Here is a 56,944-nt window from a genome sequence, read left to right on the forward strand (position 1 = left end):
CCTCCACCGTCGTCCCGTCCAAGGGCGACCAGCCGTACAGCACCCGCGTGGTGAACGTGGACGGCACCCCGGCCACCGAGTACTACGGCCTCGACATCGGCGGCGGCCACGTGCTCGGCTCCGGTAACCCGGGGGACGAGGGCAAGGCGCTGGGCGTGGGGATCAAGCTGGTCACCCCGCTCCCCGGCGACCTGGGCGCCATCGTCCAGGTGACCCCGCCGAAGAAGTAGATCAGGCGGGTCGCGAGCCCCTGTCTTCACACGGTCGCCGTGCGAAGGCAGGGGCTTCTGGACCTACGATTGATGACCATGAGCGAACTGCGCACCAAGGCCGAGCACACCGCGGCGATCCTCAAGGATCGCCGTGTGGCAGTGGTGATCAACACTCGCTCACGACGCGGCCGCCGCCACTACTTCGAGGTGATCGAGCAGGTCCACGAGCTGGGCTTCGAGCCGCTGGCCGAGATCGGCGTCTACAACCCGAAACGGCTGCGCGAGCTGCTCGACACGGCCCTGGCGACGGGGCCCGACCTGCTGATCGTCGGCGGCGGCGACGGCACGCTCTCCTCCGCCGTGCGCCACGTCGCCCACCGCGACGTGGCGCTCGGCGTCCTGCCGCTCGGCACCACCAACAACTTCGCCCGCAGCCTCGGCCTGCCGCTCGACCTCTCGGGCGCGATCCGGGTGTTCGCCACCGGCAAGGTGGCCGACATCGACCTCGGCATGGCCGACGACCGGCCGTTCGCCAACCTGGCCAGCTTCGGGGTGTCGGTGGAGGTGGCGGGCAAGGTCAGGCCGTGGCTGAAGCGGTGGGTGGGCCGGCCCGCCTACCCGCTGACCGCGCTCACGATCCTGCCCGGCCACCGCCCGTTCCGGGCCTACATCACGGTCGACGGGCAGCGCCACGAGCTTCTCACCCACCAGCTCAACATCGCCAACGGCCGCTTCCACGGCGGCTGGCAGGTGGCCCGCGACATCAGCATCGACGACGGCATGCTCGTCGCCTACCAGCTCGGCTCGGGCAAGAAGCTGCGGCTGCTGGTCGAGACGCTCGCCCGCGCCACCACGGGCCGGTGGCGGAGCCTGGCCGGCGGCCCCTTCGTGACCGGCCGGGAGATGCTGCTGGAGACCGACCCGCCGATGGCCGCCGACGTCGACGGCGAGGTGCGGCTCCGCACCCCGATCAGGCTCCGCGTGGTGCCCAACGGCGTACGCGTCATGGTCCCGGCCGACTTCGAGGACCGCTGACCCCGGCTCACTCACCCAGCCGGCGGTAGGCGACGCCGAGCGGGGCGGCCAGGTCCGCGGGCGGCGGGAAGAGCCGGGGGAGCAGGTCCGAGCCCGCCGGGCGGCGCTCCGGCGGGTGCGCGCTGCCGCCCGGCGTGTAGAAGTCCGCCAGCCGCTCCGCGAACGGCACGTCCGCCACCGCCGGGACGCCCGCGGCGGGCCGGGCGGCGAGCGAGCCCAGCAGCTCAGCGCGCCCCCGCCCGCGCCACGCCAGCACCAGGAACGGGTCCTCGTCGAACGACTCCGCCAGCAGGTACAGCACCGCCGACACGTGCTTGCACGGGAACCCCCAGTCGGGACACGAGCAGTCCATGCCGAGATCGCGCGGGAACAGGTCGACGCCGACAGAGGCGAACAGCTCCTCGATCTCCTCCGGCATCTCCCCGGCCAGCAGCTTGGCCCGGTAGACCGCCTGCTCGGCGATCGCCGACTCCAGCGTCTCCCAGCGGTCCTCGCCGTACGCCCCGATCGCGATCGTCACCTCGTACGGGGTGCGCCGCGAACCCTGCACGGCGGCCGACACCAGGCCGGGCGACAGGTCGATGGACAGCACCTGCCCGGCTCTGGCGTAGCCGCGCCCGCGTGAGAGCCTCCCCCGGTCGCAGACGCGCTCCAGGATGTCGATGAACCGCCGCGACCACCACGCCGACCCGATCGAGCCGCGCCTCGACCGGGCGCGGAGGCCGCCCTCGACCTTGATCGGGGTCCCGTACCGCATCTCAGGCCACCGCCTCCGAAGTCAGCCGGAACACCTCGCGCAGCTCCCGCGTCGACAGGTCCGTCAGCCAGTCCTCGCCGGTGCCCACCACCCGCTCGGCCAGCGCCTTCTTGCGCTCCATCAGCTCGTCGACCCGCTCCTCCAGCGTGCCGGCGCAGATCAGCTTGCGGACCTGCACGTTCTTGCGCTGGCCGATGCGGAAGGCGCGGTCGGTGGCCTGGTCCTCGACGGCCGGGTTCCACCAGCGGTCGACGTGGACGACGTGACTGGCGGCGGTCAGGTTGAGCCCCACGCCCGCCGCCCTGAGCGACAGCAGGAACAGCATCGGCTCGCCGTCCTCCTGGAAGCGGTCGACCAGCCGGTCGCGGGCCTTCTTCGGCAGGCCGCCGTGCAGCCAGAGCACCGGCCGGTCCAGCCGCCGCGCCAGGTAGGGCTGGAGCATGGCGCCGAACTCGGTGTACTGGGTGAACACCAGCGCCTTCTCGCCCTCGGCCAGGATCTCCTCGGCGAGCTGCTCCAGCCGCTGCAGCTTGCCCGACCTGCCGGCCAGCCTGGAGCCGTCCTTGAGCAGGTGGGCCGGGTGGTTGCAGACCTGCTTGAGCTTGGCCACGGTAGCCAGCACCAGCCCGCGCCGCTCGATCCCCTCACTGCCATCGATCTTGCCCAGCATGTCGTCCACGACCGCCTGGTAGAGCGACGCCTGCTCGGTGGTGAGCGGGCACCACTCCTTGATCTCCAGCTTCTCCGGCAGGTCGCTGATCACCGACTTGTCGGTCTTGACGCGCCGCAGGATGAACGGCCCGGTCGCCCGCCTGAGCGCGTGCGCCGCCTCCTCGTCCCGCCGGGCCTCGATCGGCTCCTGGAACCGCTCCCTGAACCCGGCCCGCGTCCCCAGCAGCCCCTGGTTGGCGAACTCCATGATCGACCAGAGCTCGGCCAGGTGGTTCTCCACCGGGGTCCCGGTCAGCGCCAGCCGCTGCGCCGCCGGGATCGCCCGGACCGCCCTGGCCTGGAGCGTGCCGCTGTTCTTGATCGCCTGCGCCTCGTCGCACACCACCCGCCGCCAGGAGACCTCGCGCAGCGCCTCCAGGTCCCGCTGCGCCGTGCCGTACGTGGTGAGGACCAGGTCGGCGCCGGCGATCAGCGCGGGGTCGCGGCCGGGGCCGTGGTGGGTGTACACGCGCAGGCCCGGCGCGAACCGGGCCGCCTCCCGCTGCCAGTTGCCCAGCAGCGACATCGGGCACATCAGCAGCGTCGGCCCCGTCCCCTCGTGGACCAGCAGCGCCAGGGTGGTGATCGTCTTGCCCAGCCCCATGTCGTCGGCCAGGATCCCGCCCAGCCCCAGCTCCGACAGGAAGATCAGCCAGGCCAGCCCCCGCTCCTGGTACGGGCGGAGCGTCGCGTCGATGCCCGCGGGCGTGCCGATCGGCCGCAGCCGCCGCTCCGCCTCGCCCGAGAGCAGGTCGCCGAGCACCCCGTCGGCGTCCACCTCCAGCAGCGGCAGCTCGCCGTCGCCCCGGACCACCTGCCGCAGCAGGTCGGCCGCCCGCGCCTCACCGGCCCGCTCGCCGCCGACCACCCGCAGCGCGGCCGCCAGCTGCCGCTCGTCCAGCTCCACCCACCGGCCGCGCACCCGGACCAGCGGCACCTTCAACCGGGCCAGCTCGGCCAGCTCCTCCTCGCCGATCGTCTCCCCGGCCACGGCCAGGTCGACCCGGAAGCCGACCAGCTCGCGCAGCCCCAGCCCCTGCCCGGCCACCGCCCCCGGGTCCTTGCTCCTGGCCGTCACCTTCAGCCCCAGCCGGTTCCGCCCGGCCCAGCGGGGGAGCAGCACCCCGAACCCGGCCGCCTGCAGCAGCGGCGCCGCCTCCCTGAGGAATCCGAACGCGCCCGCGGTGTCGAGCACCAGCTCGCCCGGCTCGGCCACGCGCAGCGCCCGCTCCAGCTCCGGATAGAGCCGCACCGCCCGGCCGAGCCCGGCCAGCAGCTCCCGCTCCGCCGCCGGGACCCCGGCCACCGGCTCCCCGCGCCACACCCGCGCGGCGGGCACGTACAGGCTCGGGTCCTCCACCCCCTGCAGAGCCAGCTCCACCCGCCACCCAGCGTCGAGGTCACGGTCGTCCTCGTCCTCCTCGGCCGGCTCGACCAGCCGGAAGCACACCCGCGCGGCACCCTCGGCGGCCACCACCGTCTCGCGCCACCGGTCCAGCTCCTCGCGCAGGCCAGGCACGTCGGGGCACGAGCCGTCGGGGCCGGTCAGGGCGGCCAGCCACCGCTCGCGCGCCGTCACCGCCCGCTCGACGAGCGGCTCGGGCAGCGCCTCACGGACCAGCGCGTCGGTGAACGCCCCGAGCGCCTCCCACAGCACCTCCCCGGACGGCCGCTCCACCTCAGAGGTACGGGACGCGGGCGGCATCGCCAGGGCCAGCTCCCTGAAGTACGCCGCGTCACCCCGGGTGACCACCGGCTCCCAGACCGCACGGCAGGCGCCGCCGGGAGCCGCCACCAGCCGCGGGACCACCCGGCCGCGCCGTACCAGATCGCGGGCGAACCCGGCGGCGGCCGCCCAGTGACGGACGGTGGCGCTGCCGTCGTAGGCGTCCACCACCCGCAGGGCGGCCGGGACGGACGGCACCACGGCGGGCACGCGCCACACCCGCAACCTGGGCCGCGTCGCCGTCGCGGGCCGCCCCGTCTCGGGCGAGGGCATCGGCTCCTTCGCCGTCCCCGGCAGCAGCAACGCCAGCTCCGGCTCGCCCCCGCCGTCGACGCCGAGCGCCTCCCGCAGCGCGGGGACCGGCGCGGCGAACGGATGCCGGCCGGGCCCGCCCGCGGCCCGCGCGGGCTGCTCCGCCCAGAAGGCCAGCCCTTCTCCCGCCCACACTCCGTGTACGACCAGCACCCCGGCAGGTTACCCGCCGGCGCCCCGCCGATCCGTCATAGGACGAACGGAGGAGGGCGCCTAGGTCCATGGACCGAGGCGCGGCGGGGGCGGGCGAGGCTAGCGTCGGGTGCATGGACGACAGCGGCACCCTGGAAGAGGCGTTCGAGCGGCTGCACCGCACCTGCCCCGAGTTCGACGGCTGGCTGAGCAACCACGGCCCGATGGCGGTCGAGTCGATGGTCAGGCGCGGGCACGCCCGCGAGGTCCACCGCTGGCTGGACGCCTACACCGCCCGCCTGGAGGAGGCTCCCGGCGGCACCCGCGCGATCGGGGACGACTGGCGGGAAGCGCTGGGCGACCCGCGACGGCTCGGCGACTGGCTGCGGTTCTTCGAGCGGGAGACGAAGGAGCGGCCGTGGCGGGCCGTGCTGGAGGAGTGGTGGCCGCGGCTGCTGCCCGGCATCGCGGCCGGGGCGACCCACGGCGTCATCCGCACCGGCCACGCGGTCCACGCCCTGCTGGAGCTGGAGGACGGGCCGCGGCTCGCCGAGCTGGGGCAGGCGCTCGGCTACTGGGCGGCACGCTGGCAGCCCGTGGCCGGAGCGGCCCCGCCGTCCGGCACGGAGACGCCGTCGGGCGCGCTGGCCGGGGTGCCGCGGGTGGCCGACCAGAGCCGGGACATCGACCACCGGCTCCGCCAGCTCGCCGGCACCGGCGGCTGGGAGCCGTCGGTCGCCGCGCTGGCCCCGGCCTCGGGCGCCGGCGAGGCCAGGGACCGGCTCGCCGCGCTGGCCGACGCCGCCACCCTGCGCTATCTCACCCACGCGCACGGCTCGCCCGTCATGCTGATCCACTCGGCGACCGCCCCCACGGCGGTGCTCCGCACGCTGCCCGCCCTGCCCGCCTCCCTCTGGGTGCCGAGCCTCGACGCGGCGTGGGCCGCCGCCGCCGCGGTGACGGCCGCGTACGGGCCCGCGGGGCCGGTGACCGGGCGGGAGCTGCCCGCCGCGCCCGGCTCCGCGCAGGAGGCGTTCGACCGGGCCGTCGCGCACGGCGACGAGCACGTGATCAAGCTGGCCGACACCGCGCTGGACGTGTACGAACGCACCGCCGACCCGGACGCCCTCGCGGCGGTCGTGCGCGCGTCCCGCTCCATTCAGCCCCTGAAAGCGTGATGCCCGGTTGTACAGTGGAAGTATGAATCCTCCCGGATCGTGGTGTGAGCGGCCCAAGCCGCAGGCTCCCTCGTGCGAGCTCCCCTCTCCGTGGAGCAAGCCGAAGCAGCCCGCCAACTGGTGCGAGGCGCCCGCCTCGCCCGTCGTACGGGTCGTCGGCTTCCTGCTGCGCGCCGCCAAGCGCTGAGAGAGCCCGCGCGGCCCGAGCGGTCGCGCGGCCTCGCGGTGCCCGGAATCCGCGCTGATCACCGGCCTGAAGGGTCGTGATAGAAGGCGGTATAGGTGGGTAGGCGCACTCCTCGACGGAGGAGGCGACGTCGTGAACGACACCCAGAAACTAGTCAGCGATCTGTCCGAGCAGGTCTCCCGGCTCGTCAGGGACGAGCTCCGGCTGGCCAAGCTCGAACTCACGCGCAAGGGCAAGCGCGCCGGCCTCGGCGCCGGCATCGTGGGCGCCGCGGGCATCGTCGGGCTCTTCGGCGGCGCCGTGCTCGTGGCGGCCGTGGTGATGCTGCTCGCGCTCGTCATGCCCGCCTGGCTGGCGGCCGCGATCGTGGCCGTGGTGCTGCTCGCGACCGCGGCGGTGCTGGGCCTGGCCGGCAAGAAGCAGGTCCAGCAGGCCACCCCGCCCGTTCCCAGGGAGACGATCGCCAGCGTGAAGGCCGACATCGGCGCGGTCAGGGAGGGAGCACACCGATGAGTGAGACGAACCCGGGATACTCCGACGACCAGTACGCGGGCGACGTGGGTTCACGCAGGGCGACGGTCGGCACCCCGACGGACCCCGAATCCATCAACGTGCCCGTCACACGCGGCGGCGCGGCCGAGAACGCGCACGAGGCGGAGCTCCGCCGCGAGCCGCACGAGACGTTCATCCCCGAGGGGCCGGAGCCGGACGACCGCGCGGAGGCGATCCACTCCCGCGCCGTGGAGGAGGAGTCGCTGCGCGGCGGCGGCACGCGGGTCCCCGAGTCGACCACTCCCTACCAGGACCGGGGCTCCATCGCGACGCCGCTCACCGACCGCGCGCGCCGGGCCGCCGTGAGCGGCGACGAGGAGGAACAGGTCCGCGAGAGCATCAGGGAGACCCGCCGCGAACTCGGCGAGACCGTGAGCGCGCTGGCCCACAAGGTGGACGTCAAGAGCCGGGCGGCCGAGGCGGCCGAGTCGGCCAAGGAGCGCGCCGCCGCGATGGTCGGCACCGCCAAGGCCAAGGCGGCCGAGATGAGCGGCACGGCGAAGGCCAGGGCCGGCGAGATGGGCGGCACCGCGAAGACCAGAGCGGCCGAGATGGGCGGGACCGCCAGGGTCAGGGCGGCCGAGATGTCCGGCAGGGCACTCGAACTGAAGGACAAGGCACGGGAGAACGCCGCCGGCAACGACTACCTGCGGCCGGTCCTGGGATTCGCGGTCGCCGGCGCGGTGGTCGCGCTGATCCTCCGCCGTGCCGACCGGCGCCGCCGGGGTCTATGACGTGACACCCCCCGAGACCCCCGCCGAACTGACGGGCCGGTCCTGGTGGCGCGTCGTCAGGCGCACGGCCGTGGAGTTCAAGAACGACCGCGTCCAGGACCTGGCCGCGTCGCTCACCTACTACGCGGTGCTGTCCATCTTCCCCGCCCTGATCGTGTTCGTGTCGCTGCTCGGCCTGTTCGGACAGCAGAACGCGAGCACGCTCTTCGGGAACGTGGTCACGCTGGCCCCCGCCGAGGTGCGCGACCTGCTGACCCAGGGCCTGCAGGGCGTCCAGCAGGCGAGCCGGCCGGGCCTGGCGGCGATCCTCGGCCTGGCCGTCGCGCTGTGGTCCTCGTCCGGTTACATCGCGGCGTTCATCAGGGCCTGCAACGAGATCTACGACATCGACGAGGGCCGCCCGTTCTACAAGCTCACCCCGCTCCGGCTCGGCCTCACGATCATGCTGATGGTCCTGCTGGCCGCCGCCGCCGTCGCGGTCACGCTGACCGGCGACCTGTCCCGCGTCGCCGGTGAGGCGCTCGGCCTGGGCGAGACCGCGGTGACCGTCTGGAACGTGGCCAAGTGGCCGGTGCTCGCGCTGATCGCGGTCGGCCTGATCATGGTGCTGTACTGGGCCGCGCCGAACGTGCGCCAGCCCGGGGTGCGCTGGCTGACGCCCGGCGGGCTGCTGGCGGTCGTCCTGTGGCTGATCGTCTCGACCGGTTTCGCCGTGTACGTGGCCAACTTCGGCTCCTACAACAAGACGTACGGGACGCTCGCCACGGTCGTGGTCTTCCTGATCTGGCTGTGGCTGTCGAACATGGCGCTGCTGTTCGGCGCCGAGCTGGACGCCGAGCTGATCAGGGAGCGCCGGGTGGCCGAGGGGAAGCCCGCGGAGCAGGAGCCGTACGCCGTCCCCAGGGACCCGCCCAAGCCCGATTCGCTGCCCGGGTGACCGTGCGGAGACAGGCGACCCCGGCGACGGCCGTGGAGTAGGGTGCGCCGGTGAGCACCGATCTGTTCTGCGAGATCATCGCCGGGGAGCGGCCCGCCACCCTGGTCCACGAGGACGAGGTGGCCGTCTCGTTCCTCGACGCCCGCCCGGTCTTCAAGGGCCACGTGCTCGTCGTGCCGCGGGCGCACATCGAGACGCTGGCCGACCTCGCCGACGTCGGCCCCTTCTTCGACCGGGTCCGCGCCATGGCCGGCGCCGTCGAGGAGGGCCTGGGCGCGGGCGGCACCTTCGTCGCGATGAACAACCGCGTCAGCCAGAGCGTCCCCCACCTGCACGTGCACGTCGTCCCGCGCAACCCCAAGGACGGCCTGCGCGGCTTCTTCTGGCCGCGCACCAAGTACGCCTCCCCCGAGGAGGCGCAGGACTACGCCGGACGCGTCGCCGGCGCGCTCACCGCGGGCTGAGCCGTGGAGCTCCTGGTCGGCATCGCGGTCGTGGCGGCGATCGTCGCCGTGCCCGCGATCGTGCTGTGGCGGGTCCTGCGCGGCCGGCGCGAGCTCGGCACCAGCCCGGCCGAGCGCGCCACGTTCGAGACCCTCCACACGGCCTCGCTCGCCGGCCCGCCGCTGCGCGCGGGCCTCACCGCCGACGGCGCCGACCGCGCCTCGCGCCACCTGCGCCGGCTGCTCGGCTCGCCCGCGCTGGCGATCACCGACGGCGAGCGGCTGCTGGTGTACGACGGCGAGGGCGAGCACCACGCGGGGGAGGCGTTCGAGCACGCCCGCGCGACGCTCGGAGACGGTCGCACGCAGGTGCTCAGCATCTCCTGCGACCTGCTCGAATGCCCGATCAGGCAGGCCGTGGTGGTGCCGCTGACCACCGACGACCGGGTCGTCGGCACGCTCGCCGCCTACGGCCAGCACGCCTCCGCCGGGCTGGTCCGCGCCGCCCAGGAGGTGGCGGGCTGGGTCGACTCCCAGCTGGAGCTGGCCGAGCTCGACCGCTCCCGCACGCTGCTGATGGAGGCCGAGGTGCGGGCGCTGCGCGCGCAGATCTCCCCGCACTTCATCTACAACTCCCTCACCACGATCGCCTCGTTCGTCCGCACCGACCCGGAGCGGGCCAGGGAGCTGCTGCTGGAGTTCGCCGACTTCACCCGCTACTCCTTCCGCCGGCACGGCGAGTTCACCACGCTCGCCGAGGAACTGCGCTCCATCGACCGCTACCTGATCCTGGAGCGTGCCCGCTTCGGCGACCAGCTCCAGGTGACGCTGCGCATCGCGCCGGAGGTGCTGCCGGTCGCGGTGCCGTTCCTGTGCCTGCAGCCGCTCGTCGAGAACGCCGTCAGGCACGGCCTGGAGAGCAAGGACGGCGTCGGCCGCATCGCGATCATGGCGGAGGACGCCGGCGCCGAGTGCCGCATCAGCGTCGAGGACGACGGTCTCGGCATGGACCCCGACAGGCTGCGGCGCATCCTCGCAGGTGAGATCCCGCCGGCGGGCGGCGTCGGGCTGGCCAACGTCGACCTGCGGCTGCGCCAGGTGTACGGCGACGAGTACGGGCTGGTCGTCGAGACGGGCCGCGGAGCGGGCACGAAGGTCAACGTCAGGTTGCCGAAATATCACCCAGGCGTCTCAGCCCGTTGACCTGGATCTTTGTTGTCGGTTTTATCACTGTACATGGCGCAACTTCGGGTGCTCGCGGTGGACGACGAACTTCCCGCCCTGGAAGATCTCTCCTACTTGCTCCGCGCCGACCCACGGATCGGCGAGGTGGCCACCGCCCGCGACGGGGCCGCCGCGCTGCGCCTGCTGGACCGGGCCATCGCCGAAGGCCGGCCGATCGACGCGGTCTTCCTCGACATCAGGATGCGCGGCCTCGACGGGGTGGTGCTGGGCAGGCTGCTGTCCCAGTTCGCCAACCCGCCGCGGGTGGTGTTCGTGACCGCGTACGAGGAGCACGCCGTCGACGCCTTCGAGATCAAGGCCGAGGACTACCTGCTCAAACCCGTGCGCCCGGAACGCCTGGCCGAGGCGATCAGACGGGTCGCGGTCTCGGCCGACGTGCCCGTCGACGGCGCCGAGACCGACACGATCCCGGTCGAGCTGGGCGGGGTGACCCGGTTCGTGTCCAGTGCCGACGTCATCTACGTGGAGGCGCACGGCGACTACGCCCGCCTGCACACCGCCACCGGCAGCCACCTCGTGCGCATCCCGCTGGCCACGCTGGAGGAGCGGTGGGCGGCGGCCGGGTTCGTCCGCGTGCACCGCAGCCACCTGGTCGCGGTCAAGCACATCGTCGAGCTGCACATCGACTCCGGCCGGTGCACGGTCCGGGTCGGAGACACCGAGATCCCCGTCAGCCGCCGCCACACCCGTGAGCTGCGCGACCTCCTCGTCCGCCGAGCCCGGCGGCACAGGCCCGAATGAGCCGCGCCAGGGAAGGGGAGATCCTATTGAGCCACTGCCCCAGGAGACGTCAGACCTGTGAGCCCTGAACCCCGTCCCGGCCGCCGGGTGGCGGTCACCAGCCCCCACACCGCCGCCACGCGCAGACCCCGCTTCCCGGCGACCCGGGAGATCGACGAGCAGACGGATCTCGGCGAGGTCTACATGCGCTCGCTGCTGCGCACCCAGTTCCGGCTGGCCATGTTCGTCTGCACCGTGCTGGCCTGCGTGGTGTGCGGGCTGCCGCTGCTGTTCCTGCTCATCCCCGAGCTCGCCGAGGTCGACGTGCTCGGGATCCCGCTGCCGTGGGCCGTGCTGGCGGGGCTGATCTACCCGGCCTTCGTCATCGGGGCCTGGCTGTACGTGCGCCAGGCCGAGCGCAACGAGCGCCACTTCGCCGACCTGGTCGACCGTCCTTGACATCCTCCCCGTGCTGAAGCACGTGGATTCCAACCGCAACTACCCCACGAGGAGGAGGTCGCGTTGAGGTTCGCGGTGCACCGGCCCGGCAACCCGTGGCCCTTCCCGCGCGGACACGGCATGCCCTGCCGCGTATGCGATGTTCCTGGCCGCGTTCACATCGGCGTTGCCGGCGTATCCACACGATCGGCACCGGTAACGCGCTTGGCTCTCGCGCGCTTCCCGGTCCACGATCCCGCACGCCGAGCACCGCTGGCTCGTGTACGCGGGGCTGACCTTCACCACCCGCCCGGGCGCCTTGTGTTCCAGGCGTCGGACGAGACCGCCCCATCCGGCGGCCATGATCGACCGGTTCAGCCCAGCCTTGGCCCGGACATTGCGCCCGGGCGCTACGACGGTGCCGCGCGCCGACCGGGCCATGGCACCGATCTTCAGGTCTTCGACGGCGATTACGTCGAAACGCCGGGCGAGGCCCGTACTGACCTTCTCCACCCAGTCCTTGCACCGGTCGCTCTCGCGCGCCTTCACCCGGGCGATGGCGGCCTTGACCTCTGCACGCCGGTTCGATCCGCGCCTGGCCCTGGCGAGCTTGCGCAGCAGCCGCCGAAGGCGCGCCTTCTCCGTGTCGCGCAGCCCGGGAGCGTTCAGCATCTCTCCGGTGGACAAAGCGGCCGACACGGCCACACCCCGGTCCACGCCGACGACCTCGCCCGTACCCGGCGCCGGGACGGGATCGGGGATGGCGGCGAGCGCCACATGCCAGCGACCCGCGCGGTCGCGGGTAACGCGGTACGACTTCACCTCGTCAGGGACGGCGACGATCCGGAACCCCTCACCCCGCCCACGCCTCCCCGCCCTGAACGACGGGGCCTCCAGCCTGTAGGTATCCAGTGAGCCTGGCCGCCGTCCTCATCGTCGTGGTGGCGACCGTGCTCATCGGCGCGTTCGGCATCCGCGTCTCCCGCACGACCTCCGACTTCTACGTCGCCTCCCGCACCGTCAGCCCGCTGTGGAACGCCTCGGCGATCGGCGGCGAGTATCTGTCGGCGGCGTCGTTCCTGGGCGTCGCCGGGCTCATCCTGTCGTACGGCGTCGACATGCTGTGGCTGCCGGTCGGCTGGACCGGCGGCTACCTGGTGCTGCTCGTGCTGGTGTCGGCGCCGCTGCGCCGCTCGGGCGCCTACACGCTGCCCGACTTCGCCGAAGCCCGGCTCGAGTCCATGATGGTACGGCGCACCGCCAGCGTGCTCGTGGTGCTCATCGGCTGGCTGTACCTCATGCCGCAGTTCCAGAGCGCGGGCCTGGTGCTGCGGACGATCACCGGGGCGCCGGTGTGGGCGGGCGGGCTGCTGGTCGCCGGCGTGGTGGTGCTCAACGTGCTGTCGGGCGGCATGCGGTCCATCACGTTCGTGCAGGCGTTCCAGTACTGGCTCAAGCTGACCGCGCTGGCCGTGCCGGTGGTGTTCCTGCTGCTCGCCTGGCGGGCCGACGGGGCGCCCCCGCTGAGCGCGGAGGACACCGAACTCTGGCTCACCCCGCTGGGCGGGCCCAGGGAGTACGGGGTGTACTCGACGTACTCCCTGATCCTGGCCACCTTCCTGGGCACGATGGGGCTGCCGCACGTGCTCGTCCGCTTCTACACCAACCCCGACGGCCGGGCCGCCCGCCGCACCACGCTCGTCGTGCTGTCGCTGCTCGGCGCCTTCTACCTGCTGCCGGCCGTGTACGGCTGGCTCGGCCGGCTGTACGCGCCCGACCTGGTCCGCACGGACACCGTGGTGCTGACGCTGCCCTCCCGGATGATCGGCGGCACCCTCGGCGACCTGCTGACCGCGCTCGTCACCGCCGGAGCGTTCGCCGCGTTCCTGTCCACCTCCTCGGGGCTGACCGTCTCCGTGGCCGGCGTGATCGCGCAGGACCTGCTCAAGGGCGGGGTGCGCTCGTTCAGGATCGCCACGCTGATGGCGGTCGCGGTGCCGCTGGCGCTGGCCCTGTGGGCGCGGGCGCTGCCGGTGGCCGACGTGGTCGGGCTGGCGTTCGCGGTGGCCGCCTCGTCGTTCTGCCCGCTGCTGGTGCTCGGCATCTGGTGGCGAAGACTGTCCACGACCGGCGCGCTGGCGGGGCTGTTCGCCGGCGGCGGGCTGGCCTGCCTGGCGGTGCTCGTCACGATCACCGGCGGCCCGTACGACGGGATGCTGGGCGCGCTGCTGGCCCAGCCCGCCGCGTGGACCGTGCCGATCGCGTTCCTGGTCATGGTGGTGGTGTCGTTCGTCACCCAGCACCGCGTGCCCAGGGGCGTGGCCAGGATCATGGTCCGCCTGCACACCCCGGAGAACCTCGACCTCGACCGCGGCGACTGGCGTCCCCGTTCCTCCTGACGAGAGGCTGCGCGGATGACGGTTCTAGGCTGGCCCGCATGCTGATCCGTCCCAGAGACCCCGCGGACCTGGACGCCTGTGTCGAGGCGCTCTTCCAGGTCCATGGCGCCGACCGCTATCCGGTGGACTGGCCGGACGACCCCAGAGGCTGGCTGAGCCCGGCCGATCTGGCGTCGGCCTGGATCGCGGCCGAGGCCGGCGCCGTGCTGGGCCACGTCGGTCTCACCCGGGACGGTGAGGTCACCCGTCTGTTCGTGACCCCGGCGGCGCGCGGGCGCGGCCTGGCCGCCGGGCTGCTGGGCTCGGTCCGTGCCGCCGTGCGCGGGCCGCTGAAGCTGGAGGTCTCCGCCGAAGGCGAGGCGGCCATCGCGTTCTACGAGCGGTCGGGCTGGCGCAGGGTGCGCAGCAGCCGTGCCGACTGGATCAACGCCGCCGGTGAGCCGGCGCTGCTCCACCACTACGTGAGCCCGTAGCGGCAAGCCCATAGAAATCGGGCATATCGCCGGGCGATCGTCGCGTGGCCCTCCTACGCTCGGCTTGTCCACCGACAGGCGGGGGTACGCCATGGCCACCCCGGACGAGGCCGCGCGGGCGCTGCGCGCCGTCGCCCGCCTGGCCGAGGAGCAGGGCGACGCGCTCGACCGGGCTTTCCGGCTCTTCGGCGACGGTGCGCTGCTCGGCCCCAGGGCCGCCCGATTACACGCCGGCCTGGTGGACCGGTGCACTGAGGTCGGCCAGGCCTTCACCCGGGCCTTCCGCCAGGTCGAACGCCTCGCCACCGCACGCGGCGACCCGTCCCGTGTGCCCGCCCCGCACCCGCGCCGCCCGCCCGTGCCGCTCCGCGAGCCGCCCGGGGGCTTCGTGGGCGGCGACCCCGACCTCATGCAGGCCATCGACGCCGAACTGGCCGGGGTCGCCGAATCCTGGCAGCGGGCCGGTCAGAGCCTGGCGGCGACGCTCGTCCGCGTCGGCCTCGACAGCGCGCCCGGCCAGGACGTCGTCCGCGCCGGCGCCTGGCTGGCCGACCAGCGCCCCGACCTGCGCCGCCGCCGCGCCGACCTGCTCAAGACCACACCCCAGCCGGAGCCGCCCCCGCGGTCGGCCACCGACCCGGCGACCACCCCTGGGACCAACCCGGCGACCGACGCGGCGACCGACGCGGCGGCCGACCCGGCGACGGACGGGGCGACGGACGGGGCGACGGACAGGGTGACCGGCCCGGCGACGGACGCGGCCACCGGCACGGTGGGTGACGCGGCGGCCGACGCGGTCACCGACACGCTGTCCCGCGTCGGCACCTTCTGGGCCGACCAGGTGGCCGGCCTCGTGCCCGCCGCGGGCGGCCTCGCCCACCAGTACGCGGAGCGCGTGGCCGTACCCCTGGCCCAGGGCGCCGCGGAAGCCGTCATCGGCGCCGCCCGGTTCGGCTGGGAGCACTCGCTGGGCGGCCTCATCACGAACCCCTCAGGCCCGGTGGAACGCGCGCGGGCGGCGTACGACGCGGGGGAGTTCGCGGCCGAGCACCCGCTGGAGTTCGCCAAGTCCGCTGTCGACTGGGAGACGCTGACGGAGAACCCGGCCCGCTGGTTCGGCCGCCTCATCCCCGAGGTCCTGCTCGGGGCCGGCACGGCCGCCACCCGCGCGGGCCGACTCACCGGCGCGGCCACGCGGGCCGGTCCCCGCCTCCCGGACGGTTCCCCGATCCCCCCGCCCAGGACCGCCGCCGACGGCCCGCCCCTGAGAACCATCCCGATGCGGCGCCAGCACGTGGGGGAGGAGCGCACCGGCGTGCGCTACCTCGACGAGAAGGGGTTGGCGAGCAGACGACTGGTGATCCACGACGGAAAGCTCTACGACGTCTACGGGAGGCCGTTCGACACCACCCGAGCGCATGCCCACTTCTCGGGAAAGGGACGCGCCATCTTCGTGATGGACCGATATGGGAACCTGTACGCGAACTCCAAGCACGTCGTAGGCGAATTCCATCACTCCAGCTTCCTGCGCGGCGGCGAAGTGGCGGCAGCAGGAGACGTTGAAGTGAAAGATGGAGTGCTGAAGGCGATTTCCCGACATAGCGGCCACTACCGCCCAGGTCCCGAGGCTCTACGGCAGGCTATCGACCGCCTGAGAAGTGCCGGAGTCGACTTCACGGGCGTGAGCAAGGAGGGATATACCAGTGGGTGATTTCCCGCCGCCTTGGGGCTGGCGCCGCGTGGTCTGGTCCCTGCTCTATACCGTGCAGTTCAAGCCGGTCCTCGACGACGACCTTGTCGAGTGGAGGGCCCGAGGGCTGGTGCTGGAGCCGTTCAGCGGCTTCGGGCGGGAAGAGCTGTACGAGGCGCTCCAGGAGGCGCTGAGCAGTGAGGAGCCGCTCCTCGATCTGATGCCGGATCCACCGGTACCGCGTAGCGAGCATGACGTCCGCGATTTCCTGCGCCGCGTGCTCGAGCGCATGGAATCCTTGCGACCCTGGCCGGAGCTGCCGTTCCTCGTCATGCGGGGGGACACGTGGCCGGATCTCGGCGACTGCCGGGAGATCGCCCGGTTGCACCTGGACGAGCACCAGGTCGGCGACCGGCTCCATGCCATTTTCCACCGATCCGACGACGGCGGCCTCTGGCTGCCGTTGCGCCTCAACTCCGGGGACGAGGTGGCGCTGGTGGAACGTCGGCGGCGGGACCGTCGCGACGTGGCCGTGCTGGCGCGTCCGCGTCCCGGGCGCGCCCCCGAGGACGTCCTGGCGGCGTTCCTGCACGTCACCGGCTTCGTCCCGGAGGAGATCGACGACCTCACGGACGGCCTGAACGCCGCCTCCAGGGGCGGCGCGGGCTCCGGCTGGCTCGCCTACCTGCTGCGACTGGAGAACTCGATCGCCACATTGGCGGGCGAGGAGCCGGTCCGGGTGAGCAGGTCCACCTACGAAGCCTTCCTGCGCACCCGCCTCTACTGCCAGGCCACCGAGAGCCCCGGCGTCGTCGCCGTCGGGCCGCCGGGGGCCGGGCTGGTGCCGGCGTTCACCCTTCCCGAAGCGCTGGCCGCGTTCGCGGCGGCAGGCAAGGACGAGACGGAGCCGCGCTTCTTCTCGGCCACCGGAAAGGACCTGCTCGACCTCATCCCCGAGGGCTACGGCGTGCTGGTCGACCCCGGCACCGCGTACGCCACCGCCTTCGCCGCCGGAGGGCCGGGCTAGGGCGGCGGGATCTCGCCGGAGCCGCGCGCGACCAGCTCCACCGGGATCTTGACCCGGCGGCCCGCACCCGAGCGGTCCAGCAGCAGATCCACCGCGCCGCGCGCGAGCCGGTCGACGTCGTAGCGGACCACCGTCACGCCGGGGTCGAACACGTCGGCCAGCGCGAAGTCATCGAATCCCACGTACGCGGGGCGTTCCGGGCGTTCGCGGAGCGCCTGCAGGATGCCGATCGCGGCCCGGTTGTTCGCGGCGAAGAACGCCGTCGGCGGCGAGGGCAGGTCGAGCAGGCGCTCCACCTCGCGGGAGACCCGCCACGGGTCGAACACGCCGTGCACCACCAGGGACTCGTCCAGCGCCGCCCCCAGCGCCGTGCGGTAGCCGGTCGCGCGGTCGTGCACCGAGCTGAGCCCGTCGTCGTCGGAGATGAGCGCGATCCGGCGGTGGCCGCGCGCCAGCAGGTGCTCGGTCGCCGTCAACCCGCCCCTGACGTCGTCCAGCGCCACCACGTCGGCCCCGTCCAGCCCGGGCGGCAGCCGGTCCACGAACACCGCCTCCAGGCCCGGATGCCCGGCCAGCCACGAGTGGTCGGCGGGGGAGGGGACGATGATGAGCGAGTCCACGCCCCGCGCGTACATGGACTCCACCAGCATGCGCTCGCGCTCCGGCCGCTCCTCGTAGGAGCCGAACACGACCAGCGCCTCGTGCTCGGCCGCCGCCGCCTCGACCGCCTTGGCCAGCCGCGAGTAGAACTCGTTGGAGATGTTCTCCATGATCAGCCCGAGCGTCAGCATGGTGGCGCCGCGCGCCAGCCGGCTGGCCGCCTCGTTGCGCCGGAAGCCGAGCGCGCTGATCGACGCCCGCACCCGCTGCCGCAGCGCCGCGCTCACGTGCGGCTCCTGGTTGACGACCCGGGAGACGGTCTTGAGGCTCACGCCCGCGTGCCGGGCGACGTCCACCATGGTCGGTTTGCCCGGGGTCGCTGTCATAGTGTCCCCTCATGGACGATGAATGGATCTGCGGCCGGCTCGGCGAGGACGAGCCCTGGATGCTGGGCGCGGTCAACCCGCCGATCTTCGAGAACTCGCTGTTCACCTTCCCCAGCGCGGCTGAGCTGGGCGAGGCGATCAGGAACGAGGACGAGCGGTACGTCTACTGGCGCGGCACCAACCCCACCGTCGACCTGGCGCAGCGCAAGCTGGCCGCGCTGGAGCGGGCCGAGCGGGCCAAGTGTTTCGCCTCCGGCATGGGCGCGATCTCCGCGACGATCTCCTCGCTGGTGTCGGCGGGCGACCACGTGCTGGTGCTGGGCGCGGTGTACGGGCCGACCACCCAGTTTCTGCGTTACCTGGAGAAGTTCGGCGTGACGCATACGCATGTGGTCGATCTCGACGCGTGTGACAGCGCTATCAAGGACCACACCCGCCTACTCTACTTCGAGTCTCCCTCGTACATGCGGTACGAGATCTTCGACATCCCCGCCGTCACCCGCTGGGCGGCCGGGCACGGCCTGGTCACCGTGATGGACAACACCTGGTCCACCCCGATCTTCCAGAAGCCGCTGACCATGGGCGTGGACCTGGTGGTGCACTCGCTGTCGAAGTACGCGGGCGGCCACAGCGACCTGGTGGGCGGGGTGGTGGCGGGCCCGTCCCGGCTGGTCAGGCCGCTGGCCCTGACCGAGTACCAGCTCTACGGCGCCGCCATGTCACCGCACGACGCGGCCAAGGTCATCAGGGGACTGCGCACGCTGCCGGTGCGGATGGCCGCGCACCAGGAGCGCGGGCTGGCGGTGGCGGCGTTCCTGGAGGGCCACCCGGCGGTGCGCCGGGTCAACCACCCCGGGCTGCCCTCGCATCCCGGGCACCGGCTGGCGCTGCGCCAGATGTCGGGCTTCTCCAGCCTGTTCAGCTTCGAGCTGGCCACCGAAGAGCGCGACGAGGTCGCCGCCTTCCTGGACGAGCTGCGCCACTTCCGCGTCGGGGTGTCGTGGGGCGGCTTCGAGAGCCTGGTCAACGCGCCGGCGCTGTCCACCGAGGAGAGCGTGCGGGCGACCATGGGCATCCCGGCAGGGCTGGTGCGGCTCTCGGTCGGCCTGGAACCGGCCGAGACCCTGATCAAGGACCTGGGCGGCGCACTGGAGCGGATGGCAAAGGCCTGACAGCGCTGTCCGTCAACGTACCGGCTCGCCGACGAGCGGTGGGACGGTGAAAGGCCGATCTACCGTTCGTCGTACTCAATTGACCATTCACCGCAACGGCTCTCCAGTTGAACGCCGCTCGTCGGCGGCTCGGCGACAGGCGTCGCGCGAGATCTCCACGCGGGGCGCTCCGGGCTCTTACCGTGAGCGTGATCCTCATCACAATGGAGGTCTCGTGACGACCAGAGAACATGACGCGTCCGTCTATGAACAAATGCAGGAGAGCACTGAATTCCAAGAGCTGAAGCGGCGTTTCCGGCGTTGGACGTTCCCCATGACGGTGGCGTTCCTGGCGTGGTACCTGCTGTATGTGGTGCTGTCGGGCTGGGCCCGAGGCTTCATGGGGATCAAGTTGCTCGGTGACATCAATGTCGGGCTGGTCCTGGGCCTGCTCCAGTTCGTGTCCACCTTCTGGATCGCCTGGGCCTACTCCCGCCATGCGGAGAAGAAGCTCGACCCCATCGCCGACAAGCTGCGGCACGAGGTGGAGGAGAAGACTCAGTGAGCTCGACCACCCTCTCAACGATCCTCTTCCTGGCGTTCGTCGCGGCCACCCTCGGCATCACGGTCTGGGCCAGCCGCCAGACCAAGACGGCCGCCGACTACTACGCGGGCGGCCGGTCCTTCAGCGGCGCGCAGAACGGCCTGGCCATCGGCGGCGACTACATGTCGGCGGCCTCCTTCCTGGGCATCGCGGGCATCATCGCGCTGTTCGGCTACGACGGGTTCCTGTACTCCATCGGCTTCCTGGTGGCGTGGCTGGTGGCGCTGCTGCTGGTGGCCGAGCTGATGCGGAACTCCGGCAAGTTCACCATGGCCGACGTGCTCGCCTTCCGGATGAGCCCGCGCCCGGTCCGCACCGCCGCCGGCGTGTCCACCATCGTGGTCAGCATCTTCTACCTGCTGGCCCAGATGGTCGGCGCCGGCGCCCTGGTCGGCCTGCTGCTCGGCGTCACCTCCGAGGCGGGCAAGGTCTGGACGATCGTCGCCGTCGGCGCTCTGATGATCGTGTACGTGGTCTTCGGCGGCATGAAGGGCACCACCTGGGTCCAGATCGTCAAGGCCGTGCTGCTCATGACCGGCGCCGCCCTGGTGACCATCCTGGTGCTCGCCGAGTTCGGCTTCAACCTGTCGGGCCTGCTCGGTCAGGCGGCCGCGACCAGCGGCCCGGGGGCCAACCCCGACAGCTTCCTCAGCCCCGGCCTGAGGTACGGCACCGAGGAGCAGGGCCTGGCCGGCAAGATCGACCTGATCAGCCTCGGCCTCGCGCTCGTGCTCGGCACCGCCGGCCTGCCGCACATCCTCATCCGCTTCTACACGGTCCCGACCGCCAAGGACGCCCGCAAGTCCGTCATGTGGGGCATCGGCATCATCGGCACCTTCTACCTGCTGACGCTCGTGCTCGGCTTCGGCGCCGCCGCCATCGTCGGCCGGGAGGAGATCGTCGCTCAGGATCCGGGAGGCAACACGGCGGCGCCGCTGCTCGCGCTGCGGATCGGCGAGGAGATCTTCGGCTCGGTGGGCGGCACGATCCTGCTGGCCTTCATCGGCGCGGTCGCCTTCGCCACGATCCTCGCGGTGGTGGCGGGCCTCACGCTCGCCTCCTCCTCCAGCTTCGCCCACGACCTGTACGCGCACGTCTTCCGGCGCGGCCAGGCCAGCGAGCGGCAGGAGGTCGTGGTGGCGCGGATCTCCGCCCTGGTCATCGGCGCCGTGGCGATCGGCCTGAGCATCCTCGCGCAGAACCAGAACGTCGCCTTCCTGGTGGCCCTGGCCTTCGCGGTGGCGGCCTCGGGCAACCTGCCGGCGATCCTCTACAGCCTGTTCTGGAAGAGGTTCAACACGGCGGGCGCGGTCAGCGCCATCTACGGCGGTCTCCTCTCCGCCCTGCTGCTGGTCGTCTTCTCGCCGGTCGTCTCCGGCGGAGAGAGGGCCCTGCTCCCCGACGCCGACTTCGCCTGGTTCCCGCTCAGCAACCCGGGCATCATCTCGATCCCGTTCGGCTTCCTGTGCGGCTACCTCGGCACGATCATGAGCAAGGAGTACAACGCCGCCAAGTACGCCGAGATCGAGGTGCGATCCCTCACCGGCGTCGGCGCGGAGAAGGCCGTCAAGCACTAGAACCGCCGAGCGGGCCCGGCCGGGTGGCCGGGCCCGCTCGCACGGGGTCACTCGAGGGTCAGCCCACCGGCTCCGCGCGCAGCCGCGCCGAGTGCTTCACCAGCGTGATCAGCACCTCGCGGCTGGAGTCGCGCTTGCGCGCGTCGCACATCACGATCGGGATCGACGGGTTGAGCTGCAGCGCCAGCCGCACCTCGGGCAGGTCGTACGAGGGAGCCCCCTCGAAACAGTTGACCGCGACCACGAACGGCGTGCCGCGCCGCTCGAAGTAGTCGACCGAGGGGAAGCAGTCGGCCAGCCGCCGGGTGTCGGCCAGGATGACCGCGCCCAGCGCCCCCTCCGCCAGTTCGTCCCAGACGAACCAGAACCGCTCCTGCCCGGGCGTGCCGAACAGGTAGAGCACGTACTCGTCGTTCAGCGTGATGCGGCCGAAGTCCATCGCCACGGTCGTGGTCCGCTTGGCCTCGACGCTGGACAGGTCGTCCACGCCCACGCTGCGGTCGGTGAGGATCTCCTCGGTGCGCAGCGGCCGGGTCTCGGACACCGCGCCCACCATGGTCGTCTTGCCCGCGCCGAAGCCGCCGGCCACGAGAATCTTGATGGCCCGCGGGAGGCGCGGCCGCTCAGAGCGATCGAAGACCATCGAGCACCGCCCTGTACATCTTCACGTCATGCATGTCCACCTCGGATTGCGGTTCCTGGGCCGAGACGAGCTCCCTGTCGAACAGGTCGCCGAGCAGCACGCGGATGGTGCCCGCGGGCAGGTTCAGATGGGCGGCGATCTCCGCCACGGATTTGGGCTCGCGGCAGAGCCGCAGGATCGACAGGTGCTCCGGGTCCAGCCCGGCGTCCGGGCCGGGCGGCGGGCCGATCGCGAGCGCCATGGAGATGAGGTCGAACCTGCCCCGCGTGGGGGCCGTCCGGCCGCGCGTCACCACGTACGGGCGGATGATCTCCGGGTCGATCCAGTGCTCGTCCGTGGGGCCGTCGGTGGCGCTCACCGTTCCCTCCCCGCCTCGACCTGCGCGGCCTCGACCCGCGCCCCCGAGGTGAGGTACTGGCCGACGCGGGCGACCATCATCGCCATCTCGTAGGCGACGAGGCCGATGTCGGCCTGCTGCCCGCACAGCACGGCCAGGCAGGCGCGCTCGCCGGCCGTGGTGACGATGAGGAACTGGGACTTCCACTCCACCACCGTCTGCTTGACCGGGCCGCCCTTCACGTGCTCGGAGACCCCCTTGGCCAGGCTCTGCAGCCCGGAGGCCACGGCCGACAGGTGTTCGCCGTCGGTGCGTACCAGCCCGGCCGAGGAGGCCATCAGCAGGCCGTCGGAGGACAGCACGATCGCGTGCTCGACGTCGCCGATCCGCCCGACCAGGTCGTCGAGCAGCCAGTTGAGGTCGGTGCCGGGGCTCATGAGTCACCTCCCGGCTGCTCGCCCATCAGCTTGGCGGCCTCGGTCCGGCCGAGACGGGTGCCCGACTGCAGGGATCCCATCATCGCCCGGATCTCCTCCGGCGAACGCTCATCGTCCTCCTCGGTGTCGTCCAGCGTGCTCGGCCCCTCCTCGCGCAGGGCGGGGGCCAGGTTGGCCTGCGGCACGCGCAGCGGCAGGCCTCCGGGGGTGAACTCGGGCTGCTTCGGCTCCACGGTCTCCTCGGACTCGCCGGTCCGCGCGGGCACGGCGCGCGGCGCCGGCTGCTGGTTCGGGGCCTGACGAGGCTGGTCGCGTACGGGCTGGGGCAGGGGCTGCGGCCGCGCCGGATCGGCGGCGACCTTGAGCTGGCGGACGTTGTGCGTCGCGGGCGCGCGCTCCGCCACCGCCACGGCCCTGCGCGGCAGGGCCGGCGACGCCTCGCCCTCGTGCGGATGCGGGTCGGTGTCGACCTCGACGAGGTCCTGCGGCAGCAGCACCACGACCGTCGTCCCCCCGTACGGGGAAGCCTTCAGCCTGACCTGGATGTCGTGCCTCCTGGCCAGCTGGCTCACCACGTACAGGCCCAGTCGTGCGGTGCCCGTGATCCGGAACTCCGGCGGGTCGGCGATGCGCTCGTTCGCCGAGGCCAGGTCCTCCGGCTTCATGCCGAGGCCCCGGTCCTCGATCTCGATCACGTACCCGTTGGCCACGAGCTGCCCGCTGACCTGCACCGCCGTGTACGGCGGGGAGAACGAGACCGCGTTCTCGATCAGCTCGGCGAGCAGGTGGATGACGTCGCCGACGGCGCGGCCGACGAGCACCACGTCGCCCAGCGGCAGGATCGTCACCCGGGTGTAGTCCTCCACCTCGGCCAGCGCGCCGCGCACCACGTTCAGCATCGGCACGGAGCGCCGCCAGGTGCGGGCGGGGGACGAGCCGGACAGGACGATGAGGTTCTCCGCGTTGCGGCGCATCCGGATGGCCAGGTGGTCCAGCCGGAACAGCTCCTTCAGCTCCTCCGGGTCGGTCTCGCGCCGCTCCATCACGTCCAGCACGGTGAGCTGGCGGTGCACCAGGCCCTGCGTCCTGCGGGCCAGGCTGAGCAGGATGTCGCGGATGCTGCGGCGCAGCTCGGCCTGCTCGGCGGCGACGCTGATCGCCGTGTGCTGCACGGCGTTGAACGCCTGGCCCACCTGGCCGATCTCGTTGTCGCCGAAGTCGAGGTCGGGCACCTCCTTCGAGACGTCCACCACCTCGCCGTGGCCGATGCGCTCGACCACGCGCGGCAGCCGCTCGTCCGACAGCTCGTGCGCGGCGTCGCGCAGCTTCCTGAGCTGGGCGAGCAGCTGCCTGGTCGTGGTGATCGACAGCACGATCGAGGCGATGACCGCCACCAGGCCGAGGCCGCCGGCCAGGAGGAGCCGGACGACGACGCCGACGGCGATGGGCACGATGCGCTCCGCCAGCCGGTCACCGGCCGCGAGCGTCACCCGCTGCATGTCGGCCAGCGTCGACTCGGTCGCCTTGCGCCACTCCTCGGCGTCCACCGGCAGCGGCCCGACGCGGGGGTCGTGCTGGATGAGCCGCTGCTCCATCGCCTGCACCCGGGTGGCGGGGTCGCTCTTCATCCACCGGTCGAAGGCCGTCCAGTCCTCGTCCGGGAGCTGGGACATGGCCGTGGACAGCGTGTGGCGGAAGACGCCCGCGGTGGTGATGAACTCGGCGTGCTCGTCCGGGGTGAACCCGCCCCTGGCGAAGACGCCCGCCATGAGCGCGTCCCCGCGCGCCAGCCACTCGCGGGAGAGGTGGATCTGCGAAAGGGTCCGTCCGTCCTTGGCGATCTCCTTGTCGTCGAACGCCGCCACCGAGTCGTACATCTGGTAGAGGGAGTCGATCACGTTGTTGTACGGGGCGGCGGCGGCCTGCGCGCCACCGGCCCGGCCGGAGTCGATCGACTTCCTGCCCTGGTCAAGCTTGGCCAGCTCGGCTCGCACGTCCGCGATGCGCTCCATCAGGGAGTCCTCGGCGGCCAGTGACACGGCGGTGCTGTCGATGGAGGCGGCGAACTCGGCGCGCGCGGCGTCCGTGCGCGCGCGCTGGTCGCGCAGCGCCTTGTCGGCGCCCCTGGACCCCGCGCCGATGCGGGCGATCGTCTGGCGGCGCTCGCGCTGCAGCTCGACGAGCAGTGGCTCGCTCGGCTCGACCACCTGCGAGTCGACGGTGGCGGCCCCGAGCAGGTTGACGCCCTCCCGCAGCGTGACCCAGGCGGCGAACGCCCACAGCAGGATGAGCGACACGATCAGCGCCGTGACCTTCGAGCGGACGCTGGCGTTACGGAAGCGCATCGGGCCCACCCGTCGGAAAAGCGCGGTAAGCATACCTTGTCAAGGCGGCGAAATGGGCAAACCAGGAATCTGACACTCGGGTCACCCTAGCAATGTACTATTGCTGCCTCAACACAAAACGGCGCGAATGAGACGCTATGTCCTGTTTTTCGGGTTAAATTCGTATTGCATGCGGGTCTCCACGACGTGTAAGGCCGCCAGGACCGCGGCTCGCACGATCGCTGTCGGCGAGTAAAGGTCCTTGTCATGCCACAATGGTGTGAAATGCGGTAAATCGACCACCTGGAGAAGATAGTCGTATCCACGCCCTGCTGCCCGCTTGCACCGCTCGTCCGGCTCCGGTCCTGACAGCAGCAAGGTCTGCACGGCGTAGGCGGTCTCCTCCGGCACGCCCGCCCACCGCCCCCACGACCCGTCGTCCCGCTGGCTGGCCAGCACCCACTCCCGCGCCCGCAGCACCGCGCCGGCGTGCTCCGGCCCGCCGAACTCGCCCAGCGCCAGCGCGCAGCCCAGCGTCGCGTAGTAGGGGGAGGCGTGCCACCGGTCGTCCCAGCTCCCGTCGGGCCGCTGGAGCCCGGCCAGCCAGCCGGCCACCCGCGCCATCACCGGCCCGTACCGCTCGGCCGCGGCGGGCCTGGCCCGCACGTACTGGCCGAACGCGTCCAGCACGTGGGCGTTGACGCTGGGCGAGAAGCCGTCCTCGCCCTGCCAGGTGCAGAAGTGCGTGCCCGTGTCGAACAGCAGCAGCGACTCGGGATCGGACGGCACGCCGAGCAGGGCCAGCGCGTAGAGGGCGACGCTGGTCGTGTCGGCGTCGGCGGGCAGGCCGGCGCCCGCCGGCGTGCCCTGCGGGCCGATCGCCGCCCGCAGGTCGGCGATCATCTCCGGCGGGGCCTCCACCGGCACGCCCGCCCTGGCCAGCCAGCTCAGCACCCATCCGCGCTCGAACACGGTGATCGGCAGCCCGACCGGGACCGGCCCGCCGAACCGCTTGGCCACCGCCTCCAGGTGGTGCCTGGCGGAGTCGGACGAGTCGGCCGGCGCGGAACCGCCCAGCCACGCGGCCGTCGCCGCCGGCGAGGCGCCGACCGTGCCGATCGACGTGGGCAGCACGCCGTCCGCCCGCTGCGGCACCGCCGCCTCCAGCACGTGCAGCACCTTCTGCGGCGGCTGGGCGCCGGACTCCAGCAGGCGCTTGACCAGTTCGAGCCGGGATCCGTCCATCCCGGGCGGATGCGGCAGCGGCTCGCCGTACCCGTGCCCGTCGATGAGCGCCACCAGCGACGGCACGATCAGGTCGATGGCCGGCGTGTCCGGCAGCTCGGGCGGCTGCGCGAGCATGCGCCGCAGCGCCTCCAGCCCCGCCTTCGCGGCCGGCAGGAGCACCTCGCGGTCGCCGTCGCGCGCCGCGCTCATCAGCGCCTCCGTGGCGCTCAGCGTCGGTACGAGCTGGTACCCGCCGGGCGGGCCCCACGAGCCGTCCGCACCCTGCTCGGCCAGCAGGAACGCGATCCGCTCCGCATGACCGCCGAGCCAGGGGGCCAGCGTGACCAGCCGCCCCGTCTCGTACACCGAAGGGGAGACCTGGCCCCACGGCGTCACCATGAGGCCCGCGACCAGCTCGGCGGCACGCCGGGTGATGTCGGTGCTCACGCCGCCCCCGAAGCCCAGAAGTCGGACAGCCCGTAGAAGCCGGCGCTGTAGTGGATCTGCCACCAGAGGTGGTCCGCGGCCCGCGGGCGGCTGTCGCGCAGCGGCCCGATCAGCTCGGCGGCCTCTCGCGCCAGCTCCGCCATCCGCGTGCTCACCTCGTCCGCCGTCATGCCGAGGGTGAGCGCGTTGACGTCACCGGACGCCGACTCCCTGCGGTGCGTGGCCAGGTCGTTGAGCAGCCGCAGGTAGCGCTGCACGGTCTCGCCCGCCGCCCGCAGCTCCGCCAGGTCCTCCGGGGTCGTGACCTCGCCGGTGTAGATCCAGTGCGAGACCGCGATGAACAGGGCGCCGCTGCTGTCGGCGTTCGACAGGTACTCCTCGGGGGAGGGCCTGCCGCCGCCCCTGCTCCACTCCCACTCGCGGGCCATCGCGGCGACCATGAGCTCCAGCCGCTCGCGCCAGGCCGGCTCCAGCGCGGCGAAGGCGGCCACGGTACCCAGCTCGGCCCGCAGGTCCCCCACGAAGCGGGCGACGGGCGAAGCGGCCGGGAACCCGTCCGCGGCGGCCAGGCAGGTCCTGGTCAGCGCCGCCACGTCGTCCCGTGCGGCCGCCTCCTCGTCGAACAGCCGGTCCACGGCGAACACCAGCAGCGACGTCCGGTTGACGACGCGCAGCGAGGCCGGGCTCGCCCACGGCGAGCCGAACGCGCCGGCCATCGCCAGCGAGCCGAAGAGACCGGAGTCGAAGGACTCGCGGGGGAACAGGCCCTCGTAGCGCGCCGCGTGCCGTTCGAGGTCGCGCCCGCCCGCCACCGCGAGCGCGCACGTCCGCCCGGTGGCGAACAGCGCGCCGGGATCGTTCATGGCCGGCCCGCCGGCACGAGGGTCATCGTCAGCCCGGGCGGGGGCCGCAGCGAGGAGGCCAGCCGCGGGGTCACCGGGCGGTCGACGTGCACCACCGGCCGGTACTTGCGCAGGATCCCGGCGATCAGCAGCGGCGCCTCCATCTGGAACAAGTGCTGTCCCAGGCACACGTGCGGCCCCGCGCCGAACGGCCAGTAGGCGTACCGGTGCCGCCCAGCCTCCCATCCCGGCGCGAACCGCTCCGGGTCGAACACCGTCGGCGACTCCCAGAAGTCCGGCATCCGGTGCGTCAGGTACGGGCTGAGCAGCATGGTGGACCCGGCCTCGACCTCGACCCCGCCGACCACGTCCGCCTCCACGGCCTTGCGCGGCAGGATCCAGCCCGGCGGGTAGAGCCGCAGCAGCTCGTTGACGAACATCCTCAGGTACGGCATGTGCGGCAGGTGACTGGTGCTGACCGGGTCGCCGCCCACCACTCGGTCGATCTCCTCGTACACCTTCGCGGCGATCCCCGGGTAGGCGTCGAGGACCGGCCAGACCCAGGTCAGCGCCGTGGCCGAGGTCTCGGTGGAGGCTCCGTGCATGGCCACCAGGTCGTCCCTGATCCGCCGGTCGCCCTCCTCACCGGGGACGTCCTCGCGGGCGCTGACCAGGCGCGCGACGACGTCGGTGCTGTCCTGGTCCAGGCCCTCCCGCGCCCGTGCCCTGGCCTCGCGGATGCGGGGGTACACCACCGCGTCGATGTCCTTGATCGCGCGCCGGAACGCCCGGTCGCCGGGCATCGGCATGCCTTCGGGCACGAACGGCATCACCAGGCGCACGGCCTTGGCGGTGACGGCGACGTCGTAGGCCGGCACCAGCCGGGCGATGTCCGCCGTGGAGATCTTCGAGCCGAAGAACAGCCGGACGATCGTCGGGTGCACGATCGCCGAGACGCCGCGGGAGATGTCCATCGGCCGCCCGGGGACGATCGTCTCCTCGATCAGCTCGTTGATGATCACGGCCATCTGCTCGGCCAGCGAGTTGACGTACCTGGCCGTGAAGAGCGGCTGCAGGATCCGGCGGCTCTCCGCCCAGGTCTCGCCGTCCGACAGGATGCCCTCGCCGAGCAGCGGCGCCAGCGGGTCCCAGAACATGCCCTCACGGACGAAGTTGGTCTGGTTCTGGGTCAGCACGTGCTGGACGTGGTCGGGGTGGGTCACCAGATAGGGGCGGAACGGGCCCATGTGGAGCCGGACGAGCTCGCCTCCGGCCTGCACCGATGCCTCTTCGAGGGCGTTGACCGGGATCCGGTGGTGCTTGGTGAGTCTGGTGAGAAAGGGAACGGTTCTGGTCGGTGCGGCGCCGGTCGCCACAGTCGTGCCTCCAAGCCCACAGCACCCCGTCCCCACCGGGACGGACATTTGCCCACAAAAGCCAAATCTAGGATGGAGTATCACATGATCTTGGCGGTACATTCAAGATCGAGGCAGAAGGAGCACCAGTGGATCTCGGGGATCCTGGCACGCCGGGGAGCGACGCGGCGATAGCGCGTTGCCGGAGTCTCTTCGAGCCCGCCCTGCGTGAGGCGGTGTCCTCGTTGCATCCCTGGAGCGCCAGGATGGCCGCGTTCACGCTCGGCTGGTCCGACGCCGACGGCAGGCCGTACGAGGGCAACAGCGGCAAGGGCGTGCGCCCGGCCATCGCCCTGCTCTGCGCCGAAGCCGCCGGCGCGCCCGCCGAGTCGGCGGTGCCCGCGGCGGTCGCGGTCGAGCTGGTGCACGCGTTCTCGCTGGTGCACGACGACATCATCGATCTCGACGAGCGGCGCAGGCACCGCCCGGCCCTGTGGAAGGCGTACGGCACCGGCCCCGCCCTGCTGGCCGGCGACGCCCTCCTGGCGCTCGCCGTCGCCCAGCTCGCCGGTTCCGGCGAGGCCATGAACTACCTGTCGCGGGCCCTCGTCGAGCTGGTCCAGGGCCAGACCGCCGACATGGCCTTCGAGGACCGCCCGTGGCGCGGCCCCGGCGCGGTGACCGCAGACGAGTACACCGAGATGACCCTCGGCAAGACCGGCGGCCTGCTCGGCGCCGCCGCGGCCACCGGCGTCATCCTGGGCGGCCGGGCGGACCTGGCCCCGCGCCTGTGGGAGATGGGCCGCGAGCTCGGCGTCGCCTTCCAGCTCGTGGACGACATCCTCGGCATCTGGGGCGACCCCGGCGTCACCGGCAAACCCGCCGACAGCGACCTGCGCCGCGGCAAGAAGACCTACCCGGTGCTCGCGGCCCTCGCCACCGACGGCGCCGCCGCCCACGACCTCGCCGCCCTCCTCCACGCGGGCGCCGCCGACGAGCACTCGGTACGGCGCGCCGCCGGCCTCGTCGAGGAGGCCGGCGGCCGCGCCGAGGCCGAGGCCCTGGCGGACCGCTACCTGTCGTCAGCCCTGGCCACCGTGGACGACTGCCTCCCCGGCGCCGCCGACCTCCGCGCCCTGTGCGTCTCCCTCGCCGACCGCATCCACTGACCCGGCCGACCCCCGCCCTCGACAGGACCTCATCGGCCGGGCGCGTGCGGTCAGGGGCGGGAGGCCTCGTCGAGGCGCCGCAGCTCCTCCGGGGTCAGCTCCAGCGTGGCCGCGGCCATCAGCGGCGCCAGCTGCTCCACGCTGCGCGCGCTGGTGATCGGCGCGGCCACCGTGGGCTGCGCGGCCAGCCACGCCAGCGCCACCGTCGCGGGCTCCGCCCGGCGCTCGGCCGCCACCTTGCCCAGCGCCTCCAGCGTCCGCCGCCCGTGCTCCGTCCGCAGGTAAACGGCCGCCCTCGAAGCCCGCGGGCTGTCGACCGCCGCCCCGCCCGCGTACTTCCCGGTCAGGAACCCGCTGGCCAGCCCCCAGTAGGGCGTGCTGGACAGCCCTTCCCTGGCCACCACGTCGCGCAGCTCTCCCTCGTACGCGCGCTCGACCAGGTTGTACGGCTGCTGCAGCGCCACGTACCGGGGCAGCCCGTTCTCGTCGGCCACCTTCAGCGCCTCGGCCAGCCGCTCGGGCCCGTAGTTGGACGCCCCGACGTGGCGGACCTTCCCCTCGCGGATCAGCTCGCCGAACGTCTCCAGCGTCTCCCCGAGCGGGGTGTCACGATCGTCGACGTGCGCCCAGTAGAGATCGATGCGGTCGGTGCGCAACCGGCGCAGCGACGCCTCCACCGCCGTCCTGATCGTCCGCGTCGCCAGCCCCTTGAGCCCTTCCAGCATGCCGACCTTGGTGGCCAGGACGAGGCGGTCGCGGTTGCCCCGGCGCTCCATCCACTCGCCGATCAGCATCTCGGAGGTGGACTCGCCCGTCGCCCAGTACGGGTAGCTGTCGGCGGTGTCGATGAAGTTGCCGCCGGCCTCGACGTAGGCGTCGAGCACCGCCCAGGACGTCTCCTTGTCGGCGGTCCAGCCGAACACGTTGGTGCCGAGCGCGATGGGGTGGACGGACAGATCTGTGGTGCCTATCGATCTCATCACCCCATTATCCGCACCGGTCACCACGCGCCTCGCGCGGCACGGCGGCATCAGTGGCGCGACAGGTCGAGGCCTCGCGGCAGCATGAGCCACACTCCCAGCCCGGCCAGCAGCATGAGCACCCCGCCCGCCCCGGAGGTGAGCGTCAGCGCCTCGGTGAACGCGCTCCTGGCCTGCTCGGCGAGCCGCATCCCCGCCTGCCCGAGCTCGGCCGCCACGGTCAGCGCACCCCCGAGAGACTCGCTCGCGACCTCCGCCGACGGCCCCCGGTAGTCCAGCCCCGTGCGGTAGACCGCCGCCGCCACGCTCCCGAGTATCGCCACGCCGAGCGCGCCCCCGATCTCGTAGCTGGTCTCCTCGATGGCGGCGGCGCTCCCGGCCTTCGCCACGGGCGCCCCCGACATGATCGCCGCCGAGGCGACGGCCAGCGATCCCTGCCCGGCCCCGATCAGGGCCAGCGCGCCCGCCACCGTCCCGTACCCGAGCCCGTCGGACGCCACGGCTCCCGCCGCGAAGGACCCGGAGGCGTCCCCCAGGAGCGCCGGCGCGACGAAGAGCACCAGGAACCCCAGCCCGGACACCGCCAGCCCGCCCGCCAGCACCGCGCGGGCGCCCACGCGCGCCGCCAGCCGGGGCGCCAGCGGCGAGGCCACCGCGGCCGCCACCGCCGCGGGGAGCAGCCTGGCCCCCGTCTCCAGCGGGCCGTAGCCGCGCACGAGCTGCATCCACTGCGCCAGCAGCAGCAGCGTGGCCGCGATCGCGATCGATGTGGCCAGCGCCGTCACCACGCCCGCCGTGAACGGCCGGCTGCGGAACAGCCGCAGCTCCAGCAGCGGATCCGGCCGGCGCAGGCACCGGAAGGTGAACCAGCCCAGGGCGACCACCGCCACCGCTCCCGCGGCCGTCCCGGTGAGGTCGCCCAGGCCGTACTCGCCCACGCGCTTGATCCCGTACACCAGCGACCCCATGCCGACGATGGACAGCACGGTCGCCGTCGCGTCCCACGCGCCCGGCCGGGGAGCGCGCGACTCGGGCAGCAGGAACAGCCCCGCCACGATGGCCACGACCATGATCGGCACGTTCACCAGGAACGCCGACTGCCAGCTGAAGACCTCCAGCAGCGCGCCTCCCAGGATCGGCCCGAGCGCCGCGCCGACGGCCGCCATCGCCGCCCACACGCCCAGCGCGGTGGCCCGCTCGCGCGGGTCGGTGAACAGGGTGCGGATCATCGACAGTGTGGACGGCATGATCATCGCGCCGCCCGCGCCGAGCACCGCACGCACCGCGATCAGCTCGGCGGACCCGCCGGCCAGCAGCACCGCCGCCGACGCCGCGCCGAACACCGCGAACCCGGCCAGCAGCATCCGCTTGCGTCCCCACCGGTCGCCCAGCGCCCCGGCCGTCACCAGCAGCCCCGCCAGGACGAGCGCGTACACGTCCACGATCCACAGCAGCTCGGCGGAGCCGGGCAGCAGCGCCTCCGAGATGGCGGGCAGCGCGACGTTCAGGATGGTCATGTCCATGACCACGATGAGCACGCTGGCGGACAGCACCGCCAGCCCGGCCCACCGCCGCCGCGTCGACGGCTCCGGCCCGGCCACGGTCATGCCCGCCCCCCGTCGCCGGCCGCGCCCTGGAAGAACGTGGTGGTGAGCAGGTGGCGGACGTCGCGGCGGGCCACCTCGCCGCGGCGCAGGCTCTCACGGACCGCCACCAGCAGGCCGAAGACCGCGTTGCTGATCCAGCGGGGCGGCAGGTCGGCGCGGAGCAGGCCGGCCCGCTGGGCGGCGGCGAACAGCGCCACCTCCCGCTCCTCCAGCTCGTCCGACCGCCGCAGCAGGTCGGGGTGGACCGCCATGGCGTGGTCGGTCAGCCCGAACCCGTAGGCGTCCGCCACCTCGATCAGCCGCTCCAGCAACGCGTCGAGCACGCGCCGGATCTCCTCCGGGTCGGTCGAGGCCGCCCCCACGGCCACCCCGGCGGCTTCCTGGGCCTGCTCCCACTCCGCCAGCGCCCGGTGTCCCAGCGCCACCATCAGCTCGTCACGGCTGCTGAAGTGGCGGTGCAGCGTGGCCCGGCTGATGCCGACGGCTTCGGCCAGCTCCGCCATGGAGGCCGTCGGGTCCTCGTTCAGATGACGGATCGCCGCCGTGAGTATCTGCTCGCGGCCCACACTCATGAGACACCTTCATATCGTCTGAGACAATTATGTCTCAGACGATACAACAAAGACGCTCAGTGCGGGAAGGCGTCCCGGCCTCCGTGGTACTCGTCCGGCTTGTCCACCAGCTCGTCCAGCGCCCGCCGCAGGTGGTCGAGCAGGCTCCACACGTCGTCCATCCGCTCGGGACAGGCCACCACGCCGAAGTCGAGCATCCCGTCATAGGAGAAGCAGGTGATGTTGACCCCGCCGGTCGCGTCGCTCAGCACCGACATCGGGTAGTAGGACAGCACCCGGCTCCCGCACAGGTAGAGCGGGAACTGCGGCCCCGGCACGTTGCTGATGATCAGGTTGACCGGCGGGCGGGCCGCCGAGACGAACCGGAAGATCGCCGGCGTGACGAGGCCGGTGACCGGCGAGGGCAGCACGGCGCACAGCTCGCTCAGCCAGCTCGTCGGCGCCAGCGCGAAGCGCCGCTTGGCCGCGCTCATCGTCTGGCCGACGACCCGCAGCCGCTCCTCGGGGTCGGCCGTGGTGGTCGGCAGCGGGGCGATCATGGCGGAGATCTGGTTGCCGACGCGCTCCTGCGCGCCGGCCGAGCGCACCGCCACGGGGACGGCGGCGATCAGCGGCTCGTCCGGCAGCGCGTCACGCTCCAGCAGCCAGGCCCGCAGCGCGGTCGTGCACAGCGCCATCACCACGTCGTTGCCGCTCATGCCGTTGGCCCTGGCGACGTTCTTGACGTCCTTCCAGGACACCGACCCGAACGCGAGGTGGCGGCGCGGGCTGATCGGCCCGTTGAACGGGGTCCGCGGCGCGGTCAGGCTGGGCAGGGGCGGACGCTCGCGCGGGTCGCCCGCCACCTTCCGGGCGGCCCTGGCGATCAGCCTCGATCCCGGCACGGTCGCGGCCAGCGGGATGGCGTCGAGATCGCCGGCCGCCCGCATGACCGACCGCAGCGCCCGCCCGGGATGCGCCACCCCGTTGGCGGCGGCCCCGGCCAGCATCGCGAGCAGCCCGGGCGCCTCCTCGCCCGCCGCGCCCGCCTTCGGCCGCGCGGACGCCATCTCCCGCACCACCCCGTCGCCCTCGTCACCGGACACGGCCGCCGGCCTGGAGGTCTTGCCCGTACGGGTGGCGCAGTGGGGGAGCGGACCGGTCTCGGGAGCGAGGTCGAGGAGGGCGGCGAGCGTCTCGGCGCCGGAGACGCCGTCGATCGCCGCGTGGTGGACCTTCGTGTAGACGCCGGCCTTCCCGCCCGCCAGCCCGTTGATCAGATGCATCTCCCACAGCGGGTGCGTCCGGTCCAGCCGGCGGGCGTGGATCTCCGCCACGGCCTCCGCCAGCTCCCGTTCGCCGCCCGGCGCGGGGAGCGTCATCTCGAACAGGTGGTTGTCGATGTCGAACTCCGGATCGCCGGCCCAGTACGGGTGATCCAGACCGAGCGGCACCTCCACCAGCCGGAGCTGGAGCGCCGGCGCCAGATGCAGGCGCTCCAGCAGGAGGTCGGCGAGCGCCTGACGGTTCAGGCGGCCGTCGGCGGCGTCGAGGATCGCCAGTCCGGCCACGTGCGCGGCGGTGGTCGCCGTCTCGACGTTGAGGAACTGCGCGTCGAGCGCGGTCAGCTGGCGCATCTGATCTCCCATTTCCCTAGGGTGTGGTCAGCATCACATGAAGGGATTTCCATAACGTTTCTGCGCGAGTCTTTCAGATGAATTGCCGGGGGCTGTGCGCGCCGTGCCCGAATACCCAGCTCAACCGAGATGCGTGACATTTTCCTAACCACGCACCACGTAAATGGGATGTTGCACGACGGCGTCGAAGTGATAGCCGGCCGGATGCCAGGGGGTGACCAGCGGCTGGGTGACGCCCGATGCGTCGGTGGCCCTGGCCATGAGCACGTGCGGGCCCGGATGGTCGGGCACCCACATGACATGCCACGGCAACCAGGCGCCGACCAGGTGATGTCCGCGATGATCGGCGTCGCGCCAGCTCCAGCCGCCGTCGAAGCTGACCTCCACGCGCACGATCCGCCCCCGGCCCGACCACGAACGGCCGCGCAGCACCAGCGGCTCGCCCAGTTGCACCCGGGCGTCCCAGGCGAGCTCGAAAGCGCTTTTCACCGGCTGCCGCGCGACCCCCCGGTAAAAGACCGTGTTCCACGGCGTGAGAACCGTGGTCGTACAGACTTCAATATCGCCGAGCCATTTGATCGACGCGATTCCGGCCCAGCCGGGGACGACCAGCCGGGCCGGAAATCCATGGTCCGGCGGCAGCGGCTCGCCATTCATTTCATAGGCCACGAGCACATCGTCCATGGCTTTCCACACGGGCAGCGGCCGGCGGACGCGCCCGTACCTCTCGAACGGCGCGTCCAGCCCGCAGGCCACCACGTCGACCGCCTCGTCGCGCACTCCCGCCTCACGCAGCACCTCGCTCAGCGGCACGCCGCGCCACCTGGCCACCCCGATGGCGCCGAGCCCCCACTGCGCGCCGGGGGCGGCTGTGCCCTGCTGGGTCGCGTAGAAGCGCCGGCCGTTGCCCGCGCACTCGATGGCCGAGTCGAGGGTGCGGGCCGGCATGCGCAGCAGGTCGTCGTAGCCGAACTCGACCTGCCGCCGCACCCCCCGGCCGTGCACCCGCAGCCGCCACGTCGCCGCGTCGAGCCGCGGGGTGAAGGTGTGGTGGCGCACGAAGAAGCGGTCGGTGGGCGTGTGGTAGCCCTGCCCCGCCATGCTCTCCCACCGCATCTCGGCGTTCCCGCTGCCCAGAGCCAGGGCACGCGAAGAGGGACCGCCGTCTTCGCCGACGCTGTCGGCGTCCGCGGCGTGCCGGATGAACAGCTGGTCGGGCAGCGGCTTGACGACCGCGCCCAGAGTCCCCCTCAACGCCTTTCACCTCCTGGCCATGTCACTGTGGGCGTACGAGGGGAAAACCGGCCGCAGTGGATCGCTCCAGCCGGATACGACCGGGACATACCCAAATCACCGGCAGGCGAACGGCCTCTGCGACGGCGGGACGTCCTGTTTGTTGCTTCCTACCGAAGCCCATCATCGGCAACCCCATGGGAACTGCCGACATAGGTGACATCAACGGAGATTTCTTGCGGGCGGGTCAGCGCCCCAGGAACTTCAGCAGCCGATCGAGCGGCCAGGTATTGATGACGTCGTCGGTCGTCAGCCACGCCCGCTGCGCGATGCCGATGCCGAACCGCTGGTGGGCGAGGTGCGGGATGGCGTGGGAGTCGCTGTCGATCGAGAACTTGACCCCGTGGTGCTTGGCCAGCCGCACCAGGTCGGCCGGCAGGTCTGAGCGGTCGGGGTAGGAGTCGATCTCCATGGCGGTGCCCGTGCGGGCGGCGGCGCGGAAGACGGCGTCCCAGTCGGCGTCGACCATGCCGCGCTTGCCGATCTTGCGGGTGGTCGGGTGGCCGATGATGTCGACGTACGGGTTTTCGCAGGCGGCGATGAACCGGCGGGTCATCTCGTCGCGGCCCATCGTGAAATGGGAGTGGACCGAGGCCACGCACACGTCGAAGCCGCGCAGGATCTCGCCGGGCCAGTCGACCGAGCCGTCGGGCGCGATGTTGAGCTCGGTGCCGTGGAGCAGCCGCATGCCGGGGTGGCGCGCCTGCAGCGCGGCCACCCGCTCGCGCTGCTCCAGCGCCTTGTCGAGGGTCATCCGCTGCATCGCCAGGTCGGGGGCGTGGTCGGTGACCGCGTAGTAGGAGTAGCCCAGGGCGGCCCCGGCCGCCACCATGTCGTCGAGCGACGCGATGCCGTCGGTCAGGTCGGTGTGGGTGTGCAGGTCGCCGCGCAGGTCGGACAGCTCCACCAGGACGGGCAGCTCGCCGGCCAGCGCCGCCTTCACCTCGCCGCCGTCCTCGCGCATGGGCGGCGGCACGAACCGCATGCCGAGCGCCGCGTAGATCTCCTCCTCCGACTCCGAGGCGATCACCCGCTCGCCCTCGAACAGCCCGTACTCCGAGAGCTTCCAGCCCTTCTTGACCGCGATCTCCCGGACCGCGACGTTGTGCTCCTTGGACCCGGTGAAGTACTGCATCGCCGCGCCCCACGACTCCGCGGGCACCACGCGCAGGTCGACCTGCATGCCGGAGGTGGTGCGGACGGACGTCTTCTTCGCGCCCGCCGCGATCACCTCGGCGACGTAGGGCTGGGCGCGGAACTCCTCCATGATCGACTCTGGTGCGACGGCCAGGATGTCGATGTCGCCGATCGTGTCGCGCATCCGGCGCAGCGACCCGGCGTAAGCGACGCGCTCGGCGGACAGCGAGGCCATCACCTGCTCGGCCAGGGCCATGGCGACCCCGATGTGGACCCGGAGGCCGGACTGCTCCAGCTGCTCGACGCCCTTGAGCAGGTTGGCCAGCGTCTTCGGGCCGAGACCCTTGACCCCGTCGAGCCGGCCACCGCTGATCGCCTCGGCGAGCGCGGCGGGCGAGTCGACGCCGAACTCCTCGTAGAGCATGATCGCGGTCTTCGGGCCCAGCGTCGGCACGCGCGTCAGCCGCCTGACCCCCTCGGGCACCCGGCCGCGCAGGTCGTCGAGCTGGCGGAAGCTGCCACGCCGGAGGAACTCCTCCATCTTCTTGGCGATCGCCTCGCCCACGCCGGGCACGCCGCGCACGTCGACCGCCGCGATGTCGTCGGGGTAGCCGGCGATCGCCTTCGCGGCCTTCTGGTAGCTCCGCACCCGGAAGGCGTCGCCGCCGGTGAGCGCGAACAGCTCCGCGTATTCCTGGAGAGCGGCGGCCGCCTCGTCGTTTGCCCGTGCCATGCGCCCCAGCTTAGGGGGCCGCTCCGACAATTCAGCGGCCGTTGCGGCGCAGCACGCCCAGCGCCCACACGGTGATCGCGCCCCGCCAGTCGAGCGCCCCGGCGGGCGAGATGCGGGCGTACTCGACGCTCCAGCCGCCGTCGTCGCGCTGCTCGCCGGCCAGCCGGTCCAGGTCCGCCTCGACCACGCCGGGCGCGAACAGCTCACGCGCCGGGCGGCCGGGGTACGGGGCGAAGTCGAGCGGCCGCAGCGCCTCGTCCGCCGTGCCGCCCGCCACCGGCACCCGCCCGTCCGCGGGCACCAGCTTCGCCAGCCGCGCCAGCAGCCCGGCGGCCTCCGGGCGCGACTCGTACACGGCGTCCAGGAAACGCACCGCGAACGCCAGCACGTAGGCGCCGGGCGGCTCCCGCAGCGCGCCGATCGCCTCCAGGCAGTGGTCGGTGGCCCGGCGCAGCCACGGGTGGGCGGCGACGGCCGGGTCGTGCGCGGCCACGCGGTGCGCCGCCGCCGCCGACACGCTGGTGATCTGCAGCGACGAGACCGACGGGTCGGCGCCCGCCCACCAGGGCGCGGTCGCGGCGGGCAGGCCGAGCGGCAGCGCGAACGGCAGCCCGCCGTCGTCGCGCGTCACCGACTCCAGCCACCCGCACAGCTCCGCCGCCCGCGGCGACGTCGCCGGAGCGATCTCCTCCAGCACCTCGAACGCGTGCAGCGCCGCGCCCGGCTGGCTCTCCGGCGAGCGCAGGTCGGGCTCCAGGCCCCACCCGTAGCCGCCGTCGGGATTGCGGTAGGCGTCGAGCGCGGCCAGCACGCCGGCCACGTCGCCGCCGCCCCCCATCAGCTCGAAGCGGCGGCGGTCGAGAACCCTGGCATGCCCCGCCATGAAGGAGGCGGCGGACGAACGGTCGTGACTCATGCGTCCATGCTCCGCCGTCCGCCGCCTCCGCGTCTTGTACCGATCGGACGTGTCAGAAACGGACCTCGCGCGGCCGGTACGGCTCCGCCAGGAAGGCCAGCTCCTTGTCCGACAGCGACACCCCCACGGCCGCCACCGCGTCGTCCACGTGGCGGTCCTTGGTGGCGCCCACGATCGGCGCGTCGACCGCCGGCTGGTGCAGCAGCCAGGCCAGCGCGACCTGCGCGGCGGGCAGCCCGCGCTCGCGCGACAGCTCCGCCACCCGGTCGAGCACCTGGCGGTCGGCCTCCGGCGCGTACAGGGCCTCGATGCGCGCGTCGGAGCCCGTCCTCGCCGTCTCGGCGGGCGCGCCCGCGCGGGCCAGCACGCCGCGCGCCAGCGGGCTCCACGGGATCACGCCCACCCCCTGGTCGAGGCAGAGCGGCAGCATCTCGCGCTCCTCCTCGCGGTAGAGCAGGTTGTAGTGGTTCTGCATCGACACGAACCGGGTCCAGCCGTGCAGCTCCGCCACGTGCTGCGCCTTGGCGAACTGCCACGCCCACATGGTCGACGCCCCGATGTAGCGGGCCTTGCCCGCCTTGACCACCTCGTGCAGCGCCTCCATGGTCTCCTCGATCGGCGTCTCGGGGTCCCACCGGTGGATCTGGTAGAGGTCCACGTGGTCGGTGCCGAGCCGGCGCAGCGAGGCGTCGATCGAGGCGTGCACGTGCTTGCGTGACAGGCCCCCGTCGTTGGCGCCCCGGCCCATCGGGAAGAACACCTTGGTCGCCAGCACGTAGTCGTCGCGGCTGCGGAAGATCTTGCGCAGCAGGTTGCCGGTGACGACCTCGCTGACGCCGCGCGAGTAGATGTCGGCGGTGTCGAAGAACGTCACGCCCGCGTCGGCCGCCCGGCGGACGATCGGCTCCGCCGCGTCCTCCGTCAGCGCCCATTCCTGCTTGCCCGGATCGCCATAGCTCATCATGCCCAGGCAAATACGAGAAACTTTCAAGCCGGTGTCACCGAGCCGTGTGTATTCCATGGGGCAACTTTAGGGCAGCCTGCGGCGTTGCGATGCGCCGGGAGGTTCTGTACAACGGAGTGTCCAAAAGCGGAAAGAACCCTTTACAGATCCGCTCGGATCGGGTCGATTGGGATGGGGGCGGGCCTTTTCCCGCCAGGGCGGGATCGGGCCACTCAACGGGGAGACGGGTGAACGTAGCCGACATCGTTCACCGTCTGCGCTCGTCGGCGTACTCACCGCTCGTCATCGGCGGCATCGGGCTGGCGGCCGGCGCGCTGGGGCTCTCCGCGGCGGTGTTCTCCGGCCTGGCGGGCTCCGGCGACGCCGTGGCCGGGTCGCTCACGCTGCTCGCCCTGCTGGCGGTGCACGCCTCGTTCGTGCTGGGCGTGCTGCTGGGCGGCGACGGGCGGTGGTGGATCTTCGGGGCGCAGGTCTGGCTGACGTACCTGCCGTTACCGCTGTTCGGAGCGGCCTGGACGCCCGTGTGCGGGCTGCTGGCCGGCGGGCTGCTGCTGCTGACCGGCCGGATCAGGTCGCCGGTGCTGGTGGCGCTCGCGCTGGCGTGCGGCCCGGTGCTGCTCGCGTTCCCGGACCTGGCCGACCGGGGCTGGGCCGTCGCCGCGCCGGCGGTCGGGTTGCTGGAGTACGTGATCGTCCACCTGGTCCTGCGCGGTGACAGGCTGTCGGACGCCCATGCCGAGGCCATCGGCAAGGCCGTCTCGCTGGAGCGCCGCCGCTTCACCAGGGACCTGCACGACCTGCTCGGGCACCGGCTCACCGCCCTGGTGCTCAAGCTCCAGCTCCTCCAGCGGCTGGTGGAGGAGGACGACGAGAAGGCGGGCGCCGAGCTGGAGGTGACGATCTCCCTGGTACGAGGCCTCGCCGCCGACGTGCGGGCGGTGGCGCACGGCACCCGCGGCCTGTCGCTGGAGGCCGAACTGAGCTCGGCCTCCGCCCTGCTGGAGTCCGTCGGCGTGCGCTGCCAGGTGCAGGTGTCCTGCCGGGAGCTCTCCCCGGGTGAGGCCGAGGCGCTCACCCACGCGCTGCGCGAGGGCGTGACGAACGTGCTGCGTCACACGGAGGCCAAGGAGTGCTCGATCCATCTTATGGAACGTCACAATCTGGTCCGGCTCACCATCCGCAACGACGGGGCGAGCCCGCGGCGCAAGACCGAGAGCGCCGGTCAGGGGCTGTTCAACGTGGCCGAGAGGATGGCCATGCTCGGCGGCTGGCTGGAGGCGACGCCGGCGCCCGAGGGATCGTTCACCTTCACGGTTTATCTGCCGCACAACCGTTGATTGATGAAAAACACACAATAGAGAATTATTTTAACAGATATGAGTCATGTAATGTGCTACTAGACGTCAAGCGGGCTTCTGGAGCAATCTCATACGAGAACGCACCGGAGGTCGCACCTGATGGACCAGCACGAGCTGTACTGCCTGGCCGATCCCGTCTTCTACGACAACCTTGAGCACACTGACGCCGCGGATGCCGAATTCGCCATTCTCGGCCGGACCCTTCCCGCGAATTGGTTTCACGAGAAGACCGACACATGGTGTTATTTTGCTCCCACTGGCGCACCGCCCCTGCCCGCCCAAGGCTGGAAGATCCACGTCTCCGCCCGGGTCGAGGACGCCGAGAAGGCGATCGAGACGGTCTGGGACTACTGCGTGCCCCGCGGGATCGCGTTCAAGTTCCTGCGCGGCCTCGCCGTGCTGGTCATGACGAACTCCAAGGCCGCCTCCCGCGCCTCCAGCGGCAAGCTCGTCACCATCTACCCCCGCGACGAGGCCCAGCTGGAGCTCGTCCTGAAGGAGCTGCGCGAGCTGCTGCAGGACGTGCGCGGCCCGTACATCCTGAGTGACCTGCGCTACGGCGAGGGCCCGCTGTACGTCCGCTACGGCGGGTTCGCCGAGCGGCACACCCTGTCCGGCTCCGGCGAGCGGGTGCTCGCCGTCGAGGACGGCGGCGGCCGGCTGGTGCCCGACGTGCGCGGCTCGACGTTCACGGTGCCGCCCTGGACGACGCTGCCCGAGTTCCTCCAGCCCCACCTGGCCGCGCGCAACGCCGTCACCACCTCGGAGCTCCCGTACCGGATCGAGAGCGTGCTCCACTTCTCCAACGGCGGCGGCGTCTACCTGGGCCGCGACTTACGCACCCAGGAACAGGTCGTGCTCAAGGAAGCGCGCCCGTACGCGGGACTGGACGCGGCCGGCCGCGACGCCGTGGCCCGGCTGGAGCACGAGCGGGCCATCCTCGAACGGCTGGACGGGCTGGCGGCCGTCCCCGCGCTCCGCGGCCACTTCGTCCTCGGCGAGCACCACTTCCTCGTGCAGGAGTTCGTCGACGGCGTGGCGCTGCAGCGGCGGCTCGTCCACCGCTTCCCCCTGACCCGCGCCACCTGCACCGAGCGGGACCTCGCCGAGTACACGGACTGGGCGCTGGAGACCCTGGAGCAGGTCGGGCGTGCCGTCGCCGCGCTGCACGAGCGCGGCGTGGTCTTCGGCGACCTGCACCCCGACAACATCCTGCTCACCGAGAGCGGGCGGGTGGTGCTCATCGACTACGAGGTCGCCACCCTGCTCGCCGACGACACCCGCCCCGCGCTCGGGCACCCGGCCTTCGCGGCCCCCGAGGACCGGCGCGGCGCCGGCGTCGACGAGTACGCGCTCGCCTGCCTGCGGCTGGGGCTGTTCGCCCCCCAGTGCACGATCATGCTGCCGCTGCACCGCCCCAAGGTCGTCCAGCTCGGGCGGCTCGTGGCCGAGACGTTCCCGGTCCCGCCCGCGTACCTGGACGAGACCGTCGGGATCATCGCGGGCGACGCCGGTGAGCCGGCGCCGATGCCGCTGCCGGGCTCCGCCCCCTGGCCGGAACTGCGCGACGCGATGTGCCGGGCCATCCTGGCGTCGGCCACGCCGCAGCGGGACGACAGGCTCTTCCCCGGAGACGTCGCCCAGTTCCGGCCGGGCGGCGGGCTCAACATGGCCACCGGCGCCGCCGGCGTCCTCTACGCGCTGCACGCCACCGGCGCGGGCCGCTTCCCCGAGCACGAGGAGTGGCTGCGCAAGCGGGCGCCGCACCCCGTCCCCGGCTCCGGTCTCGGACTGTACGACGGGCTGCACGGCATCGCGTACGTGCTCGACCTGCTCGGGCACCGGCAGGACGCGCACGACCTGGTCGAGATCGCCATGCGCGAGAACTGGGAGCGCCTGGAGTCCGCCCTGCACTCCGGACTGTCCGGCATCGGGCTGAACCTGCTGCGCCTGGGCCGCACCGACGAGGCGCTGCGCGCCGCCGGCATCTGCGCCGACCGGCTCGGCGACGTCGGCGACGTGCCCGAGACCAGCGGCGGCGAACACCCGCGCGCCGGGCTCCTGTACGGCTCGTCCGGGCCCGCCCTGCTCTTCCTGCACGCCTACGAGCACACCGGCGACACGGCGCTGCTCGACCTGGCCGAGCGCGCCCTCCGGCAGGACCTGCGCCGCTGCGCCCACGCCGTGGACGGCTCGCTCCAGGTCAACCAGGGCTGGCGGCTGCTGCCGTACCTCGACGAGGGATCCGTCGGCATCGCCGCCGTCCTGGCCCGCTACCTGGCCCACCGCCACGACGACGAGCTGGCGACCGCCCTGGCCGAGCTCAAGCTGGTGGCCCGGTCCGGGTTCTTCGTCCAGCCCGGCATGTTCACCGGCCGCGCCGGCATCATCGCCGCACTGGCCGGCGACCCCGTGATCGAACCGCACATCAAGTCCCTGAGCTGGCACGCGCTCCCGTACGGGGAAGGGCTCGCCTTCCCCGGTGACCAGCTCCTGCGGCTGTCCATGGATTTCTCGACCGGAACGGCGGGCGTGCTGTTCGCCATCGGCACGGCCCAGGGCGAACGTCCGTGCCGTCTGCCGTTCCTCGAGGCCGCACCCGAGCGGCCTCTCGGCACCGAGTCCCCGAAGGAGGTGTAATCACATGGTTCTTCTCGACCTGCAGGGTCTGGAGGCTCCGGCGTCGACCGACGTGGCCAGCGGCGGCAGCTCGCTGACTGTCCTCACGTGCCACTCTGGCAAGCCCAGCAACCTGAGCGTCGCCATCTGCCACTGATCCTGTGTGGCCTAGGGTCCCCGTACCGCTGATACCGGCACGGGGGCCCTTCCCAACTCAGCCCCGTAGTACCAAGGTACCCCCAAGGAGGCTCCCGGTGCGGGCCCAAGACCGGCTGGTGCTGGACGCGGTGCGGCGCGGCGGCCCGTGGCCGGCCGTCCTGGCCGGCACCGCGATCGGCGGCGCCGCCGCCGAGCTGGCCCTGCCGTACGCGATCGGCCGCGCCGTCGACGCCCTCCTCGCCACCGGGCCCGACCGGGTCTTCTGGCTCGGGCTGTGCGTGGCACTGGTCGCCGCCGCGACGCTGTGCGAGAGCCTCGGCGTGTGGGCGCGCGGCGCCAGCGTCGCGCACGCCGCGTCCCGGCTGCGGTTGCGCGTGCTCCGGCACGTGCTCGGCGCCGGCCCTCTCATGACCCGCCGGTTCCCCGAAGGGGAGCTGGTCACGCGCGCCGGCCTGAACGCCGAGGAGGTCGGCCGCGCGCCCGAGGCGGTGACCGGCGCGCTGTCGCTCATGGTGCCCACCGTGGGGGCGCTGGTCGCGCTCGTCCTCATCGACCCTCGGCTCGCGCTCGCCCTCGTCGGCGGGGTGGTGGTCATTCTGGTCGTGCTCCGCGCCTTCCTGCGCGCCAGCACCGCCATCGCGGGCGGCTACCAGGAGGCGCAGGGCGAGATCGCGGGCCGGCTGGTCGACGCGCTCGACGGCGCCCGCACCATCGCCGCCGCCGGCACCGCCGCCACCGAGGCGCGCCGCGTCCTCGCGCCGCTGCCCCGGCTCCGCGCGCACGGCATGGACCTGTGGCGGGCCAACGCCTCCTCCGGCGTGCGGGCCGGTCTCGTCGTGCCCCTGGTCGAGGTGGCGGTCCTCGCCGCCGGCGGCCTCCTGCTCGCGGCCGGCGACCTCACCGTCGGCGAGCTGTACGCGGCCGCCCGGTACGCGGTGCTGGGCGCCTCCCTCAGCTCGGCCCTCGGCTACTTCGGCGGCCTCGCCCGGGCACGATCGGCGGCATCCCGCGTCAACGACATCCTCACCACCCCCACCCCCTCCTACGGCACCCGAACCCTCCCCGAGTCCCCCAACGGACCCCCCTCTCCACAGACCGTTAACTCACCCACCGAGGTTCCGGCGTCGTCGAACGGGACCCCCTCTCCGCAGACCGCCACCTCACCCGCCGAGGTCCCGGCATCCCGGGACGGAACCCCTTCCCCGGAGGTCATCGCCTCCTTTGCGCCCGCCGAGGTCCCGGCATCTTTGGATGAAGGCCTCTTTTCGCAGGGCGCCGGCTCCTGCGCGCCCGTCGAGGTTCCGGCGTCCTCGGACGGGACCTCCTCTCCGCAGGTCGCGGCCTCTTGCGCGCACGCCGAAGCTCCGGCGTCCCCGGAGGTCGCTGCCTCCGCCGAGGTCCGGGCATCCCCGGAGGGAGAGCTCTCTCCGGAGGGTGGCGTCGTCTCCTCTTCGTCCATGGCAGGGGTGTCTGGCCCGTGCGGGGGGAAGGCGGCCGGTTCGCCTCGTATTGCTCCGGGGCGCGGTGGGCGGGGGACGGTGGAGTTCCGGGATGTCGTCGTCGACGGGCTTGCCGTGCCGCGGCTGGTGATCCCCGGCGGGTCCGTCACCGCCGTCGTCGGTCGTTCGGGGTCCGGGAAGTCGTTGCTCGCCGCGCTCGCCGCCCGGCTGGCCGACCCGGCGCGCGGCACCGTACTGCTCGACGGGGTCCCGCTGCCCGAGCTGACGCGCGCCGGGCTGCGCCGCGCCGTCGGGTACGCGTTCGAACGGCCCGTCCTGGTGGGTGAGACCGTCGGCGAGGCCATCGGCCCCGGGCCCGTACAGGCGGCGGCACGGGCGGCCCGTGCGGACGACTTCGTGCGCCGGCTGCCGGCCGGGTACGACACCCCGCTGGACGCCGCGCCCATGTCCGGCGGTGAGCGGCAACGGCTCGGCCTGGCCCGTGCCTTCGCCCGCGGCGAGCGGCTGCTGGTGCTCGACGACGCCACCTCCAGCCTGGACACCGTCACCGAACGCCAGGTCTCCCTTGCGCTCACCGCGGACCCCCGCGGCCGCACCCGGATCGTCGTCGCCCACCGCCTCGCCACCGCCGCCCGCGCCGACCAGGTCGTCTGGCTGCACGACGGCGCCCTCCGCGCTGTCGCCCCGCACCACGACCTGTGGCCCGACCCCGACTACCGCGCGGTCTTTCAGGGAGCCACCCCATGACCCTCCACCCCACCCAGCACCCAGGCCGCCCTCCGACCAGACCGCCCTCCCAGATCACCCCCGTTCGCGCCGCCCACCACCCGGTCACCCCTCGGAAGGGAACGCGGAGGCCCGGATCCAGGCCGGGCGTCGTCCGCCGGACCTCGGCCGCGCGCGCCACCCCGATCATCGCCGTTCGCGCGGCCGGGCACCCGGTCACTCTGCGGAAGGGAACGCGGGGGCCCAAGCCCCGGCCGCGCGCTGCCCGCTGGACCTCGGTCGCCCGCGCCACCCCGTTCGCGGCCGTTCGCGCGGCCCGGCATTCGGCAACTCCTCGGAAGGGGACGCGGAGGCCCGGATCCAGGCCGGGCGTCGTCCGCCGGACCTCGGCCGCCCGCGCCACCCCGATCACCGCCGTTCGCGCGGCCGGGCACCCGGTCACTCCGCGGAAGGGAACGCGGGGGCCCAAGTCTCGGCCTCGCGTTGTCCGCCGTATCTCGGTCGCTTGCGCCACGCCGATGGCCGCCGCTCGGCGCCCGGGCACTCCCTGGACGCGGGGAGGTGCAGGGTGACGGGGATGGTGTGGCAGGCGGTGTGGCGGCGGCCGGGGCAGGTTGCCAGGATCGGCGCGTGGTCCGTGCTGGAGGCGCTGCCCGCGTTCCTGATCGGGCACGCCGTGGCGCGGGCCATCGAGGACGGGTTCGCCGCCGGCAGCGTGGGGACGGGGCTCGGCTGGCTGGCGGCGCTGGGAGGCGCGTGGGTGGTGGCGGCGCTGGCCGCGCGCCAGGTGGTGCTCGCGGTGGCGGCCGTCGCGGAGCCGTTCCGCGACGACCTGCTGACCCGCGTGGTGGAGGGCGCCGTACGGGAAGGCCAGGACAGTTCGGCGGTCGCCAGGGCGGGGATGCAGGTCGAGCTGGCCAGGGACGCCTTCGCCGCCGTCGTCACCACCGTGCGCGGGTTCGCGTTCACCGCCGGCGGCGTGCTGCTCGGCATGCTGACCCTGGCCCCGGGGGCGCTGGTGCTGGTGCTGCCGCCGTTCGCCGCCGGGCTCGGGCTGTTCCTGATGTCGCTGCCGCTGCTGGCGCGGCGGCAGCGGGCCTTCCTGATCGCCGACGAGGAACTGGCCGCGGCCATGGCCGTCACCGCCGGCGGCCTGCGGGACATCGTCGCGTGCGGGGACGAGGACCGGGTGGCCGACCGGCTGGCAGCCCGGGTGGAGGCGCAGGCCGCCGCCGCCCGGGCCCTCGCCCGCGTGACCGCCGTCCGCACCGCCGCGCTCGGGGTCGGCGGGTGGCTGCCGGTCGTGCTGGTGCTGGCCGGGACCCCGTGGCTGGCCTCCGGGGGAGCGGGCGCGGGCGTCATCGTCGGCATGCTCGCGTACCTCACCCAGTCGCTGGTCCCCGCGCTGAACGGCCTGGTCCACGGGCTCGGCGTGAGCGGGGTGCGGCTGGTGGCGACGCTGTCGCGGATCGTCGCCGGGGCGCCGCCGGAGCCGCCCGCCGCCCCGCGCGCGCGGCCCGCGGGCGCGGAGGTGACGCTGCGCGACGTGACGTTCGCGTACGGGCCGCACTCGGAGCCCGTCGTGGACCGCCTGGACCTGCGGGTGCCGGAAGGCGACCACCTCGCCGTGGTGGGACCGAGCGGGGCGGGCAAGTCCACGCTCGCCGCGCTCATGGCCGGGGTGCTGCGGCCCGGCGCGGGGGAGGTGACGATCGGCGGCGTCCCCGCGCACGCGGCCGACCACTCCGCGCGGGTGCTCATCCCGCAGGAGGCGTACGTCTTCCGCGGCACGTTGCGGGAGAACCTCACCTACCTGAGCGACGGCGCGGACCCCGGGCCGGCGGTGGCCGCGCTGGGCGCGGAGTGGCTCGTCGAGCGGATCGGCGGGTACGGCGCGCTGGTCGAGCCGAAGGCGCTGTCCGCCGGGGAACGGCAGCTCGTCGCGCTGGTGCGGGCCTACCTGTCGCCCGCCCGCCTGATCATCCTGGACGAGGCGAGCTGCCACCTCGACCCCGCCGCCGAGGCCCGCGTGGAGGATGCGTTCACGCGGCGCGGCGGCACGCTGGTGGTCGTCGCGCACCGGCTCACCTCGGCCCTGCGCGCCCGCCGCATCCTGCTCATGGACGGCTCACGTACGACCGTGGGCAGCCACGAGGAGCTGATCAGCCGATCGCCGCTCTACGCCGACCTGGCCGGTCACTGGCAACCGGAGACCGTCCCCTGAGAGACCCGGGATGTGCCATGAGATATCCAGAAACCGTGCGCCTGCCGCTCGTGGAAGACCTCCACGGCCACCGCGTCGCCGACCCGTACCGCTGGCTGGAGGACCCCGGCAGCCCCGAGACCAAGGCGTGGCTCGCCGAGCAGGACGAGCTGTGGCGCGGCGCCGCCCCGCCCCTGCGCGAGGCGTTCCACGCGCGGCTGACCGAGCTCGGCGCCGTCGGCATGGTCACGCCGCCCGTGTGGCGCGGCGAGCGCTGCTTCCACCAGAGCCAGTCCGCCGGCCAGGAGCACCCGGTGCTGTACCGCGACGGCGTGCCGGTGCTGGACCCGATGGAGCTCGACCCCGCCGGCCTGACCACCCTCGACGACTGGCACCCGGGCCCGGACGGCAGACTGCTGGCGTACCAGCTCTCCCGCAGCGGCGACGAGCGGGCGGACCTCTACGTGCGCGACCTCGACACGGGCCTGGTGCTCGACGGCCCGATCGGCGGCTGCCGCTACTCCCCGGTCGCGTGGCTGCCCGGCGGCGACGCGTTCTACTACGTGCGCTTCCACGAGGGCGTGTTCCTGCACCGGCTCGGCGTCGCCGAGGACGTGCCGGTGTGCGGCGCGGGCGCCGTGGGGTACGGGATCTCGATCAGCCCCGACGGCCGGTGGCTGCTCGTCTCCGCGGGCGGGTCCGCGTACCAGGACGTGTGGGTCGCCGACCTGGCGCGCGGCGGCCCGGAGGAGCCGTCGCTGCGCGCCGCCCAGCGGGGCGTGCGGGCGCGCACCGCCGCGGGGATCGGCCCGGACGGCCGGCTCTACCTGCTGACGGACAAGGACGCGCCGCGGCGCAGGCTGTGCGTGGCCGACCCGGCCGAGCCGGACCGCTGGCGCGAGCTGGTCCCCGAGGACCCGGACGCCGTGCTCGGCGCCTTCACCGTCCTGGAGGGCGGCAGGCTCCTGGTCTCGGCCGTCCGCCACGCCGTCGCGGAGATCAACGTGTACGACGCGGAGACCGGAGAGCCCGCCGGGCCGGTGCCGCTGCCGGGCAACGGCTCTGTCGGCGCGTTCACGTCCCGGCCGGGCCGCGGGCACGAGGCCTGGTTCAGCTACACCGACGCGGTCACCCCGCCCCAGGTGTGGCGGTACGACGCGCGCGGCGGCACGGCGGAGCTGTGGGCGGCCCCGCCCGGCCAGGCGCCCGCGCCGGACGTGGAGAGCCGGCACGTCGAGTGCGAATCCGCCGACGGCACCCGCATCCGCATGATCGTCATCGCCCGCCCGGACACCGGAGGCGGGCCGCGCCCGGCGATCCTGAACGGCTACGGCGGGTTCGGCGTCCCCCTGCTGCCCGGCTACGCCGCGGACTCGCTCGCCTGGGTGGCGGCCGGCGGCGTGCTCGCCATCGCCAACCTGCGCGGCGGCGGCGAGGAGGGCGAGGCCTGGCATCGCGACGGCATGCTGGAGCGCAAGCAGAACGTGTTCGACGACTTCGTCGCCGCCGCGGAGAAGCTGATCGCCGACGGCTGGACCACCCCGGACCGGCTGGCCGTCTGGGGAGAGTCGAACGGCGGCCTGCTCGTCGGCGCCGCCATCACCCAGCGGCCCGACCTGTTCGCGGCCGCGGTCTGCTCGGCGGGCCTGCTCGACATGGTGCGCTACCACCACTCCGGCCTCGGGCCGTCCTGGGTGGCCGAGTACGGGTGCGCCGACGAACCGGAGCAGCTCCCGTGGCTGCTCGCGTACTCTCCCTACCACCGGGTCAGGGAGGGGGTGGACTACCCGGCGACGCTGTTCACGGTGTCGGCGGCCGACACCCGGGTGGATCCGATGCACGCCCGCAAGATGTGCGCGGCGATGCAGCACGCCACTTCGGGGGACCGGCCGATCCTGCTGCGCCACGAGCCGGACGTCGGCCACGGCGCCCGGGCGGCGAGCCGCTCGATCGCGCTGGCGGCCGACGCGCTGGCGTTCATCGCGCGGCACACCTCAGATCCAGCCGGCCTCGCGGGCGATGCGGATGGCGTCGATGCGGCTGCGGGCGCCCAGCTTGGCGGTGGTCCGGTGCAGGTAGTTGCGGACGGTTCCCTCCCCTAAGAAGAGTGACGCGGCGATCTCCGGCACCGACGCGCCCTCCGCGGCCGCGCCGATCACGTCCAGCTCCCGCCGGGTCAGCGGCGCGTCCGGCGGCCGCATGGCGGCGATCGCCAGCTCCGAGTCGATCACCCGTTCCCCGTCGGCCACCCGGCGGATGGCGTCCGCCAGGTGGCCGGGCGGCGCGTCCTTGGCCATGAAACCCCTCACGTGCACGTCCAGCGCCCGCTTGAGCAGCCCGGGCGTGCCGACCCCGGTGAGGATCAGCACGCCGCACTCCGGCAGCTCGTCGTGCAGCTCGCCCGCCGCGACCAGCCCGTCCTTGCCGGGCAGCGCGATGTCGAGCACGGCCACGTCAGGCCGGTGCTCCAGTGCGGAGGGCAGGATCTTGTCGCCCCTGTCGACCTCGGCGACGATCTCGATGTCCTCCTCGTAGGCGAGCAGGGCGACGAGCGCCCCGCGGACCAGATGCATATCCTCAGCCAGCATGGTGCGGATCATCGCGTGTTCCTCGCGGTCTGTGGGGTCCTGGTCACTGCGGGGCTACATACCCAGCCATGTAGGCCGGAAAAGCGCGATTCAGAACGGGCCGCGGGGCATGATCATGGTGACGCCCGCCACCGAGCCGATCGAGGCGAGCGCCTTGCCGGCGTCGGCCAGCCCGATCGTCCGGGTGACGAGCTGGTCGGGGTGGAGCACGCCCGCCCTGATCAGCTCCAGCATGCGCGGGTAGGCGTGCGCGGCCATCCCGTGGCTGCCCAGCAGCCGCAGCTCCTGGGCGATCACCCGGCCCATCGGCACCGGCGTCGCCGCGCCGGGCAGCAGCCCGACCTGCACGTGGCGGCCCCGGCGGCGCAGGCTCTCGACGGACGCGGCGCAGGTCCGCGGGCTGCCCAGCGCGTCGATCGACACGTGCGCGCCGCCCCTGGTCAGCTCGCGCACCTGGGTGGCGGAGTCGCCCGCGGAGCCGTCGACGAAGTGGGTGGCGCCCGCCAGCTCGGCCAGATGGAGGGCGTCGCCGCTGATGTCGACGGCCACCACCCTGGCCCCCACCGCGGTGGCGATCATGATGGCGGACAGGCCGACGCCGCCGCAGCCGTGCACCGCGACCCACTCGCCCGGCCGCACCTCGGCGACCTGGTCGACCGCGCGGAAGGAGGTGGCGAACCGGCAGCCGAGCGAGGCCGCGGTCGCGTACGACATCTCTTCCGGCAGCGCGACCAGGTTGACGTCGGCGTGGTCGATCGACACCAGCTCGGCGAAGGAGCCCCAGTGGGTGAACCCCGGCTGCGTCTGCCGCTCGCACACCTGCTGCTCGCCGGCCTGGCACGCCGCGCAGGACCCGCACGCGCACACGAACGGGACCGTCACCCGCGCCCCCGGCCGCCAGCCGCGCACCTCGGCCCCGACCGCCTCCACGACCCCGGCCAGCTCGTGGCCGGGCACGTGCGGCAGCACCCGGATGTCGGGGTCGTGCCCCTGCCAGCCGTGCCAGTCGCTGCGGCACAGGCCGGTGGCCTCGACGCGGATCACCGCCCCGTGCGGGGCGGGCGCCGGGTCGGGCAGCTCGCGCAGGTCGAGCTCGCCACCGAATTCGTCGTAGGCAACAGCACGCATCTCATGAGCTTAGAGTGAGCCGCCGCAGCTCGCACAGGCCTCGCGTCACGGTCCCGTTCCGCAGGACAGCGCACTGTGACCTGGTGACGGGTGTCAACCCCCCTTCCCAGGACAGATGAGGGGCATGGGACAGGATCTGGATAAAGCACGGTTTACCGAGGACGAATTCCTGCGGTTCGGCGAGCGGCTCCACGAGCAGCTCACGGTGCTGCGCGAGCTGCTCGACCGCCCCGGCTTCGGCGAGGGGCCGGTCACGATCGGCGCGGAGCTGGAGCTCTTCCTCGTCGACGAGCAGGGCAGGCCGCTGCCGCGCAACAGCGAGGTGCGCGACCGCCTCGGCGATCCCCGCGTGGTGCTGGAGCTGGGCCGCTACAACATCGAGGTGAACCTCACCCCCATCCCGCTGGCCGGGCGGCCGTTCGAGCGGCTCGGGGCGGAGATCCAGGAGACGATGTGCATGGTTGACGAGGCCGTCGAGGGAGGCGGGGCGCTGCCCATCGGCATCCTGCCGACGCTCGACGTGGGCGACTTCACCGCCGACGCGATGAGCGAGGAGAACCGCTACGAGGCGTTGCGCAGGGGCCTGCGGCGGCTGCGGCTGGAACCGTTCCTGGTCAAGGTCGAGGACCTGGAACTGCGCGTGGAGAACGTCATCCTGGAGAGCGCCAACACCTCCTGGCAGGTGCACCTGCGGGTGCCGCCGAACCGGTTCGCCCGGCTGTTCAACGCCGCCCAGCTGGCGATCGGCCCGGTGCTGGCGGCCTGCGGGAACTCGCCGGCGTTCCTCGGCCGGACGCTGTGGGAGGAGACCAGGATCGCGCTGTTCGAGGAGGCGGCCGACGACCGCGACGTGGAGCGGCTCTACCGCAAGGACGGGCGGGTGACCTTCGGCTCCGACTGGGTGCGCGAGGGCGCGTACGAGCTCTTCGAACGGTACGTCAACGACTACGACCCGGTCGTGCCCAACCTCGTCGAGGACGGCGACCGCACGGACGTGCCCGAGCTGCGGCTGCACCAGGGCACGATCTGGCAGTGGAACCGGCCCGTCTACGACCCCGCCGACGGCGGCCACCTGCGCATCGAGATGCGCGCCCTGCCCGCCGGTCCGTCGTGCGCCGACATGACCGCCAACACCGCGTTCCTGCTCGGGCTGACGCTGGCGCAGGCCGAGCGCGACCTGACCGGCTACCGGTTCGCGGAGGCGTACCAGAACTTCTACCGCGCGGCCATGCACGGGCTGGACGCCAAGCTGTCGTGGCCGGGCCGCGACGGCGAGTTCGAGGCCGCCGACCTGGTGCTGAGCCTGCTGCCCGAGGCGCGCGCCGCGCTGCTGGCCAACGGCGTGTCGGTGAAGGACGCCGACGACGCGCTCGGCATCATCGAGCAGCGCACCCGGCTGCGCCGCACCGGCGCGGCCTGGCAGCGGGAGAAGCTGGCCGAGTTCGGCGGCGACCGGGCGCGGCTGGTGCGCCGCTACCGGGAGCTGGCACTCTCGGGGCTGCCGGTACACCTGTGGTCGTAGTGACGCAACCTTCTCGTCACCCCTTCCGTCAGACTCTTGCGTACAGACGGGAAAAGCGAGGGATGCATGGCTGACACGGGGATGAAACCCACCGACGGGACCCCCTTCCGGTTGGTGCGTGACACCGGGACCCTGGCGGAGGGGGCGGCGAAGCTGGCCGGCGAGATCCGCGCCGCCCCGATCAAGGATGTGCTGGCCCAGGCCAACAGGAAGGCCGTGCGCAAGGGCGCGCCCGAGGCGTTCGGGTCGATGCCCAAGCCGTCGGTGTGGTACGCGTTCGACCAGGGCGACCAGGAGACCGCCGACTGGTACCCGCAAGGGCTGACCTGCGGGGCGGACTCCGGGACGATCCCGGTCTCGGTGTTCGTCGCCACGTGGTACTACCGGCCGGAGGAGGGCGAGCGGGGGATCAGGGTGACGTTCTTAAGCCCCTCGACGCTGAAATACCGGCACGCGCTGCTGGTCGAGGCCGCCCCCGACGGGTCGTACAAGCCCATCGACATCCACGCGGGCGGCGTCGCCTGCTACGGCGACCTGCTCTATGTCGCCGACACCACCAGGGGCCTGCGGGTCTTCGACCTGAACAACGTGCTCGACCTGACCAGCGCGCAGGCCGGCGTGGGCGACGGGGAGCGGGTGGGCCGGCACGGAGGCCGGCTGCACGCCTTCGGCTACCGCTACGTCATCCCGCAGACCGACTTCTGGAGGGTCGCGGTCAAGGGCGCCAGGTTCTCGTTCGTCGGCCTGGACCGCAGCACCACCCCGCACACGCTGATCTCCGGCGAGTACGCCGAGGACCACCGCGAAGGCCGGGTCGTGCGCTGGAACCTGGAGCTGGACGGCGAGCCCGCGGACGCGTTCGTCATGGGGCACGAGAAGATCCAGGGCGCGATCTCCCGCGACGGCCGGTGGTACCTGAGCCAGTCCGCCGGCTCCGGCGCCAACGGCAAGCTGCTCGTGTACGAGAACGGGAAGCTCGCCCGGCGGCCGTTCCCGATCGGCCCGGAGGACCTGACCGCCCGGGGCGGCAAGGTGTGGAGCCTGGCCGAGTTCCGGCGCAAACGGGTGGTGTTCGGCGTCAATCTCTGAGATGCCGGTCCAGCAGCTCGCGGAAGCGGCGGTCGAAGTCGTCGTAGCGGGCCCGCAACCCGGCGCCCGGCCAGTCGTCCGGCAGCAGCTCGGGCGGCAGGAGCGGGTCGGCCAGCAGGTGGCGCAGCACCGCCGCCGACACCAGGAACCCCTCGGCCAGTCCCTCGGCCCGGTCGAGCGAGCGCCGCAGCCCGCGCGCCTCGGCCGCCCAGCCGTCGAGATCCCACAGCAGGGGAGTGGGGTCGGCGTGCGGGCGGCCGTCGATCAGCGTGCACTGGGCGGTCACGACCGCCGGCCACTCTTCCCGCAGCAGGTTGGCGGGCCGCATCCAGGTGCCCTCGCGCAGCTCGGCGAGGCGCAGCGTGGTCATCGCGTGCCGCAGCGCGGCCCGGTCGGCGGGCGCGCGCCGCTCGGCGGTGACCACGGCGATCTCCCACGTGCCGTCCCACGGCCGGGTGCGCGGGGCGCGGCTCTCGTCCTGCCTGGCCTGGCGCTCGGCCAGCCGCTCGGTCAGCGCGTAGCGGCCGCCGGACTGGACCAGGTCGCCGGCGGCCACCATGCGCGACAGCGCGACCCGTACGGTGCCCTCGGCGATGCCGAACAGCGCGCCGACGCGCACCAGGCGGCGGGCGGGCAGGCTCGGCGGATGGCTGCCCAGCAGCGCGCTGAGCACGGCCGAGCGGGCGCTGAGTGTATTACGCTCTTCCATCGCGTGTCGATGATATGTAATGCTCGATGGTATGGGCAGGTATCTCGTCGAACCCTTCGACTCCAGCGACCGCTACGCCACCGAGCGCTACCAGGGAGCCGCGGGGCGCAACTGGTGGCGCTGCGACCCGTCGCTCCAGCTGCTCATGCGCCGCCACCTCGGCGACGGCTACGCCTGGGCCGAGCCGCACCTCGACCGCCTCGGCGCGCTCATGGGCGGCCCGATCGCCGCGCACGCGGAGGAGACCGACCGCAACCCGCCCCGGCTGGAGAAGTACGACAAATGGGGGCGTGACATCAGCGAGGTCGTCATGCCGCCCTCGTTCCACGCCGCCCGCGACGCGCTCATGGCCGACAACTTCACCTCCCCGGCCTTCGCCGAGCAGGCCCGCGCCCACGGCGCCGACCCGGCCGCGCTCGCCGCCGCCTGGACCTACCTGCTCGACCAGGCCGACATCGGCATGGGCTGCGCGCTCGGCACCGGCGGCGACATGGTCGTCTCGCTCGCCGAACGCCACGCGCCCGACGACGTCAAGCAACGGGTACGGGAGATCTTCGCCAACGGCGACTACTCCGGCGAAGCCGCCCAGATGTTCACCGAGCGGACCGGCGGCTCCGACCTGGCCGCCCTGGAGACCACCGCCGAGCCGTCCGGCGACGCCTGGTCGCTGACCGGACTGAAATGGTTCGCCTCCAACGCCAACGGGTCCGCGTTCGTGGTGCTGGCCAGGCACGAAGGCTCCGTGGCGCCGTTCCTGGTGCTGTGGGAGCGCCGCGACGGCACCCGCAACGGCGTGCGCATCAGACGGCTGAAGGACAAGCTCGGCACCCGCTCGGTCGCCTCGGCCGAGGTCGAGTTCAGCGGCGCCGAGGCGTTCCTGCTGGCCGGGCCCGGCTCCGGCTCCGGCCTCGGCACGATGATGAAGCTCACCAACGCCTCCAGGCTCGGCGTCGCCATGATGGGCGCGGGCATCGCCCGGCGCGCCCTGACCGAGTCGCTCTGCTACGCCCGCGCCCGCGAGGCGTTCGGCCGGCCGCTCGCCGACCAGCCCCTCATGCGCCGCAAGCTGGCCGAGCTCATCGTCGAGGTCGAGGCCGTCCAGGCGCTCGTCTTCGACGGCCACGTCGGGCCGCGGCTGCGCCTGGCCCCCGCCCTGATCAAGCTGCGCGCCGCCCGCCTCGGCCTCACCGCCGCCAGCGACGCCGTCGAGGTGCACGGCGGCAACGGCTACATCGAGCAGTGGCCGGTCGCCAGGCTGCTCCGCGACGCCCAGGTCAACCCCATCTGGGAGGGCGGCGACCACATCCTCTGCCTCGACGTCCGCCGGGCGATGCTGCGCGAGAACGCCCACGAGCCGTTCCTCGACCGCCTGGCCGCCGCCGTGGACCGGGCCCCCTCGGGCGACTGGTCCCTGGTACGCGGCCGCGTCGACGACCTGGGCAAGGCGATCACCGTCTGGTCCTCGCTCGACCCGGCCGTGGCCGAGGCCCGGCTCTACCCGCTGGCCCAGTTCATGGCCGACGTGTACGCCGCCGCGCTGCTGGTGGAGCAGGCGGGC

Annotated in this window: 50 protein-coding genes (2 of these 50 only partly in view); 28 read left to right on the top strand and 22 right to left on the bottom strand. The window is 72.9% G+C overall.

Annotated features, from left to right (window positions below):
• Both ACZ6YG_RS03800 and ACZ6YG_RS03805 read left to right on the top strand, forming a co-directional pair.
• Positions 1-230, top strand: partial view of an immune inhibitor A domain-containing protein gene (locus ACZ6YG_RS03800; RefSeq protein ID WP_466017132.1) — the final stretch only. It extends 2,518 nt beyond the left edge of the window; 230 of the gene's 2,748 nt are visible here — the last part of the coding sequence; its start codon lies beyond the left edge, outside the window; it ends in the stop codon at positions 228-230.
• Positions 231-308: 78 nt separating this feature from the next.
• Positions 309-1,247, top strand: a complete 939-nt coding sequence (locus ACZ6YG_RS03805) for a diacylglycerol/lipid kinase family protein (RefSeq protein WP_148030588.1) — start codon at positions 309-311, stop codon at positions 1,245-1,247.
• 7 nt (positions 1,248-1,254) lie between these two features.
• Here ACZ6YG_RS03805 and ACZ6YG_RS03810 read toward each other — a convergent pair whose 3' ends face one another.
• Positions 1,255-2,004, bottom strand: coding sequence for an SWIM zinc finger family protein (locus ACZ6YG_RS03810; RefSeq protein WP_466017133.1), 750 nt, complete (start codon positions 2,002-2,004; stop codon positions 1,255-1,257).
• A 1-nt stretch (position 2,005) separates the two neighbouring features.
• Positions 2,006-4,906 carry a DEAD/DEAH box helicase gene (locus ACZ6YG_RS03815; protein ID WP_466017134.1) on the bottom strand — a complete coding sequence of 967 codons (2,901 nt, stop codon included), beginning with the start codon at positions 4,904-4,906 and terminating at the stop codon, positions 2,006-2,008.
• 113 nt (positions 4,907-5,019) lie between these two features.
• Between ACZ6YG_RS03815 and ACZ6YG_RS03820 the strand changes: the two genes are divergently transcribed.
• The 9 genes from ACZ6YG_RS03820 to ACZ6YG_RS03860 all read left to right on the top strand — a co-directional run bounded on the left by ACZ6YG_RS03820 (position 5,020) and on the right by ACZ6YG_RS03860 (position 11,340).
• Positions 5,020-6,063, top strand: coding sequence for a questin oxidase family protein (locus tag ACZ6YG_RS03820; protein ID WP_466017135.1), 1,044 nt, complete (start codon positions 5,020-5,022; stop codon positions 6,061-6,063).
• Positions 6,064-6,085: 22 nt separating this feature from the next.
• Complete coding sequence (locus tag ACZ6YG_RS03825; protein ID WP_187281066.1) at positions 6,086-6,250, top strand: hypothetical protein; 165 nt, start codon at positions 6,086-6,088, stop codon at positions 6,248-6,250.
• A 132-nt stretch (positions 6,251-6,382) separates the two neighbouring features.
• On the top strand, positions 6,383-6,763 hold the full coding sequence (locus ACZ6YG_RS03830; RefSeq protein ID WP_148030592.1) for a phage holin family protein: 381 nt from the start codon (positions 6,383-6,385) through the stop codon (positions 6,761-6,763).
• Positions 6,760-7,536 (top strand): DUF3618 domain-containing protein, encoded by a 777-nt coding sequence (locus ACZ6YG_RS03835; RefSeq protein WP_148030593.1) that lies wholly within the window; start codon positions 6,760-6,762, stop codon positions 7,534-7,536. The genes ACZ6YG_RS03830 and ACZ6YG_RS03835 overlap by 4 nt, the downstream gene beginning before the upstream one ends.
• Before the next feature lies 1 nt (position 7,537).
• Positions 7,538-8,473, top strand: a complete 936-nt coding sequence (locus ACZ6YG_RS03840) for a YihY/virulence factor BrkB family protein (protein WP_466017136.1) — start codon at positions 7,538-7,540, stop codon at positions 8,471-8,473.
• Between the two features lie 50 nt (positions 8,474-8,523).
• Positions 8,524-8,937 (top strand): HIT family protein, encoded by a 414-nt coding sequence (locus tag ACZ6YG_RS03845; protein ID WP_148030595.1) that lies wholly within the window; start codon positions 8,524-8,526, stop codon positions 8,935-8,937.
• Between the two features lie 3 nt (positions 8,938-8,940).
• Positions 8,941-10,119 carry a sensor histidine kinase gene (locus ACZ6YG_RS03850; protein ID WP_148030596.1) on the top strand — a complete coding sequence of 393 codons (1,179 nt, stop codon included), beginning with the start codon at positions 8,941-8,943 and terminating at the stop codon, positions 10,117-10,119.
• A 33-nt stretch (positions 10,120-10,152) separates the two neighbouring features.
• Positions 10,153-10,902, top strand: coding sequence for a LytR/AlgR family response regulator transcription factor (locus ACZ6YG_RS03855; protein WP_148030597.1), 750 nt, complete (start codon positions 10,153-10,155; stop codon positions 10,900-10,902).
• A 57-nt stretch (positions 10,903-10,959) separates the two neighbouring features.
• Positions 10,960-11,340: a hypothetical protein gene (locus ACZ6YG_RS03860; protein WP_219545426.1), complete on the top strand. Its 381-nt coding sequence runs from the start codon at positions 10,960-10,962 to the stop codon at positions 11,338-11,340.
• Between the two features lie 39 nt (positions 11,341-11,379).
• Here the strand turns inward: ACZ6YG_RS03860 and ACZ6YG_RS03865 are convergent, their stop codons facing one another.
• Positions 11,380-12,141: an RNA-guided endonuclease InsQ/TnpB family protein gene (locus ACZ6YG_RS03865; protein ID WP_466017137.1), complete on the bottom strand. Its 762-nt coding sequence runs from the start codon at positions 12,139-12,141 to the stop codon at positions 11,380-11,382.
• A gap of 89 nt (positions 12,142-12,230) precedes the next feature.
• On the opposite strand from ACZ6YG_RS03865, the gene ACZ6YG_RS03870 reads away from it, so the two are divergent.
• From ACZ6YG_RS03870 to ACZ6YG_RS03885, 4 genes are all read left to right on the top strand, one after another.
• Positions 12,231-13,718 carry a sodium/solute symporter gene (locus tag ACZ6YG_RS03870; protein WP_148030599.1) on the top strand — a complete coding sequence of 496 codons (1,488 nt, stop codon included), beginning with the start codon at positions 12,231-12,233 and terminating at the stop codon, positions 13,716-13,718.
• 38 nt (positions 13,719-13,756) lie between these two features.
• Positions 13,757-14,191, top strand: coding sequence for a GNAT family N-acetyltransferase (locus ACZ6YG_RS03875; RefSeq protein WP_397197474.1), 435 nt, complete (start codon positions 13,757-13,759; stop codon positions 14,189-14,191).
• A 64-nt stretch (positions 14,192-14,255) separates the two neighbouring features.
• Entirely contained in the window at positions 14,256-15,902 is a 1,647-nt protein-coding gene (locus ACZ6YG_RS03880) for a hypothetical protein (protein ID WP_466017138.1), read from the top strand.
• Entirely contained in the window at positions 15,895-16,908 is a 1,014-nt protein-coding gene (locus ACZ6YG_RS03885; RefSeq protein ID WP_466017139.1) for an SseB family protein, read from the top strand. Before ACZ6YG_RS03880 ends, ACZ6YG_RS03885 begins: the two co-directional genes overlap by 8 nt.
• Here the strand turns inward: ACZ6YG_RS03885 and ACZ6YG_RS03890 are convergent.
• Positions 16,905-17,894: a LacI family DNA-binding transcriptional regulator gene (locus ACZ6YG_RS03890; protein ID WP_466017140.1), complete on the bottom strand. Its 990-nt coding sequence runs from the start codon at positions 17,892-17,894 to the stop codon at positions 16,905-16,907. The two genes, ACZ6YG_RS03885 and ACZ6YG_RS03890, sit on opposite strands and share 4 nt — an antisense overlap.
• An 11-nt stretch (positions 17,895-17,905) precedes the next feature.
• Between ACZ6YG_RS03890 and ACZ6YG_RS03895 the strand changes: the two genes are divergently transcribed.
• The 3 genes from ACZ6YG_RS03895 (at position 17,906) to ACZ6YG_RS03905 (ending at position 21,226) form a co-directional block, all read left to right on the top strand.
• Positions 17,906-19,066, top strand: coding sequence for a trans-sulfuration enzyme family protein (locus ACZ6YG_RS03895; protein ID WP_466017141.1), 1,161 nt, complete (start codon positions 17,906-17,908; stop codon positions 19,064-19,066).
• A gap of 214 nt (positions 19,067-19,280) precedes the next feature.
• Positions 19,281-19,610: a DUF485 domain-containing protein gene (locus ACZ6YG_RS03900; RefSeq protein ID WP_261808443.1), complete on the top strand. Its 330-nt coding sequence runs from the start codon at positions 19,281-19,283 to the stop codon at positions 19,608-19,610.
• A complete protein-coding gene (locus ACZ6YG_RS03905) occupies positions 19,607-21,226 on the top strand; it encodes a solute symporter family protein (protein WP_148030603.1) in 1,620 nt (539 codons plus the stop codon). Before ACZ6YG_RS03900 ends, ACZ6YG_RS03905 begins: the two co-directional genes overlap by 4 nt.
• Positions 21,227-21,284: 58 nt before the next feature.
• Here ACZ6YG_RS03905 and ACZ6YG_RS03910 read toward each other — a convergent pair whose 3' ends face one another.
• From ACZ6YG_RS03910 to ACZ6YG_RS03940, 7 genes are all read right to left on the bottom strand, one after another.
• A complete protein-coding gene (locus tag ACZ6YG_RS03910) occupies positions 21,285-21,869 on the bottom strand; it encodes a GTP-binding protein (protein ID WP_148030604.1) in 585 nt (194 codons plus the stop codon).
• On the bottom strand, positions 21,850-22,227 hold the full coding sequence (locus tag ACZ6YG_RS03915; RefSeq protein WP_148030605.1) for a DUF742 domain-containing protein: 378 nt from the start codon (positions 22,225-22,227) through the stop codon (positions 21,850-21,852). Before ACZ6YG_RS03915 ends, ACZ6YG_RS03910 begins: the two co-directional genes overlap by 20 nt.
• Positions 22,224-22,643, bottom strand: coding sequence for a roadblock/LC7 domain-containing protein (locus tag ACZ6YG_RS03920; protein ID WP_148030606.1), 420 nt, complete (start codon positions 22,641-22,643; stop codon positions 22,224-22,226). The genes ACZ6YG_RS03915 and ACZ6YG_RS03920 overlap by 4 nt, the downstream gene beginning before the upstream one ends.
• Entirely contained in the window at positions 22,640-24,988 is a 2,349-nt protein-coding gene (locus ACZ6YG_RS03925; protein WP_148030607.1) for a sensor histidine kinase, read from the bottom strand. The genes ACZ6YG_RS03920 and ACZ6YG_RS03925 overlap by 4 nt, the downstream gene beginning before the upstream one ends.
• Positions 24,989-25,123: 135 nt before the next feature.
• Positions 25,124-26,641, bottom strand: a complete 1,518-nt coding sequence (locus ACZ6YG_RS03930; RefSeq protein ID WP_466017142.1) for a prenyltransferase/squalene oxidase repeat-containing protein — start codon at positions 26,639-26,641, stop codon at positions 25,124-25,126.
• A complete protein-coding gene (locus ACZ6YG_RS03935; protein ID WP_466017143.1) occupies positions 26,638-27,504 on the bottom strand; it encodes a terpene synthase family protein in 867 nt (288 codons plus the stop codon). Before ACZ6YG_RS03935 ends, ACZ6YG_RS03930 begins: the two co-directional genes overlap by 4 nt.
• Positions 27,501-28,859: a cytochrome P450 gene (locus ACZ6YG_RS03940; protein ID WP_466017144.1), complete on the bottom strand. Its 1,359-nt coding sequence runs from the start codon at positions 28,857-28,859 to the stop codon at positions 27,501-27,503. The genes ACZ6YG_RS03935 and ACZ6YG_RS03940 overlap by 4 nt, the downstream gene beginning before the upstream one ends.
• A 245-nt stretch (positions 28,860-29,104) precedes the next feature.
• Here ACZ6YG_RS03940 and ACZ6YG_RS03945 point away from each other — a divergent pair, with 245 nt between their 5' ends.
• Complete coding sequence (locus tag ACZ6YG_RS03945; RefSeq protein WP_364232456.1) at positions 29,105-30,007, top strand: polyprenyl synthetase family protein; 903 nt, start codon at positions 29,105-29,107, stop codon at positions 30,005-30,007.
• 50 nt (positions 30,008-30,057) lie between these two features.
• On the opposite strand, the gene ACZ6YG_RS03950 is transcribed toward ACZ6YG_RS03945, so the two are convergent.
• From ACZ6YG_RS03950 to ACZ6YG_RS03985, 8 genes are all read right to left on the bottom strand, one after another.
• Complete coding sequence (locus ACZ6YG_RS03950) at positions 30,058-30,987, bottom strand: aldo/keto reductase (RefSeq protein ID WP_466017145.1); 930 nt, start codon at positions 30,985-30,987, stop codon at positions 30,058-30,060.
• 50 nt (positions 30,988-31,037) lie between these two features.
• Complete coding sequence (locus ACZ6YG_RS03955) at positions 31,038-32,594, bottom strand: MFS transporter (RefSeq protein ID WP_466017146.1); 1,557 nt, start codon at positions 32,592-32,594, stop codon at positions 31,038-31,040.
• Complete coding sequence (locus ACZ6YG_RS03960) at positions 32,591-33,166, bottom strand: TetR/AcrR family transcriptional regulator (protein ID WP_397197462.1); 576 nt, start codon at positions 33,164-33,166, stop codon at positions 32,591-32,593. The genes ACZ6YG_RS03955 and ACZ6YG_RS03960 overlap by 4 nt, the downstream gene beginning before the upstream one ends.
• Before the next feature lie 56 nt (positions 33,167-33,222).
• Complete coding sequence (locus tag ACZ6YG_RS03965; protein WP_466017147.1) at positions 33,223-34,782, bottom strand: WS/DGAT/MGAT family O-acyltransferase; 1,560 nt, start codon at positions 34,780-34,782, stop codon at positions 33,223-33,225.
• Positions 34,783-34,926: 144 nt separating this feature from the next.
• A complete protein-coding gene (locus ACZ6YG_RS03970; protein WP_466017148.1) occupies positions 34,927-36,036 on the bottom strand; it encodes a sulfite oxidase in 1,110 nt (369 codons plus the stop codon).
• A gap of 226 nt (positions 36,037-36,262) precedes the next feature.
• Positions 36,263-37,945: a DNA polymerase/3'-5' exonuclease PolX gene (gene polX, locus ACZ6YG_RS03975; protein ID WP_148030615.1), complete on the bottom strand. Its 1,683-nt coding sequence runs from the start codon at positions 37,943-37,945 to the stop codon at positions 36,263-36,265.
• A 31-nt stretch (positions 37,946-37,976) separates the two neighbouring features.
• Positions 37,977-38,861: a hypothetical protein gene (locus tag ACZ6YG_RS03980; RefSeq protein WP_148030616.1), complete on the bottom strand. Its 885-nt coding sequence runs from the start codon at positions 38,859-38,861 to the stop codon at positions 37,977-37,979.
• Between the two features lie 52 nt (positions 38,862-38,913).
• Positions 38,914-39,882: an aldo/keto reductase gene (locus tag ACZ6YG_RS03985; protein ID WP_148030617.1), complete on the bottom strand. Its 969-nt coding sequence runs from the start codon at positions 39,880-39,882 to the stop codon at positions 38,914-38,916.
• 170 nt (positions 39,883-40,052) lie between these two features.
• Between ACZ6YG_RS03985 and ACZ6YG_RS03990 the strand changes: the two genes are divergently transcribed.
• The 6 genes from ACZ6YG_RS03990 to ACZ6YG_RS04015 all read left to right on the top strand — a co-directional run bounded on the left by ACZ6YG_RS03990 (position 40,053) and on the right by ACZ6YG_RS04015 (position 50,452).
• Positions 40,053-41,162, top strand: a complete 1,110-nt coding sequence (locus tag ACZ6YG_RS03990; RefSeq protein WP_219547635.1) for a sensor histidine kinase — start codon at positions 40,053-40,055, stop codon at positions 41,160-41,162.
• Between the two features lie 120 nt (positions 41,163-41,282).
• On the top strand, positions 41,283-43,823 hold the full coding sequence (gene lanKC, locus ACZ6YG_RS03995; RefSeq protein ID WP_466017149.1) for a class III lanthionine synthetase LanKC: 2,541 nt from the start codon (positions 41,283-41,285) through the stop codon (positions 43,821-43,823).
• Between the two features lie 4 nt (positions 43,824-43,827).
• The gene (locus ACZ6YG_RS04000; protein ID WP_148030620.1) at positions 43,828-43,959 is read left to right on the top strand and encodes a SapB/AmfS family lanthipeptide; all 132 of its coding nucleotides are present in this window, start codon (positions 43,828-43,830) and stop codon (positions 43,957-43,959) included.
• A gap of 97 nt (positions 43,960-44,056) precedes the next feature.
• Complete coding sequence (locus ACZ6YG_RS04005; protein WP_466017150.1) at positions 44,057-46,168, top strand: ATP-binding cassette domain-containing protein; 2,112 nt, start codon at positions 44,057-44,059, stop codon at positions 46,166-46,168.
• Positions 46,169-46,724: 556 nt separating this feature from the next.
• A complete protein-coding gene (locus ACZ6YG_RS04010; protein ID WP_466017175.1) occupies positions 46,725-48,371 on the top strand; it encodes an ATP-binding cassette domain-containing protein in 1,647 nt (548 codons plus the stop codon).
• 17 nt (positions 48,372-48,388) lie between these two features.
• Positions 48,389-50,452: a prolyl oligopeptidase family serine peptidase gene (locus tag ACZ6YG_RS04015; RefSeq protein ID WP_466017151.1), complete on the top strand. Its 2,064-nt coding sequence runs from the start codon at positions 48,389-48,391 to the stop codon at positions 50,450-50,452.
• Here the strand turns inward: ACZ6YG_RS04015 and ACZ6YG_RS04020 are convergent.
• Both ACZ6YG_RS04020 and ACZ6YG_RS04025 read right to left on the bottom strand, forming a co-directional pair.
• The gene (locus tag ACZ6YG_RS04020) at positions 50,345-50,938 is read right to left on the bottom strand and encodes a response regulator transcription factor (RefSeq protein ID WP_372452489.1); all 594 of its coding nucleotides are present in this window, start codon (positions 50,936-50,938) and stop codon (positions 50,345-50,347) included. The two genes, ACZ6YG_RS04015 and ACZ6YG_RS04020, sit on opposite strands and share 108 nt — an antisense overlap.
• Positions 50,939-51,028: 90 nt before the next feature.
• On the bottom strand, positions 51,029-52,066 hold the full coding sequence (locus ACZ6YG_RS04025; RefSeq protein ID WP_271278061.1) for a zinc-dependent alcohol dehydrogenase family protein: 1,038 nt from the start codon (positions 52,064-52,066) through the stop codon (positions 51,029-51,031).
• A gap of 124 nt (positions 52,067-52,190) precedes the next feature.
• On the opposite strand from ACZ6YG_RS04025, the gene ACZ6YG_RS04030 reads away from it, so the two are divergent.
• Entirely contained in the window at positions 52,191-53,588 is a 1,398-nt protein-coding gene (locus ACZ6YG_RS04030; protein WP_148030625.1) for a glutamate-cysteine ligase family protein, read from the top strand.
• 66 nt (positions 53,589-53,654) lie between these two features.
• Positions 53,655-54,677, top strand: a complete 1,023-nt coding sequence (locus ACZ6YG_RS04035) for a hypothetical protein (RefSeq protein WP_466017152.1) — start codon at positions 53,655-53,657, stop codon at positions 54,675-54,677.
• Here ACZ6YG_RS04035 and ACZ6YG_RS04040 read toward each other — a convergent pair.
• Positions 54,667-55,386 (bottom strand): PaaX family transcriptional regulator C-terminal domain-containing protein, encoded by a 720-nt coding sequence (locus ACZ6YG_RS04040; protein ID WP_466017153.1) that lies wholly within the window; start codon positions 55,384-55,386, stop codon positions 54,667-54,669. The two genes, ACZ6YG_RS04035 and ACZ6YG_RS04040, sit on opposite strands and share 11 nt — an antisense overlap.
• 31 nt (positions 55,387-55,417) lie before the next feature.
• On the opposite strand from ACZ6YG_RS04040, the gene ACZ6YG_RS04045 reads away from it, so the two are divergent.
• Positions 55,418-56,944, top strand: the 5' portion of a protein-coding gene (locus tag ACZ6YG_RS04045; protein ID WP_466017154.1) for an acyl-CoA dehydrogenase family protein. The gene runs 159 nt beyond the window's last position; only the first 1,527 of its 1,686 coding nucleotides appear in the window; its start codon is at positions 55,418-55,420; the stop codon falls past the right edge of the window.

The sequence above is a fragment of the Nonomuraea sp. NPDC054003 genome, from assembly GCF_055585125.1.

Bases quoted from the DNA above. Each gene is read 5' to 3' on its own strand.
- ACZ6YG_RS03805 (WP_148030588.1), top strand. From the start codon at position 309: ATGAGCGAACTGCGCACCAAGGCCGAGCACACCGCGGCGATCCTCAAG.
- ACZ6YG_RS03810 (WP_466017133.1), bottom strand. From the start codon at position 2,004: ATGCGGTACGGGACCCCGATCAAGGTCGAGGGCGGCCTCCGCGCCCGG.
- ACZ6YG_RS03820 (WP_466017135.1), top strand. From the start codon at position 5,020: ATGGACGACAGCGGCACCCTGGAAGAGGCGTTCGAGCGGCTGCACCGC.
- ACZ6YG_RS03825 (WP_187281066.1), top strand. From the start codon at position 6,086: ATGAATCCTCCCGGATCGTGGTGTGAGCGGCCCAAGCCGCAGGCTCCC.
- ACZ6YG_RS03835 (WP_148030593.1), top strand. From the start codon at position 6,760: ATGAGTGAGACGAACCCGGGATACTCCGACGACCAGTACGCGGGCGAC.
- ACZ6YG_RS03855 (WP_148030597.1), top strand. From the start codon at position 10,153: ATGGCGCAACTTCGGGTGCTCGCGGTGGACGACGAACTTCCCGCCCTG.
- ACZ6YG_RS03875 (WP_397197474.1), top strand. From the start codon at position 13,757: ATGCTGATCCGTCCCAGAGACCCCGCGGACCTGGACGCCTGTGTCGAG.
- ACZ6YG_RS03890 (WP_466017140.1), bottom strand. From the start codon at position 17,894: ATGACAGCGACCCCGGGCAAACCGACCATGGTGGACGTCGCCCGGCAC.
- ACZ6YG_RS03895 (WP_466017141.1), top strand. From the start codon at position 17,906: ATGGACGATGAATGGATCTGCGGCCGGCTCGGCGAGGACGAGCCCTGG.
- ACZ6YG_RS03910 (WP_148030604.1), bottom strand. From the start codon at position 21,869: ATGGTCTTCGATCGCTCTGAGCGGCCGCGCCTCCCGCGGGCCATCAAG.
- ACZ6YG_RS03920 (WP_148030606.1), bottom strand. From the start codon at position 22,643: ATGAGCCCCGGCACCGACCTCAACTGGCTGCTCGACGACCTGGTCGGG.
- ACZ6YG_RS03925 (WP_148030607.1), bottom strand. From the start codon at position 24,988: ATGCGCTTCCGTAACGCCAGCGTCCGCTCGAAGGTCACGGCGCTGATC.
- ACZ6YG_RS03935 (WP_466017143.1), bottom strand. From the start codon at position 27,504: ATGAACGATCCCGGCGCGCTGTTCGCCACCGGGCGGACGTGCGCGCTC.
- ACZ6YG_RS03945 (WP_364232456.1), top strand. From the start codon at position 29,105: ATGGCCGCGTTCACGCTCGGCTGGTCCGACGCCGACGGCAGGCCGTAC.
- ACZ6YG_RS03950 (WP_466017145.1), bottom strand. From the start codon at position 30,987: ATGAGATCGATAGGCACCACAGATCTGTCCGTCCACCCCATCGCGCTC.
- ACZ6YG_RS03955 (WP_466017146.1), bottom strand. From the start codon at position 32,594: ATGACCGTGGCCGGGCCGGAGCCGTCGACGCGGCGGCGGTGGGCCGGG.
- ACZ6YG_RS03960 (WP_397197462.1), bottom strand. From the start codon at position 33,166: ATGAGTGTGGGCCGCGAGCAGATACTCACGGCGGCGATCCGTCATCTG.
- ACZ6YG_RS03965 (WP_466017147.1), bottom strand. From the start codon at position 34,782: ATGCGCCAGCTGACCGCGCTCGACGCGCAGTTCCTCAACGTCGAGACG.
- polX (WP_148030615.1), bottom strand. From the start codon at position 37,945: ATGGCACGGGCAAACGACGAGGCGGCCGCCGCTCTCCAGGAATACGCG.
- ACZ6YG_RS03980 (WP_148030616.1), bottom strand. From the start codon at position 38,861: ATGAGTCACGACCGTTCGTCCGCCGCCTCCTTCATGGCGGGGCATGCC.
- ACZ6YG_RS03985 (WP_148030617.1), bottom strand. From the start codon at position 39,882: ATGGAATACACACGGCTCGGTGACACCGGCTTGAAAGTTTCTCGTATT.
- lanKC (WP_466017149.1), top strand. From the start codon at position 41,283: ATGGACCAGCACGAGCTGTACTGCCTGGCCGATCCCGTCTTCTACGAC.
- ACZ6YG_RS04000 (WP_148030620.1), top strand. From the start codon at position 43,828: ATGGTTCTTCTCGACCTGCAGGGTCTGGAGGCTCCGGCGTCGACCGAC.
- ACZ6YG_RS04010 (WP_466017175.1), top strand. From the start codon at position 46,725: ATGGTGTGGCAGGCGGTGTGGCGGCGGCCGGGGCAGGTTGCCAGGATC.
- ACZ6YG_RS04015 (WP_466017151.1), top strand. From the start codon at position 48,389: ATGAGATATCCAGAAACCGTGCGCCTGCCGCTCGTGGAAGACCTCCAC.
- ACZ6YG_RS04020 (WP_372452489.1), bottom strand. From the start codon at position 50,938: ATGCTGGCTGAGGATATGCATCTGGTCCGCGGGGCGCTCGTCGCCCTG.
- ACZ6YG_RS04025 (WP_271278061.1), bottom strand. From the start codon at position 52,066: ATGCGTGCTGTTGCCTACGACGAATTCGGTGGCGAGCTCGACCTGCGC.
- ACZ6YG_RS04030 (WP_148030625.1), top strand. From the start codon at position 52,191: ATGGGACAGGATCTGGATAAAGCACGGTTTACCGAGGACGAATTCCTG.
- ACZ6YG_RS04035 (WP_466017152.1), top strand. From the start codon at position 53,655: ATGGCTGACACGGGGATGAAACCCACCGACGGGACCCCCTTCCGGTTG.
- ACZ6YG_RS04040 (WP_466017153.1), bottom strand. From the start codon at position 55,386: ATGGAAGAGCGTAATACACTCAGCGCCCGCTCGGCCGTGCTCAGCGCG.